We start from the raw sequence: 57,671 nt of genomic DNA, 5'->3' as shown, positions 1-57,671 counted from the left end.
GAAGAAATCGGGATGACCAACGTACGATTTGAGACGATCGAGGAATACAAGGATATCGAAACGCTCAATATGTACCGGGAGTATCTCGACAAAGGCCACGCGTCGGAAGATATTCTGAAGTCGATCTACGCCAAAGGGCGCGATAACGCCCGGACACCGATGCAGTGGAACGGGGAAGAGCAAGCCGGATTCACCACCGGTACGCCGTGGATCGCCGTGAACCCGAACTACAAAGAAATCAACGTGGAGCGGGCGCTGAACGACCCGAACTCCGTCCTGCATTACTACCGGAATTTAATCGAGCTGCGGAAAAAGCACGAGATCATCGTATACGGTGATTATAAGCTGCTGAATGCGGAGGATGAGCAAGTATATGCTTTTGTCCGTACTTTGAATAAGGAACGCCTGCTGGTTATCTTGAACTTTTATGAAAAACCGGCGGAGTTCGCGCTAAGCGAACGTATTGCGCATGAAACCCGGGAAGTGCTGATCAGCAACTACGAGGTGTCCGCCGAAGAGGACTTCCACCAATTGACTCTGCGTCCTTATGAGGCACGGGTTTACAAATTGTTTTAAGCAAAAAGCAGTCTATCCTCACTCTAGGATAGGCTGCTTTTGTTTTTACACATAGGATTAGGATTTAAAAACCTGAATCTGTTCCTTCAAGTCGTTCATCATCACATTGAGGTTCTGCGCCGCGCTCTCGATCCCTTCCATAATTGCCGACTGTTCCGTGGAGGATTGCGCTACCGAGAGGGCGCTCTCCGCCGATTGTTGCGCCACCGTCAGCATTTCGCCCATGGTGGCGGCAATCTCCTCGGTGCCGGCCGAGATTTGCTCGGTCGTCGCCGAAACATCCTGCATTTGCGTGGAGACTTGACGGATCGATTGGCGGATGTGGTCAAACGAGTCCCCGACCTTTTTCATTCGGTCTATTCCGTTATAAATATCGGTGATGTTGTTTCTCATGGATCCCGTTACCTGAGCACTGGAATGTTGGATGAACTGAATCAACTCGACGATATGTGAAATAGACTGGCTGGTCTGCTCCGCCAGCTTCTTAACCTCCCCGGCAACGACCGAGAATCCGCGCCCATGCTCTCCGGCACGCGCGGCTTCAATGGAAGCATTTAAGGATAGGAGCGCGGTTTGATTGGAAATGTCGGAAATGACATCGACAATCTGTTCGATTTCCTTGGAGCGATTGACGAATTGTTCGACATCCGCCGCGGTTTGGTCCGCCGATTGACGAATGATGTTCATCTGCTCAATGGCGGACTGAATTTCGACAAAACCGAATTCGACTTCGCTCGACACCGTTTCGGCTTGCTCCGATATCGTACCGGCCGCCTCGGCAATCTTCTGAACGCCGATAGCCATTTCTTCCGTGGACCGGGCCGACTGCTCCGCACCTTGGACTTGGGACGCGGATCCGTTCGCCATATGTTGAATATCCGTCTGGATATTCATGGCGGCTTGCGCCGACTTGCGGGATGCGGCTGCAAGTTCATCCGAGGAGGTGGCGACCCGGCCGACGGTCTGATGGATTTGCTGCACCATACCGGATAACGAATCGATCATTAAATTGATATTCTCGCTCATCCGGCCGATTTCATCTCGGGATTTAACGGTGACCCGCTCATCCAGATGCCCTTCGGCAACTCTTTTGACGACGTGGGAGGCGGCAAGGAGCGGCTTCACCACCAGCTTGGCCAAAATTACGGATACGATGACCACGAGCGCCATAACGGCAACGACCAGGACAATGGACAGCGTCCGGGCTTGATAAACCTCAGCCATGATCTCGCTCTTCGGAACGGTAATGACCATTTTCCATTGGGTAGTAGGAACGGTTCCAAAGTAAGCGATCATCTCTTTGCCTGAGTCGTCCTTGTAAGTGATTGAACCTTCGTTTTGGCCCAAAATACGCTCGGCGGCCAGCTTTTCTCCGGAGCTTTTGGCGTAATCCTTCATATTCTTGCCGAAGCGTTCCGCATCCGGGTAACTATAGTAGACGCCGGTATCCGAAACGAAATAGCCTAAGCCGGTTTTGCCGAGGTGAATGCTGTTGCTCTGCTCTGTGAGGATGTCGGGCGTGACCGAGAAGGCGACTCCGCCGAGGAACTCGCCGCTTTTATCGTTAATCGGCACAACCACCGGGATGATGTATTTGTTCAACGGTTCGAGATAGGACATCTCGGCAATAGCCGGGGCCTTGGTTTGTTTGGCTCTCACAAAATAATCGCTCTTCGACATGTCCGCCGTCATGTTCTGCATATTCGTGAGTGTACCGCCTTGATCAATCAGGCTATAGCCCTCCGATTGGGTATCGCTTTGTTCCAAAATATTTAATATCGGAAAAATCGTGTCAGCCTGGACATGTTGAAATTGAGAATTTTGTTTGATTAATTCCTCCACGGCCGAAATTTTGGACTGCATCCATTCGTCAATTTTCGAGATGTTGAGCTCCAACGTTTTTTGCGCCATTTTCTCGGCGTTGTCCTTCGTTTCCCGGCCGAAATAGTCGATTAGGAACGTGTTGGCGGCAAGTAGGGGCAGGAGGGAAACCGCGAGAATGATGATTAGCAATTTGGTTTGAAAAGGCATACCTCTCCCCTTAACGGCAAATCGGGCCTGAGCTGGGATTTTGCTTGTGGACATAAACTGACCTCCATGAGTCTTGTGAATTATATAACTAATGGTATCATGAAAAAATAGGGTATATTTGGTACAATCGTGAGAAACTTAAAGGTCCTATTTTCGGCAATTTCCAGCAAATAATGACAAAAGGCATTGAATTTTTCAAAACTTAGTTACTTGTCTAGCGGAGTTGTTAATCATGGTAGGGTGTGATAAAATATAAATACTGTGTTTTATATAGTATGTATTCCCACTTAGGAGGTGGATTTGGATGAATATGTTTTTGGAAGTGCTGCTCGTTATTTTCTCCATCGGTCTGATTGCGGTCGTTCTGCTGCAAAAAGGGAAGAGCGCAGGTCTTTCCGGTGCCATCTCCGGAGGAGCGGAACATCTTTTCGGCAAGACCAAGGCACGCGGCATGGAGCTCGTATTGGAACGGGTAACCGTCGGATTGGCGGTAGGCTTTTTCGTACTATCGATCGTCGTAGCCGTTGTCGCCAATTAATGAATTAAAGATGAGATCAGGGCCTCGTTTCCGTCAGGAAGCGGGGCTTTTTTGTGCGTGGTAAAAGGCGAAGGCTCGGAACGGTCAATGGGGATCATCGGAAAGGCGTCCCTGCCGTGATGTGACGCATGCCTGATGTATCCTGTGAGGATAAAAAAGGCAATTTTGTTAAAATACTTGTTCTTGTTATAACAACTGCATTAATCTAAGGAAGAAGGAAAATACAGGGAATTCATTTAACCTCTCCAAATTCAAACAGATAGCGGGGTTGTTGTGATGAATAAGATTTCGAGAAAAATCTTTATCCTGATTAAGCCATATCTGGGCCTCGAACTGCTCGGTCTGCTGTTGACCGTCCTCTACACGCTGTGTGTTTTTGCCACTCCCCTGGCTTCCCGGTATCTGATCGACGATGTGCTGCCCAACCGCTCCCGGGAAGGACTGCTCGCGGGCATCGGCATATTTGTAGCGGTGATGGCTTGTCAGCCGACATTGGGCTTCGCGAAGGATTACCTGTTTCGAACCATCACCGAGAAAATTACCTATGATTTGCGGACCAAATTGTACGGCAGTGTACTGCGGGCTCCGATGACCTTTTTCGATACGGCGAAAGGTGGGGAAGTGGTCTCCCGTATCGTCAATGATGGCATAGGGGTCAGCAAGTTTATCGGCAGCATTTTCATTTCTTTGATAAAGGATGTATTCATGATTGTTATGATTTTGGCCGGCATGTTTATGATGTCTGCCCGGATCAGCCTGCTGATTCTCGGGGTCTATGCGCTGTTTTTTGCCCTGAAGTTCACTGTCAAGCACAAATTCAGAAAAATCTCCCTGGATATTCAGCAAAATAACGACGCCATGTGTGTGGCCGTATCGCAAACGGTCGCTTCCATTGCCACGATCAAGACGTTTCTCTCCGAAAGTTACTTTCTCTCCCGTTTTGACCTCATCTTAAGCAAAAGTTTGAATGACAACCGGCGTTACGCCCTGTATATCACTCTGGTGAATAACCTGTCTTCTTTGCTGATGGTCGTGTGTCTGTCGATTACGTACGGCTATGGCACCTGGCTGGTCATGAGCACGAACTTGACCCTTGGGGCCGTCATCAGTCTGAGCATCTATATCCAGCAGCTTATCAGCCCCGTTAATGAGCTAATCAACAGCTATATTGAATATCAGCGGATCGTTCCTATCCTCGACCGGATCGCCGAGTATGACGAGCTGCCCGCCGAGGATTGGGGAGATGGACGGCCGGTCGGTCCAATCGCCGATATCCGGTTCAAAGACGTACATTTTGCCTATGGGAACAGCAAGATTTTGAACGGAGTGTGTTTCCATCTGCCCGGTCGGGGCAAGTTTGCCTTTATAGGCCCTTCCGGCGGCGGAAAAAGCACCCTGATCAAGCTTATCCTTGGCCTTTACGCCCCGCAACGCGGGGAGATCATCATTAACTCGCGGGATATCGGACATATCGGCGTAGCCCGGCTAAGAGAGCAAATCGGCTATATATCGCAAGAAATCGATTTATATAACGTGAGTATTCTGGACAATATCCGGTGTGGAGATGCAGATATCGCAGACGAAGCGATAAAGGAGGCATGCCGAAAATTAAAGCTCGATGCGAAAATCGCCTCACTCGATCAGGGCTACCATACGATCATCAATGAGCGCATCAATCTGTCCGGCGGAGAAAGACAACGGGTGGCCATAGCCCGAATTTTGGTCAGAAATCCGTCTCTTTATATTTTTGACGAGCCTACTTCGGCTCTGGATCCGGAGAATGAACGGATCATCACGGAGCTGCTCGATGAGATTGCGGAGGATCGGTTGGTTATCGTAATCGCCCATCGACTGTATACAATTGAGAACGCCGACAGATTATTTTATCTGGAAGACGGGCATCTCACCGAATTCGCCGATTATTGGGAATTCACCCGATATCACACCGCCGCAATCCGTTCAAACGTCCCGACAAACGAGAGAGGAGAAAATGTAATAATATAACTTTATATCAAAAAAATAGTATAAAAGGGTTGAAATAGTAGACTGAGTTTGGTAATATTTGTTTGTGAAAGTTATTTCTTTCACTGGCCAGAAGAGATAGATAACTTTCCATGTCGCTCTGTCGAACAACTTGCTTCAATCGTTCCAAAAATCAAAGGAGGAGAAATGATCATGAAAGAAAACGCGCTGATCAAACCGATTAACGAGGAAATCAACGAGGACAAGAACGAATGGATTTTGTGCGGCTCTGATGATGTCTGTGATGATTGTGTAGGCGTTTGTGATCCGACTTATCATTAATTCAAGCAGATCGTTTCCACTTTTTTTGGCAAAATGAGCAGTTGTTTTTTTGATGGACGGCTTCAATCGGTGATGACAACCCGCCGGTTGAAGCCGGTTCCCATAATACGGGTTAGGGAGGGAAGCCGGACAACGGCAGCCCATATGATAAATACCATGGATTCTGAGGTATGCACTCTGCATAACTACAGCGGGACCAGGTATATTTTTATGCCTGAATTGACGGCTTTGTTCGAACACTCCGACCTGCTGTTTGAGCTGGCCCATCGGCTGGACGGTTCTGACGCCGAGAAGGCGTGCCGTGAACTGGGCGGCCGTTATTCGGAGGAGCTGGTCCGCGGACAGTTGGAGTTGTTGCGGCAGTGGGCGGCGAAAATGGACAGGAAGCGGCGGAAACAAGCGGCACAGTACGGCAAGGTTTCCCCGGAAGCTTGGGCGGGAGGAAAGGTACTGAATTCCCTGTGGATGAACATTTCGCATGATTGCAACCTGCGATGCGTTTACTGCTATGGCAGCGGTGGGGCCTACGGAGGCCGGAGAAAGCTGATGACGGTCGAGTCGGCCAAACGAATTATCGACTACTGGTATGCCCGGGCGGACAAGGATGCGGACGAGTACAGGATCGTCTTTTTCGGCGGGGAGCCCTTGATGAACAAGCGGGTGCTGATGTTCTCCGTCGGTTATATTAACGGCATGCTCGGCGACCGGGCGAATGTCAGCTACGCCATGACCACGAACGGGACGATTCTGGACGATGAGCTACTTCGGCTGTTTGCCGACAATGATTTCCGCATTACGATCAGTCTTGACGGGGACAAGGAGATCCAGGACCGATCGAGGCCGTTTGCGTCCGGCAAAGGCAGCAGCTTCGACAGGATCGGCAAGTCGGTCGAGCGCCTGGGAGGAAGCGGTCTGCCGATTACGGCCCGATTGACCCTGGTTCACGAGCATGTTCCGAAGCTGGCCGAGTCGGTGCACAGTCTGTGGGATTTGGGCATCAGCAATGTCAACTTTGATTTGGTTTCCTCCACCGACGACAGATTCAGGGTTACCGCGGAGGATCTTCAGCTCCTGAAACCGCAATTGGAGCGATTGGCCCGGGAGGTGTACGACAACCTCGTCCACCGGCGGAAACGATACGTCGGCACTTTGACCAAATACGCGAAAGCGATGCATAACCACCAGTATAACAGTTGTGTTTTTTACGCCAAAAACAGCTTGATGGTCGGGCCCGACGGGGAGATTTACAAATGCCACAGGTTGATTGAAGACCCGAAGTTTCACTACGGAAACATCCATACGGATATCGATTGGGGCAGGTACGATAACGACAAACCGGAACCTCCCGCATGCTCTGCGTGCTGGGCACGGCATCTGTGCGTGGGATGCTCGCAAGTGAATTGGGTGTACCGCAACGATTTGAATACTCCCTATGACATTTCCTGCGAGTTTACCCGCATGGTCATCTGGGAGAATTTAAAGCTCTATGCTACTTTGCATGAGAAGGAACCTCAGCTATTTAAGTTGGCGTACCGGATGGGCTAATCGCCGAGAAGGGGGATGGACAGCGTGCTTGAGACGATCCGTGTGAAGGATAAATCGTATCTCTTCTTCCGCCACTCGCTGATGATGTTTGCGTGCGGACCCGAGGTCGAGGATGCCGTGGAACGGCTGAAACGGGGAGCCGCGGAAGAGGACGGCAATGCGGCGCTGCTTCGCGGCTATGCCCAGCGCGATGCCGAAGCCAAGCGGCGGATCGAAGCCGCTCAGGCGGATTACATGGACCGGGATTTGAACATTGCGGGCTGCGATATCAATGTGTTTTACGGCTGCAATCTGAACTGCAAATATTGCTTTGCCGAAGGCGGCAGCCATGGCAAGCGGGGGGCGATGACCCGGGAGCGGGCGAGAGAGGTCGTCGATTATGTGCTGGATCACGCGGGCGACAACGACCAGCTCAAGGTCACGATCATCGGCGGAGAACCGCTGATGAACTTGAAGGTGTTCGAGGAGGTCGCCAGCTACGGAACCCGGGAAGCCGGGAAACGGAACAAGACGATGCGCTTCGCCACAACCACCAACGGCACCTTGCTCACGGAGCGGGCGCTGGAGCTGCTTCATCAATACGATGTGGCTTATATCATCAGTCTGGACAGTCACGACCGGGCCACGAATGACTTCCTGCGAGGGGACAGAAGCGGGGGGAGCGCCTATGACGCGATTATGAAGCGTTGGGATGCGTTGGATGAGCGCGAGATCATTCGCATTAATGTTACCGTAACCCCTTACAATATGAACCTGTCCGAAATCGCCCGGCATCTGTTCGCGCGAGGCGTCAATTACATTCACTTCACCGAGGTCAAAAGCGATCGCAAGGACATGTGCTTCACTCCCGAACAAATCGAGGAGCTGAAACGGGAATACGATCAGCTCGCGGATTTGCTGCTCGATAAGTTGATCTCCGGCGAACGGGTAGGCTGCTATCCGCTGCTGAAGGACTTGAACAAGCTTCATACCCGCAGACCGGTGCTCCAGGTTTGCAGCACGCTCAACCGCAGGGTCGCCTTTTCTCCGGACGGAAAAATTTATCCGTGCGACATGTTGATGTGGGACGACTATTGCCTAGGGGATACCGAGCAGGGGGCCGACCCGGCCAGCATTAACGGTCTGAAGCAAAGGCTGGCGGATGAAGGAGAATGCGACGGTTGCTGGGCCCGGTATTTATGCGGAGGCGAATGTCTGGCGGACAAGCTCTGGGACAACCGGGAGCAGCGCGCTTTGCGATGCGAGCTGAAACGCCATATCTTTTCGCTCAAATTATACATCTATGACGCACTTGTCCACCAGGCGGAAGGTTTTGAGTTCAGCAAATACTGAAGCTTTAAGGAGGAGGATCCCTGTGAGAACGGAACAAGCCGTTGCCGGCCCCGAAGGCCGGGCTGCGACGCTGGCGAGTCCTTTTTTGACTTTCACCGAGAGTGAAGAGTATTTCGTATTTGACGGAAGCAGCGGGGTAATGTCCCGAATCGGCGAGCTGGTTTACGATATTTTGAATCTCTCTCCCATTTACGACATTTACGGGGAAGAGGATCTGGTTAAGCTGAGAGAATTGCTAACCCCCAAATATGCGGAAGCAGAAATCGACGAGGCTGTCGGGGCGATTCAAGATTTTAACCGGCAGGGTTTTTTGGAACATAAACATAAAATCTACGAGCTGTTCGATGAAAAATACGAAAGCGCCCAAAACGGGTATTTCGGCGGTTGTTTATGGCTGAATTTGTCCCATGACTGCAACTTGAGATGTACCTACTGTTTCGGCAACGGCGGCGATTACGGGCACAGCCGCATGCTGATGACCCGGGAAACCGCCAAGGCGTGCATCGATTATTGGTACGCTCATTTGAATAGAGACCAAAAGCTGTTTGATGTCGCTTTTTTCGGTGGGGAACCTTTGATGAATCAGGAGGTTCTTTTTTTCGCAGTCGAATACATCAACCAGTTGATGTCCGGTCATAGCGGCCGGGTGCGGTACAACATTACGACCAACGGAACGATCCTGAATGACAAGCTGCTGCGGTTGTTCAAGGACAACGACTTTCTTGTGAGCATCAGCATCGACGGCATCGAGAAGATACATAACAGGAACCGGCCCTTCGCCAGCGGGCGGGGCAGCTTTGGTCGCATTCTGCAAAATATAGCGGAGCTCAAACGCGAGTTCTCGCCGCTATCCTCGCAGATTACGGTCCGCAAGCGGGACATCCCCTTTTTGACGCCATCGGTGGAGATGCTGTGGGAGGCCGGGGTCAACCGGGTGCATTCCAATTTGGTGTTTCATGAGGACGAAATCTACGAATATGAAGATTTTGCCGAATATGAGCAGCAGATCGGCAGGCTCGCGGCGATGACCTTCGCCAATATTATGGACGACAAGCCTTATACCTATCATGGCTTAGTCAGACTTGCGGGCAGGATTCATAAGAAGAAGTTCTCCGATTCCTGCTTCCTTTGGCAGAACGGGGCCTTTATATTCACGCCGGAAGGGGATGCGTATCGATGTTACAGGTACATCGGCAATCCCGAGTACAAACTGGGAAGCATCCAAGATTCCGGGTTGGCGCTGCTGGATAACCGCTTCAAAAAGGAACGCGTTTCCAAGTGCTCCGCATGCTGGGCCCAGCTTTACTGCGGGGACGGCTGCGCTTACGAGAACGAGATTTACACCGGCGATCCGGAAGTCCCGGCCGAAGCCTGGTGTGCCAAAACGAAAATTATGTTGAAACAGAGTTTGAAGTTCTACGCCCGCATGCAGGTGGAATGTCCCGAAAAAGCCAAGCAATATTTCAATTGGAGCTGATCGCCATGCATGATCCGAAATATTTTCCTTTTACGACGGACGGGCAATATTATCTGTACGATACAGACACGGGGATGGTTTACGGCGCCAACAGACTGGTTCACGACGCCGTGCGGCTGATGAACACGGGCCTGGATGAGGGGGCGACGAGGAGCGTACTCGCTGCGGAAGGGGATGATCTCCGGGAAATCGAAGAATGCCTTGGCGTGCTGTCTCAGCTGTCCGCGACCGGCACCGCGCCGGCAGCGCCGCGAAGCCTTCAGGTGCGGAAGCCCAAGCGCGTGAGCAAGGATGACTGGTTTGCCGGGAAGGCGCTGACGAAACTGTGGCTGTCCCTAACCGAGGGCTGCAATATGCAGTGCGCGTATTGTTTCGGCGGCTACGGGCTGCGGAACAAAGTGATGATGTCGGAGGAGACCGCGAAAGCGTGCATTGACTATTTTTTCAAATACGCGGCACGGCAAGCGGATAAGTATAATGTGAATTTTTTTGGCGGAGAGCCGCTGCTCAACAAGAAGACGTTTCTTTATGCCGTCGACTACATCAACGGGAAGGCCCGGGAGGCGGGGAAGAGCATTCATTACATCATTACCACCAACGGGACCCTTCTGGACGAGGATATTTTGCGGGCGCTGGCAGAAAACCGGATGTACGTCAACATCAGCATCGACGGGGGAGAATATACGCATAACTTGCACCGCAGGTTCGGCAGCGGCGGCGGGACATTCCGGACCATCGCGAAAAATTTGGCGGCCATTCGCGGCCGGGGATATCACAATCTGATCGCCAGAATGACGTTGACGAAACAGGGCGTATACTCCCTGAGGGAGGATGTCGAGTTCCTTTGGCGGATGGGGTTTAATCATGTTTTTGTCGACCCGGTCAAATCCGACTCGCCCGAGCTTGCGCTCGATCCGTCTTCGCTGCGGGAGTTGCGGAGACAGTTCGACGGGTTGCTGGAGCAGATGAAGGAAGAAGAGCGCCAAGGGAACTCGAAAATTATCCGCTCGATTACCGATCTGTACGAGTCGATCGACAACAGGTCGCTGAAAGGTGAATGCACCTATTTCAATGCGTTCTCTCTGCAGTTCACGCCGGAAGGGGAAGTATACAAGTGCAGTTTTACGGAGCGGCAGGCAGAGGAGCGTGCCGGAAACGTAAGGGACGGTATTGATTGGGAAAGGTTCCAGCGGAAATATGCGCCCGAGGAGAAATGCCTTGGCTGCTGGGCCAGACGGTTGTGCGGAGGCGGCTGTTATTTGGACCGGGACGATCCCGTGATGTGCGAGTACGCGAAGTTGATCACGGAATATGGTCTGAAATATTATTCGTTCAAGAAAAAACGCAAGGTTCAGCTTAAGGAGGGGTAACGGATGTCTTATTATATGCTGGCGTTGCTATACACCTACAATTGCTGTGCGTCCTGCGACATATGCACTTATTACTGCGCTCCGAAGCGGGAAGAGAAGATGGAACTGGAGGAGGCGATGCGCTACGTCCGGGAAGGCAAGGAGCTGGGCATGCGAATGCTGGGTGTGGCCGGCGGAGAGCCGCTGCTCTACCTGGACGAAATTCTCGAGCTCTCCAGCTACGCTAATGGCCTGGGCATGAATATCACCTTGACCAGCAATGGCTATTGGGGGAGTTCCTTCGACCGGGCTTATGTCATCTTGGATGCGCTGCGAAACGTCGGGGTCAGACATATCAAGATCAGCTCCGACGAGTTCCACGGCCGGTACATTCCTTACGAGAATATCGCCAATGTGTTGAATGCGGCCAAGGAGCTGCAAGTGAAGATCGTGCTCGGCTGCACCTCGTTGAAGAACAGTTCCCGTCTGAAAGGGCTGCTGGAGCATATTCAGGATGCCGCCACCGGGGTGATCCTGATGGAACAGACCTGCTATCCGATCGGCCGCGCGCGGGAGATGTTCAGGAAAGAGGATTTTATCCGCGAAAACCGGGCCATGACTTCCTGCCGGGACAGCGGCATGCTGATCGTCACTCCGGAGGGGAACGTCTACCCCTGCGGGTCCATGTGTTCGAACGTTCCCGGCCGGCTCACGGGTTCGCTCGCCGAGCAATCCATGGCTTCGCTCATCGAACGGGCGGAACAGGACCGGCATAACCGTTTTATCCGCAAGCACGGCGTCCAGCCCTACTACGATTACATCAAAGAGCATAACATACCGATTCCTCTGGAAGAGAATCTGGTGGATACTTGCCACGCCTGCTACGAACTGTTTCGGGATGAACGCTGGCTGCCCGAGCTGGACAAAGTGGTGGAACGGCTGGAATCGGCCTATGGAGCCGCAAGGGGATGAATATGAATTTTCGGCTGATAGAGCAGACCGGCCTGAACCAGGTCGGCGTTGAAGTGGAGGGGCGAGCATTCCGGCACGAAAGCGGGATGACCCTCCTGCTGTTTCATGACAGCCATAGCACCGAAATCGCCGTAAATATAACGGTGGGGACTCCGGCCATCGATCACAAGGGAGCCTCCCATATCGTCGAGCATTGCATTGCCGCCGAGCCTCCCGAGGGGCTGCGGGGGCTCCGGCGGTATGCCGCCACCTATCAGGATAAAACCAGTTACGAGTTTATTCTGAAGCAGGGGGAGCTCGAGCAAATCCGGCTCGTATTGAAAGGCATCTTCACCCCCGCTTTTAAGGCCGACAAAGCGATCTTTCTACGCGAGGGATGGCGGGCCGAAGAGCATCAAGGACGCCGGTTTGTTCGGGGCGTCGTGCTGAACGAGGTGAGGGACTTGCTATCGTCCCCGATTTATCGGCTGATTCAGCTAGCTCCTTTTACGCTATACCCTAATTCGGTGCATGGTAATATCGCCGGCGGGTTACCCGCGGAAATCGTCAAGGTGACTTATGAAGAAGTGGTCGGGTATCACGAGACGTATTACGTCCCTGAACGGTGCTGCATGTATATCTACGGCAACCTGGATTACGACGGGGTATTGGAAGCGGTAGACCGCTTTTTCACGGAAGGTTTTCGGCACGCCGCCAACGCCTCCGCTGTCTCCGCCGTCTCCAGCGTATCCGACCCGGTCTCTTGCCGGCCGATTCCATATTATGAAGGCCGCTATCCGGCCGTCCACGAATCCGTAAGCGGGCATGATTTTATCGGCGTCAATTACCCGTTGGTCAAGCCCCAAACCCAGGGGGAGTACAATGCTTACTACTGGCTGGAAAGGCGATTGACCGAAGCGGCGACGGACGACTTGGCGGCCGATTGTCCCGGCAAGATATGCAAAGCAGTCTTCAAAAACTCGCTGCTCCGCCCCTATCTTGCGCTCATGTACGGTTTCTGTCCGGGCGAGGCCCGCGAGGAGGCCGTCCGATATTCATCCGCGCTGCTCGATCGCATCGGCCCGGAGGCGGGACGCACGGACATCCCCAATTACATCGCCCGGCTAATCGACCGGGGCAGAGGCCGGGCCGGCTTGCTAAAGCTGGGACATTATCTCATGGAGGCGCATTTCGGCGGGTTGCCCGCCTTCGCTTACATCCGGGAAAGCGCGGAGCGGACGGACCGCCAACGCTGGAGCGCGCTTTTCGAAACGCAGTTTCGCGCTTCCCGCTGTGCGGTCGTCTGCCTTAAACCGGGTCGGGATGCCCATGGCGGCGAAACTGCTGCCACCGAGCCGCCGGCTGCCGCCGCTACGGTTTCGCCGAGCAGTGTTCCCGCCCCCGCGGATGCCGCTCCGCAACCCCTGCGAACCGTCGCTCCCCCGTTTCCTTTGTCCGTCCAATTTCCCTCCTGCCTTTCAAATGAACCCCCTGAGCGTCCGCCGGAATGCGAGCCAATGGTCATAGCCGGAATTGCCGGCTACATGTATACCCAACTGGAAGGAGGACATTATGGTCATCTTTATTTTGAGATCAGCGACTTAAAGGCCGGTCAATGGGCGTGGGCCACTATTTTGGCGCGCTCGATGAACCTGTGGTTATCCGCTCACGGTTTCGGGGAAGAAATCCGGGTAAGCTGCACCACCTGCCAGGACGAGGAACGAGCGAAAGCAAGGTCCTTTCTGCGGGTGAGCCTTTCCGGAGACTCGCTGAGCCGGTTCGACCGGTTGTTGCACGAATGCCGCCGCATGATGGACTCCCCCTCCCTACTGGCGGACGGCCTGCGGCTGGAAAGAGAGCTGAGTATCATGAAAGCCAACCTGGACCTTACCCTGATGACCGATGTCAGAAGTTTAATCCTGCTGCGGGCCTTATCGTACACGTCCGGCTGCAGCCATCAAAAAGACGCGCTAAGGGGCATTGCGTTCTACCGCAGCCTTTCCGCCTTATTGCGGGAGGCCGGCGGACCGTATTTGATCGCCCGGCGTCTCGCCGAAATCGCAGCCGTAGTCTTCACCCGTTCCCGGCTCATTGTCAGCGTGTATACGCGCGATCTACGGAGCGTTTTGCAACCGATCGAGCGGATGGTGCGCTCCCTCGATCCAGGTTGTGCCTGGCCCTCGGGAATGGAGTTTAAGGCGCTGCACGGACGGCGCGAGGGCTTTATTTCCGCCAGTCCCACCCAACAAATGGTGTTGTGCTCGGACCTGACGGGAAGCGGCCTGAAGGCTTCGCCGCGACTAAAAGCTTTATGCGGACTAGTTAATGATCATTACCTTCTTCCTGTATTGCGTCAACGATTGGACGTGTACGCTTGCGAAATGAGCGTCATCGAGAATCACCTGCTCCTCGCCGCCATGAAGGCCCCCCATCTGGAGCCGACCCTGGAGGCGTTTCGCAGTACGGGGAAGTATATACGGACGAACCTAGCGGCAATCAGGAACGCCCTGACGGATTACGCCCGGCTCCATCACGGAAGGACACAGCCTATGCGAAGCACACCTTGGAATGACCTGGAGACCGTAAAACAGTTAACTTCCCCGGGGAACCGGGAGGAGCGATCGTCCGCCTTCGCAGGAAGAGCGGATGACACCGCCGAAGAGGAAGAACTTCTCCGGGTTGCAGATCTGGCGGACAAGGTGGCCGAAGCTGGAAGCTATTGTATAATTGGAAATAGCAAGGAGGTAAAAAATAACAGCCGCTTGTTCTCGTCGATCGACGAGCTGCTGATCCCATAGGGACGGGCAAGGTAGGCATTTTGGTACAAGGGTAGGGTGTCTATGAAAAAAATACTGCTGGTGGAGGACGATCTGAGTCTGATCGAGGGTTTGCGTTATTTTCTGGAGAAGCAAGGGTACGAGGTAACCGTGACTCGCGGGGTGGCCGAAGCGGAAGCGTGTATCGCGGCTGGTTCGTTTGACATGGTGTTACTCGATGTTATGCTGCCGGATGGCAGCGGCTTCGAATTGTGTCGCGAAATTCGGAGAATTTCGGAGGTGCCGGTTATATTTTTGACGGCTTTGGACGAGGAAGCCAATGTCGTGATGGGGCTCGATCTCGGCGGAGACGACTATATGACCAAACCGCTGAAACTGAATGAGCTGATCTCGCGAATGAATGCGGCCTGGCGGCGCTCCGGGCCGGGCTCCGAGCCTCCGTCGGAACAGGAAGCTATCTTGAAAAGCAACGGAATCACGGTCAAGCTGCTGGAGGGGCGCGCGATCAAGGACGGAACCGACCTGGACCTGACGGCGGCTGAGTACCGCCTGCTCTGCCTGTTTATGCGCAACCCGAAGCTCGTGTTGACCAGGGAGCAGATGATGGAGAGGCTGTGGGGCAGCCGCGACAGCTACGTGGACGACAACACCCTGGCAGTTTATATCAGCAGGCTGCGCGAGAAGATCGAGGATGACCCGAAGAATCCGGAATTTTTAACTACGATCAGGGGGATGGGATACCGATGGAATGTCATGAAGTAAAGGAACGGCCATGGACGTACTGAACAACAAAGGCGTCAAGCCGGTGCTGCTGACGTTGGTGCTGGTGTGGGCAGCGGGTTTGCTGGCGGGACAATGGCTGGTTTACGGTCAGTCCACCGGGATTCAGCGGGTATTTACGGAGCGGGACGCCGAACTGGCCGGGCGGATCACGCGGGCTTATCCCGGCTTGACCGGCGCGGAAATCGCATCGCTGTTCACCGCAGCGGCGGGGGCGGAGGATGCCGAGGCCGGGAGGGCGATTCTCGCGGACGCCCGCTACACGGCTGGCACGCCGATGCGGCTGTTTCCGGCCGTCTGGTCATCATACCGCCTTCATGCGCTCGGAGCCGGCCTGACCTGGGCGATTGCCGGCGTGCTCGCCATGCTTGCGGTGCTGCGTTTTCTCCAGCGTTTGTACCGGACGATCGACCGGTATCAGGAAGAAGTGCACCGCATCATGAACGGGGGAAGGTCGACCCGGATCGACGATACCCAGGAGGGGAGCTTGTCCAGGTTGGCCGGGGCGATCAACACGATGATAGCCTCCCTCCAGACCCATCTTTATAAGGAACAGCAGAGCCGCTTGTTCTTGAAAGACACGATGACGCATATTTCCCATCAGCTCAAGACCCCGCTGTCCGCGCTGTTTATGTACAACGAAATCATGCAGGGAGAATTGGTGGACAATCCCACGGTGATCCGGTTTCTCGACAAAAGCGGACAGGAATTGGAGCGGATGCAGCGGTTGATTGCGAATTTGTTGAAAATGGCCCGGCTGGACGCTCGTATTATTGAGCTGCAAATGCGGGCGGTCCGGTTAAACGAGCTGATCTGCAGGGCGGCGGGCAGCCTGGAGACCCGGCTGGAGCGAGAGCGGAAGCGGCTCGATCTTGAAAGTGCCGGACAGGTCACCTATACCTGCGATCCCGAGTGGTTACTGGAGGCCGTCAGCAATCTGTTGACCAATGCGATCGACCATTCCGCCCCGGGCGGCGTAATCACCGCGCGCCTTGCCGAAACGCCGCTGCTGGTGGAGATCGAGGTAGCCGACCGCGGAGAAGGGGTGCATCCTGATGACGCCAATTTTCTGTTCAAGCCGTTTTATCGCAGCCGTTTTTCGCAGGACAAGCAGGGCATCGGCATCGGTCTTAGTCTGGCCAAGACGATCATCGAGATGCACGGCGGATTTATTTCACTGGACAGTAAGCCCGGACAAGGCGCGAAATTTACGATCCATCTCCCGAAGCTTACGAATTTGTAAGCGGAATTTCATCGGCCGGTAAGCTCCCGCGTTTAACATGATGGGGCAGGCGCAAGTTCTTATCTTAACCAATCATAGACCGGGGGATAGCCATGATGGAAATTTTAAAAGCAAACGGGTTAAGTAAAACGTACGGTCAAGGGGAAACCCGTGTCGAAGCGCTCAAAAACGCTTCGTTCTCGATCAACAAGGGGGAGTTTGTATCCATTGTCGGGCCGTCCGGATCGGGAAAGAGCACGCTCCTGAACTTGCTGGGGGCGCTTGATTTCCCCAGCGCGGGGAGCGTGGTTCTGGACGGCAGGGAAGTGTTCCGGATGAAGGAGAAGGAGCTTTCCGTCTTTCGCAGACGCAATATCGGGTTCGTGTTCCAGGCGTTTAACCTCGTACCCGAGTTAAACGTGGAGGAGAACATGACGCTGCCGCTGCTGCTGGACCACAAGAAGCCCGATGCCGATTATTTGACGGAACTTCTCAACCTGCTGGGGCTCGCCGAACGCAGGCATCACTTGCCCAGCCAGCTCTCGGGCGGACAGCAGCAGCGGGTGGCGATCGGCCGGGCTTTGGCGGCGAAGCCGAAGATCATTTTGGCCGACGAACCGACGGGAAATCTCGATACAAGAAACAGCAAGGATGTCATCAAGCTGATGAGGTTGTCGGTGGAGCGGTACAACCAGACGCTGGTGATGATTACGCATAACCCGGGCTTCGCCTCCGTCGCCGACCGGGTGCTGAACGTGGAGGATGGCATCGTGACCGAACTGGGGGGCGATAGCCAATGAAGAGCTATTTGGGGCTGGTGCGAAAGTACTTATCGGCGCACCCGCGAAAAACCCGGCTGACGGTGGCGAGCGTGGCCATCTCGGTCGCGCTGGTGACGGGGATTTTTTCCATGCTCGATGTGGCGCTGAAATTCGAAAAAACCCAGGTGATTCATGACTTCGGCAACTATCATTTGGGGATCGAGGCACCCACGGCTAAGGAGATTGAGGGCGTATCGGCCCGGCTCGACGTGGAGCGAACGGGAAGATGGTTCGGGCTGAAGGAGGGAACGGTGAAAGGGGTGGACAGCGAATTCGGAGCGATTGACGAACAGTTCGCCGAAAATATGAATGTCCGCCTGCTGGAAGGTCGCTTTCCGGTCAAGCCCAATGAGATCATGATCGAACAGTGGGCGTCCGATCCGCTGTTTCTGAATGCTGGGCTGAACGACAAGGTACAGGTGGCCCTGTCCGGCCTGAAGGAAACGGAATTCTTGGTGAGCGGGGTTTATCGTGACCTTAGCAGCCGCAAGGCTTCGGGCTCGCCCGGGGTCCTGTTGTCCGCCGCGGCGGCGGAGACCATCGCTGGCGGAGAGAAGAAAGTGACCCTGCTGGTCGAATTCAAGGATGGGGTCAATGTGAACAACGCCGCCAAAGATATCATACACCGCCTCGGTATTCCCAAGGATCGGGTCGGATTTAACACGCGGCTGCTGGCGGTAACCGGCCAGGGCGGCAGCGATATGGTCATGAGTTTGTACGCCACCGGCGCGGTTTTGTTCTTTATTGTACTGATCGCCGGGGTTGTCATGATCTACAATATCTTCAATATTTCGGTCATGGACCGCGTGCGGCAGTTCGGTCTTCTAAGATGTATCGGGGCGTCGGCGTCCCAGATCCGTAAGCTGGTCCGGCGGGAGGGGCTGAGGATCACGCTGATGGCCATTCCGCTCGGGGTGCTGGCCGGGATGCTCATTACATTTGCGTGTTCGGCGATATTGAAGTTCTATAATGACGAGCTGTTCGCGGACATCCCGCTGTTCAGCGTAAGCGTATTGGGGATCGCCGCCGGGGTGGTCGTCGGTTTCCTGACGGTCTACATCGCTTCCCTGCTGCCGGCCCGAAAGGCATCCCGCATTTCCCCCGTCAACGCCGTGACCGGAAGCGAGGAATTCAAACCGCGCAAACGCCGGAAACGGGGTCTGCTGACACGGATGTTCCGCGCGGAGTTGGCGCTGGGGGTCAATAATGTCATGATGAAGAAAAAGACACTGGTATTAATGGCTTCTTCCATCGCCATCAGCATCGTGTTGTTCCTGGGTTTTCAGGTTTTGGTTGATTTTATGCATACGAGCATAAAGACGACCAAACCTTACACGCCGGATATTTCCCTAACGGCCAAGGAAGGCGTGATCGGCAAAGAGACGTATGACGCTTTGACGGACATGGACGGGATCAAGCATGTCTACGGGCGGATGATGGGGTATGCGGAAGCGGATTTCGATAACCGAAAACCGACGGAGGGCCCCCAGAGATCGTGGCTCATTTCCTACGATCAAACCCAGTTGAGCTGGGCCAGGGACGATCTTGTCGACGGGGTGTTGTCGGAAGCGAAAATGGACGAAGAGAACGGCGTCATTGCAGTGGTATCCATATTCAGCAAAAACCGAAAAACCGAGGCGTTAAATCTCAAGGTTGGAGATGAAGTCAAAATAAACACGCCGCAAGGGGTTCAGTCATTAAAGGTGACGGGCGTGCTGCGGACGGTTCCGTTCAGTTCGTCCGAAACCGTGTCGGCCGCGTTCATAACCACGGAGAAGCAGTTTCCGAAGCTGACCGGACAGTCCGGGTACAGGGCGATCGATGTCCAACTGAACGGGCGGGAGGAGACTCGGACCGTGGATAAGATCAAAAGGCTGGTAACGCCGGATGTGGAGTACCTGGACAGCCGGCAGCGAAACGCCGAGAACGATCAGACATTCATGACGATGGCCGTGTTTATTTACGGATTCGTTGCGGTGATCGGCCTAATCAGCGTGTTGAACATTGTGAATACCATGAATACAAGCGTGGCCCAAAAAATACGTTATTTCGGCGTAATGCGGGCGGTGGGTATGTCCGGCGGGCAATTGAGCCGGATGGTGCTCACGGAGGCGGCCGTCTACTCGCTGTCCGGGACCTTGGCGGGTCTGGTGCTCGGCGTGCTGCTGCAGAGGGCGTTAATTCACGGCGTGTTATCCGATCTTCATTTGATTTGGAGATTCCCTGCAGGGCAAATGTTACTGATCTTCTTCATTATCCTGGGTGTCACGGTGTTGTCGGTGATCGGGCCGTTAAAGCGTATTAAGCAAATGAGCGTTTCCGAAGTGGTAAGTTCATTATAACGAACAGGCTCCCCCGTTATTACAGACGGGCGAGCCTGTTCGTCGTTTGCGGATTCCCGGATAAACGGATGCCGGATGTGAAATTCGTGTATACTAAGGGTATATACGTATATAGGAAGTTCTTGGATTGTACGAATATAAAACATCCGGGCTTAAAGGACAAGCCGGTTTGAGGTGAAATTATTTGAATTTGATTACAGAGGCAGAGCTGCTCGCATTTATGCGGGAGACGGCGTATAAACCGATGACCTATCAGGAGTTGGAGGAGCATTTTCAGATTACGGATGCTTCCGAGTTCAAGGAATTCCTGAAGATGCTGAATCGGCTCGAGCAGGAAGGGCAAATCATCCTGACCCGGACGAACCGCTACGGCGTGCCGGAGCGGATGGATCTGGTCCGGGGACGGCTTCAGGCCCACGCGAAAGGCTTCGCGTTCCTGATCCCCGATGACCGGGAGCATCCCGACGTTTATATTCACGCAAACGATTTGAAGAGCGCGATGAACGGCGATACGGTCCTGGTGCGGATCAGTTCCAAGAGCGCGGGCGGCGGCAAGCTCGAGGGCGAGGTTGTGCGGATCGTAAAACGGGCGATCACCCAGGTGGTCGGGGTGTTCCAGCACAACGAGACCTACGGGTTCGTGATTCCGGACGACAAGCGGATCAACCGGGACATCTTTGTGCCGCAGGAGGCTTTTGGCGGCGCCGTGGACGGGGAGAAGGTCGTCGCCCGGATCGTTAATTATCCGGAAGGCCGCTCCGCCGCGGAGGGTGAAGTCATCGAGATCCTCGGGCATAAGGATGACCCGGGCGTCGATATTTTGTCGATCATCCGCAAGCACCAACTGCCGGAGGCGTTCCCCGACGAAGTTATGACGGAGGCGCAGCAGGCGCCCGACGTGATCGAGGAGGCGGAAATCGCCAAGCAGGGGCGGCGCGATCTTCGCGACAAAATCATCGTGACGATCGACGGCGAAGACGCCAAGGATCTCGATGACGCGGTCAACGTGGAGCGGCTGCCGAACGGGCATATCCGGCTGGGCGTCCATATCGCGGACGTCGGCTACTATGTGCGCGAAGGCTCCAAGCTGGACCAGGAGGCGTACAACCGCGGCTGCAGCGTGTATCTGGTCGACCGGGTCATTCCGATGCTGCCGCACCGGCTGTCGAACGGTATCTGTTCGCTGAATCCGAAGGTGGACCGGTTTACGCTGTCTTGCGAAATGGAATTCAACGACCAGATGAAGGTCGTGAAGCATGATATTTTTACGAGCGTGATTCGCACGACGGAGCGGATGACCTATACCAATGTGCGCAAAATCCTCCAAGAAGAGGATCCCGAAGTAACGGAGCGTTACAGCCATCTGGTTGAGACGTTCCAGCTTATGCGCGAGCTGGCCTTGAAGCTGCGGGCCAACCGGATGCGCCGGGGCGCCGTCGACTTCGACTTTGAAGAGTCGAAGGTCATCGTGGACGAAAACGGCAAGCCGGTCGATATCGTGAAGCGTGAGCGTTCGATCGCGGAGCAGATTATCGAGGAGTTCATGCTGGCGGCGAACGAAACGGTGGCGGAGCATTTTCACTGGTTGAAGGTGCCGTTCATCTACCGGATTCACGAAGATCCCGACCAGGAGAAGCTGATGAACTTTATGGCTTTCGTAGCCAACTTCGGCTATGCCGTCAAGGGCGGAAAAGGCAATAAGGTGCATCCTCGCGCCCTGCAGACGCTGCTGGAGGATATCCACGGCACGAAGGAGCAGACGGTCATCAGCACGATGATGCTTCGTTCCATGAAACAGGCGAAGTACGATGCCGAGAGCACTGGCCACTTCGGCCTGGCGGCGGAGTTCTACACGCATTTCACGTCGCCGATCCGCCGGTACCCGGACCTTGTGATCCACCGGATCATCCGGGAGGTCATCGAACACGGCGGAGCCCTGCCGGAGCAGCGGATGGAGTATCTCGCCAGCCGCATGCAGGAAATCGCGCAGCAATCGTCGGAGCGGGAGCGGGTGGCCGTGGAGGCCGAGCGGGATACGGAACAGCTCAAAAAAGCGGAGTTCATGCTGGATAAGGTCGGGGAAGAATTCCCCGGTATTATCAGCAGCGTAACGAGCTTCGGGATGTTCATCGAGCTGGAGAACACGGTTGAGGGACTCATCCGTCTCAGCACGATGACGGATGATTATTACCACTTCCATGAGCAGCATATGGCCTTGATCGGCGAGCGGACGTCGCGGATCTTCCGGATCGGCGACGAGGTGAAAATCCGCGTAGCCCGCGTCAATATGGACGACCACACGATCGACTTCGAGTTGGTCGACATGAAGCCGCGCCGCCGGGAAGGCGGAAACGGCGGCGCCGGGTTTGAGGGCGCGGCCGGGCGCGGCGGCAAGCGGGGCAAGGGCAAGGGCGGCGGCGGTGCCGGTGCCGGCAAGCCCGGGAAAGGCGCCGCGATGGTGGCGGCGCCTGGAGGCGGCGGCAAACGCGGCAAGCGCGCCGCCCGCGGCGGAAGCGACACGGCCGAGGGCGGCGGGGCCGCTCCGGCCGTGAGCTTCGGGTTTGGCTCCGGCAAGGGCGGCTACGCCGCCGGGCCGGCCTCGCTGAGCCGCGACTCCGGAGGCTATCGCTCCTCAGGAGAAGGCAGCGGCTCAGGATCGGGCTCGCGGCGCAAAAAGACGTCCGCGAGCGGCATCTTCATCGGCGCGGGCGGCGCTGGCGCCGACGAGGGCGGAGCGTCCCCGCGCAAGAAGCGGGGCGGCAAAGGAAAGAGCAAGGGCAGCGGTAACGGAACCGCGGCATTCGTCCGCAAGAAGAAAAAGTAAGGCAAACACGGGCCGGGGACTCCGTCATCATTGCGGAGCCTCCGGCCTTTGATGTATCACAGGTTTTTATCCCTCCCCGTATCTTCAGATTTTCTTTAGATCTATCCCCGTAAAATCCTTAGATTTTTTCGTTACTATTTTTTCAACCAGAAACAAAACGAAGAGAAAACAGGATCAGGTATAATGGGGTGTAGTCGTTGTATACACCTGTCGTAAAAAGGATACGCTTTAACTGAACCGCGGCGGGATCCAAAGGAGGTACCGTATCATGAACACCGTACTTGTCGTAGACGACGATTCAGAGATTCGGGATGTCATCCACGTATATTTGCGAAATGAAGGATACCATGTCATAGAGGCTGCGGATGGCCTGAAAGCGCTGGATGTCATTAAAAAAACGCCCGTTCATCTGGTCATCCTCGACGTCATGATGCCGCGAATGGATGGGATTAAGGCGTGCATTCAAATTAGGGAAATCTCGAACACTCCCATTATCATGCTATCGGCCAAGGAAGAGGATATGGACAAAATTACAGGTCTTATGACCGGAGCGGACGATTACATGATAAAACCCTTTAACCCGTTGGAATTGATCGCTCGAGTAAAAGCGCAATTTCGGCGGCAGTCCTTAATGGGAAAAGAAGAATTCAATTCTCTTATCATTATCAAAGATTTGATCATTGATAAGGCCAAGCATTCCGTTACTTTAAAAGGAAACCACATATCACTGACCCCGTTGGAGTTCTCCATTCTGGAGTTGCTGGCAAGCCACCCCGGCCAGGTATTTAGCTCCGAAAAGATTTACGAAAGCGTGTGGAGAGAGCCGTATGGATATTCGGACAATACAGTAATGGTTCACATTCGTAATTTGCGGGAGAAAATAGAAGAATCTCCAAGGGACCCGAATTACATCAAAACAGTCTGGGGAGTGGGCTATAAAATTGACTGAGCGGCCTTTAAAACAAAGAAGAAAAAAGAGCATCCGGTTACATATCTTATCCCACTTCGTGTTAAGTTTCCTGATTGCGATTTTGACCACATCCACAGTATCCAGGGTTTTCTTCATGCTCGATCGTGAAAAATATTATACATGCCCTATCTTATGACTCCGCTGTTTATCGCCATCTTTATTTTATCTTTCTATAATATTGACCCGGCGAATGGTCAAAGATTTGGTTACTTTAGAGCGGGGTCACGGGCATTTTCCCATGACTTGCGTACGCCGCTTACAAGTATTATCGGCTATATAGAGCTCTTAAGAACCAACTCGTTCCGAAATGAAGAGGAATATACGCGGTTTGTTCAAAACACTTATAACAAGGCGGTTCATCTAAAAAAATGCTCGATGATCTGTTTGAATATACCCGGCTTACTTCGGTCGAAACCTGGTTGGATCTGAAGAAGATCGATATATCCCAGCTTCTCGATCAATTGCTTTTTGAGTTTGAACCGATCGCTCAAGAAAGCAGCATCCATATTATCGAGTTGCATGGCGGAACCTTAACCCTCCATCATACAAACAACCTATTTAAATTTACACTTACTTTGCCGCTCGAAGGAGCCCTGGCATCGGCCAACCCGGTCTGGGACCCGTGATATTATGCAAGTTTCCGCTTGTGATATATATCTGTTTGTCCACATTTGGATGGACACTTTCTCGATTTGTCCTCGAGGGAGAGACCGTGATGGACTGTTCGTACTAGAAGAAGATGGCTAACCGCATCTTACAAAAAAACATGGGTGCTCGCTTTTCGAGAGTGATCACCCATGTTTTTTATTTGGGGCTTTAGCCAGTTGAGCTCGCGAGGCGTGCGAAAGAAAAAACACCTGCTATGCGGGTGGTGTAGTGATGCTTATAGCAAAAACCACCTGGTCGTTATAATACGAGTGTTCAAGCTACGATGTATACCGAAAGGAAAAGGTGGCTTAATGGCTAATGGAAGTGATATGTCACATACAAAGAGGCGCCTAGTGTGCTTGCTTCCAAGCTTCCAGCTCCAAAAAGATGCAAATCTGCAGGTATTTAAGCCGATCCCCGAGGGGAAAACGAAAAAAGATGCAAATCTGCAGGAATTTGGAAATTTTGAGTCCAAACAGGAAAAAAGCATGCAGATATGCAGGAATTCTATGTTACCAAGGTTGTCTGACAGGGCACTAGTGATAATCGCCCCCCCTTCAGGGGGAGGCAAAAGCGGCAACGGCATAGTAGCTTGAACGTAGTGAAAGCTAGCGCCTTTAGACGCGAGCCGGTAATAATGGCTTATAGTCTTAGAGCAAACCACCCGTTCTCACGGGTAGTTTTGATTTTAACCTATGCTTAGGCTCCCTGCGGAGAGGACTCGCCGATGGCAACCGCCGGGGCGGGACTTTCGGTTTCCAATTGGGCCAGGCGCTTCAGGAGTTTTTTGAGCATGACGGAGGCCTTGACCTGCAGGGGGAGGCTGTCGGCGACATGGATGTCATAGGCTCCGCTGGCGATGGCCTGCTTAAGTTCAGCTACGCTGCCGCACGGATGGTTTAGTTCGTTGAACACGCTGCCGTACTGCAGGCACTGGTGGGTGTCGCTGCCCGCGGTCACCGGCTTGCCGAGTGCGGCCGCAAAACGCTCGACCCGCTCGCGGTTGGCCTCGCTGCCGTATTCGTACATGTCCTTGGCGTTCAGGTCGAAGGCGTCAAGGCGCCGGAGTTCGGCGGGATCCAAGTGATGAAGCGGCGTGGATGCGCGGAACGGATGCGCCCCGATTTTGAGCAGCGGATAGGCCTCGGCTAAGGTCAGAAGGTCGGCAAAAGGGATGAAGCGGCCTTTTTCCGTGTAGGTCTCGAGGTGTCGCCGGGCTTCCAAAATATGCTCTTTACGCCCGATCAGCAGGATGTGGCCGGTCTCGCGGATATCCACTTCCATTCCGGGGAAGATTTTCAGGGAGCCGGCTTCATAATACTCCCCGTTGTAAGGGTACATCCGATCCAGATTTTCGTAGACCTCGAAAAAACGGCGTGTGTTGAAATGTTCGGTCAAGGCTACGGCGTCCAGCCCGTTCGCTACCGCTTCGCGGATCATTTCTTCGTAATAGGCGGTTGAGAAATCGCTCGCCTTGGACAGTTTGGCGTGAGTATGCAGGTCGATTCGCATGAATTAACACTCCTTAGGTGAGGTTGATTAGTTTTTTTGTCTCTGCTGCTTTCGGGGTCCGATTTGCTCGGGTTGCCTTTTGGAACAAGTATTCTTTAGGGCGATTTTTTCCCTGATAGGGGTCTTGCGGGCACTGGCGTTACACTAAATCTGATATGGTGTGCTGCCTTATTCGCAATCTTTTTTAACGGCAGCTATAATAGCGGCGTTTTGGATTGCTATTTCGTCCAGATTCGCTTTTTGGGGAAAAATAGCGGCTAAAAAGGGACCTATTTCCCTAGTGCGAGCTCAAAAATCCGGTTTTTCCCAACTTTCTCTAATATAAGGCACTGGCGTTGCATTAAATTGACATGGTGTTGCCGACCCCGCGATCTCACTTGCCGCCCGTTATAATAGCGGCGTTTTGGGCTGCTATTTCGCCCAAATTCGCTTTTTCGTGGAAAATAGCGGCTAAAAAGGGCCTTATTTCTCTGGTGCGAGCCCAAAAATCGGTTTTCGGCCCACTTTTCCCTAAAATAAGGCCCCAAATGACCGCTATTTCTCATCGAAGAGCCAAATTCGACAAAATAGCGCCGCAAATGGCCCTTATTTACTCGCCCGGCTTCAAAGAGAGGCGGTTATGAGCCGCTATTTTGTTTTCAAAGTCCTGGATGGCCAGGATAACGGTCTTTTCGGCCGTTATTGGGCAGGTCAGGCCGAGAGCCGGACCTGGTACGGGCCAAGGGTCTGAGATAGGGACTGGGACACGGGCCTGGCCAGGGACACGGCCAAGGGTCCGGGTTAGCCCCCTCTGGCCTACCCGAACCAGAACAGCACCGTCACGTACGCGGCCGAGCCGGACAGGAACAGCACGTCCCGGGTTTGGAAACGGAGGTGCGAGAGCTTCAGTTTTTTGGCGGCCGGGTTTTTGAGGCCGTAGGAGAAGCCGCGCGTCTCCAGGGCTTCCACGGTGGTGCGGGACCGCTTGGCGGTGGCCAGCATCAGCGGGAAGAAGGCGTAGACCAGCAGCTTCAAATAGTAGGCACCCTTGCGCCAGTACAGCAGCCCCGGGTGTTCGGGGGCTTTGCCGCGCAGCCGGTAGGACAGCAGCACGTTGCGGAACTCCTCGAACAGCACGGGCAGAATCCGGTAGCCATAGGACAGGCTGAACGAAAAGGCGGCGGGGACGCCGAGCGCGAGCAGGCCGTCGCTGATTTTTTCCGGGTCCATGCCGGAGAAGACGGTGATGCTGGCCAGGGACACGACCGACAACTTGAGCGTCAGCTTCAGCAGCGGCAGGGCGGAGGAGATATCTCCGCCAAAAAACAGCGAGATCACAAACAGCCAGCCCACCTGCCCGATCAGGCCGAGGCAGAGGACGAAGATGATGAACGGCGTGACGCGCGACAGGATCGTCGTGACGACCATAAACAGGCACATGCCGGCCAGGACGAGCAGACTGTTGACGAACCAAGGTACGATGGCGAAAAAAAGGTACCAGATCAGCAGTCCCCGCGGATCGAGCCGGGACAGGGAGGCATGGCCGCTGCCGTACGCCGTGTTCATCAGTTCGAGCTGGATCCGGTCCAGCGACAGCTTGTTAAACCAGTTGCGGACGAGCTCCATGGGAAGGGGCCTCCTTTTCTGCGAGTATGCGGTGCAAGCGGTCCGCCAGCTCTTGCGGTGCGGCGCACGGCGGCCGAAGCCCGAGCCCGGCCGAGAGCTCCATGCTCTGCGTCGGGGCCAGGCCGGCGCGGCGGATCAGCTCGGGGTCGGCGAACACCTCGGCCGCTGTCCCGTCGGCCGCCACGCGTCCCTCGTGCAGGACGATGACGCGCGTGGCCCAACCGGCGACGAGCTGCATGTCATGCGTGGCGATGAGGACGGTGCGCACATGCCGCTCCAGCTCCCGCAGCGTGCCGAGCAGCTCCTCGCGGGTGGCCAGGTCGAGGTTGGCCGTCGGCTCGTCGAGCAGCATCACCGCGGGGCGGACGGCCGCGCCGATCGCGAGCGAGACGCGGCGCTGCTGCCCGCCGCTGAGCAGGCGGGCGTCGCGGTCCTGCAGCTCTTCCAGGCGGAAGCTGCGGAGCATGGTTTCCACGGTGGCCCCGGCGTCGGGGTAACCGCGTTTTTTGAGGCAGTACGCGACTTCTTTGCGTACGCTGTCTTCAATAAACATGTCTTCGGGATTCTGAAAGACGAAGGCGACATGTTTGGACAGTTCCTCGACGGACGTGCTGCGCGTGTCGAGGCCAAGGACATCGACGGAGCCGCCGGACGGCCTGGCGATCCCCGCGATTAGGCGCAGCAGGGAGGATTTGCCGGCGCCGTTGTTGCCGACCAGCGCGACGCGTTCGCCCTCGGCGATGTCCAGGGTCAGGCCGCGAAGAACGGTGTGCTCCGCTTTGCGGAGCGTCCGGTAGTTGAGCGCGGCCTGGCTCAGGCGGATCACCGCCGCGGGCGGGCGCTGGTCCGGTTTGGGCTCGGCGGGCCCGCCGACGGGATTGCGGGCCGTGGGGGCCGCGCTGATCGCGTCGCGTACGACGGTGGCATCGATCGCATCGATCGCATCAGCCGCATCGGCCGCATCGATGGTGCCGATAGCCCCGAATGTGCCTGCTTCTGTCGACCCGATATCCCGGGTATCCCCGGTTGCGCGGCTCCTATCGTCCGCTTCGCCTATCGGCCCCTCCAGCAGGCCGCCGAAATGGCGCAGCGCCTCTCCGGTGGTCACCGGGTAGAGGGGCTGCGCGGCCGTGCCCCGCAGCGCCGCCAACCGGGCCGCGGCCTGGGTCGCCTCAGGCGGCTGGATGCCGAGGCGCGCCAGATCGTCGAGGCGGTTGAGCGCCTCGGCGACCGGCAGCTTCCACAGCACGCGGCCCTGCTCCATCAGGCAGACGTCCCGGCAGTAATCGGCGATAAACTCCGTATGATGCTCGATGACGATGACCGTCTTGCCGTGGATGCGGTTAAGCCGCCGCAGCACTTCATAGACCTGGCGCGCATGCCGGGGATCGAGCTGGGACACCGGCTCGTCGACGACGAGGATGTCCGGCTCGAGCGCCAGGGCGCCGGCCAGGGCGAGGAGATGTTTCTGCCCGCCGCTGAGCTCCCAGATGAAGCGGGAGGCCAGCGGGGCGAGGCCGCACAGATCCAGCGCGCGGAGGGCCCGCTCCCGGTAATCCGGGAGCCCGTAATTCAGCGGCGCGAAGCAGGCCTCGTCCAGCACGGTGGGCCGGACGAGCTGGTTCTCGAAGTCCTGGTAGACATAGCCGACTTTGCGGGAGAGCTCGGCGACGCTTTGGCCTTGGGACGGGACGCCGCCCAACTTCACTTCCCCCTCGAAATCTCCCGAGTAATAATGCGGGATCAGCCCGTTAAACAGCTTGCACAGCGTCGATTTGCCGCAGCCGTTGCCGCCGATGATGGCGGTGAAGCTGCCGGGGGCGACGCTCAAGTTCGCTCCGTTCAGCACCGGCTGCTCGGAGCCGGGATAGGTAAACGACACGCCGATGATTTCAATGGCCGGGGATTCGGTTTTTTCGGGCATGGCGCTTGCCGGAAGAGACCGATGTTCATTAGGCATGAGGCACGCCTCCGGTGTCGCCGGCTTGGGCGGCGGCGCGGGCTTTTTTGGCGCGCATCGCCAGGAGTACGATGATCGCAACGACGGCCGCCGCGCCGATGCTCAGCCAGATCGCGCCGTCGCCCAGCTGTTCGGCGAAGCCGCTGTCCCACTCCCCGAAATTCCAGTCCGTTTCGGACAAGGATTCGGCGCCGAAGGCGACCAAAGCAAGCAGGGTGCCCGTCAGGACCAGCTTGGGTGACACGACACCGGCTGCTTCGTATCGGGTGCTTTTTTCGCGGGGCTTGATGCCGAGCAGGGGTTCTATTTTTCCATAGAGTCGGGGTACCAGATACAGCGTCGGAAGCAGGGCGAACAAAATCCCGGAAAACAGGACGTCATTCAGAAAACTTACGCCTTCCACGAGCACGACGCTCTCGGCCAGGCCGGGCACGGCTTCGAATTCTTCCACGCCGATCCAGACTTTGCCGATGTCGACCAGGCTGCTGCACAGCTGATGGATGATGACGCCCGTCATGGCGGCGATCCCGACCTGGGTGCGGTTTTGCGGATTGCGGACGATGCGGCCCGCGACGTACATGGCGAACGAGAAGGTGAGGAATTTCTCCAACTCGCCGAGGCCGCCGAACTGCCCGAGCATCAGCTCGCCGAAAATGACTTCGCCCAGCGCCGCGCCGACGGCCGCATAGAAAGGATGGAACAGCATGCACAGCGTCAACGGGATAAAAGCAAAGTATTCGACGGACAGCTCGATCGGACCCAGTTGCAGGGAAGGGATCAGCTCGGTGAACATGTTGGACAGGCCGTACAGGGACATGGACAGCACGAAGATCATCATTTTTTGCGATGAGGTCAGGGTGTAGAGCGACTTGCGGCTCATGGGGGTAACGCCTCCTTGGACTTGAATTTGTTCTTAAGTGTAGAGGAGGAGTATTAAAAGAATAGCGGCATTGTGTCAACGAGGTGTAATAATTTTTACATAGTGAAAACAGTGAAAAAAAACTTACATAACAAAGCTCTGCTAAGCTGGGGAAAGAACATGGAAAAAGAACGCGGAGAGGAATGAATCGTCATGAACCGAATCGCCATGGATTTGAATCGGAATCCCGGATTTCCCGATAAAAAGAAGTTTTCGCCCGGGCAGTTGAAAATCGCCGATTTCATCGAGCGCAACCCGGAAGAGGTGCTGTTTATGACGGAGCAGGAGATCGCCGACAGGCTGGGGACCAGCATTGCCACGGTTTCGCGGTTTTGGCGGGCGGCGGGCTACGAGAACGGCAAGGCGTTCAAGCTGAAGCTGCGCTCCGCTTTCGATACGACGCCGGCGCTGAAGTTGGAGACGACGATCTCGAAGCTCGACCCTTCCAGTCTGCCGTTAAAAATGCTGGAGCAGGCCACGATGCACTTGCGCGAAACGGCGGAAAAAACGGAGCCGGAAGAGCTTCAGCGCGCCGCCTCCTTAATGGCCGGGGCCCGGCGGATTTACGTCTATGCTCCCGGTCCTGCGGTGGCATTGGGCGAGCTCTTGTCCTACCGGCTGTCGCGTTTCGGCATGTCGGTGCGGATGATGGCGGCCAGCGGGCATGAGGTCCTGGAATCGCTCGCGCATGTGCAGCGGGACGATGTGGTGGTGCTGTTTCATTTTACGAGGTTGCTGCCCGAAACCGAGGTGATCCTGGACTGCGTGAAGCGGACCAACTGCTCCGCGGTCATGATTACGGACCGGGAGGAGTTTCGATACGGCGTGCCGGTGGAGGCGGCTTTTTACGTCAGCCGGGGGGAGATGGGAGAGTTCCACTCTATGGTAACCCCGCTGCTGCTGGTGGAGGAGATGATCCTGAGCATCGGCCTGCTGAACCGGGACAAGGTATTGTCCAAGTTGGAAGTTTTGGGCGAGCTGCGCAAGCGTTACGCCGATAAATTGCCGCGCGGGAAGGCTTGAGCCAGGTGTGCCGCGATCGGGTTGTCGGTTGGAGATTTCGGGAAGGGGCCCGGGTCTTGTGCCTGGTGTGAGCCGTCCGAATTATATTCTTTATTATGACCGAAGAAGCTTAGAAAGATGAATATCGTGCTGTACAAACCGGTGTTATAGGTGAGCTTCGCTTTTAGTCGGCAAGTCGGATCGGCCTGATGGTGTTCGCTTTGGCCGTCGCTCGGTTCCGAAAGCGGGATTTGCCCTTGTAAATCAAGGGCATTCCTTGATTTTAAGCGGCGGAGTTGCTACAATTAAAGTCTGGCACGATGATGCGATATCGTGAAAGGTTAATTATCGTTGAGGGATGATGAGGAGGATGAACCATGGCGAAGAAAAATGACGGCAAGGTGCTGGCCCAGAACAAAAAAGCTTCCCATGACTATTTCATCGAGGATACGTACGAAGCGGGCATGGTGCTGACCGGGACCGAGATCAAGTCGATCCGGAACGCCCGAGTGAACATCGGCGACGCGTTCGCGACGATCCGAAACGGCGAAATTCACATCCACAACATGCACATCAGCCCGTTTGAGCAAGGGAACCGACACAACCCGACCGATCCGACCCGGACGCGCAAGCTGTTGATGCACAAAGCGCAGATCAACAAGCTGCTGGGCTTGTCCAAGCAGGAAGGGTACTCGATCGTGCCGCTGAAGATCTACATCAAGAACGGCTACGCCAAGCTGCTCCTCGGCCTCGGTAAAGGGAAGAAGCAGTACGACAAGCGCGACGCCGCCGCCAAACGCGATGCCCAGCGCGACATTCAGCGCGTGCTGCGGGAGAAGCAGAAGGTGGCGCGGTAAGAGCAAGGCCGAAAGTGAGTGCGGGAGTATCGTCAGCGGAGTGTACTTTTGCCAGACATACCAGCAACTTATGAAGCAGAGTATTGCAGAGTATGATATACTAATTGATGTAAACAGCGTATTGCTGTTTATATAATAAGTAAGGAAATACCGTCATTAAATGATGACGGAAGCAAGGTTTGGTTTTATGTTTTATTGCTCCTTTGCTTGAAGCTGACCGATTGAACCGGGACGGCGGACCGCAGGACTTTTTATTGCGGGGGCGTTTTTGGATTCGACGGGGGTAGATCGAGCATGGGTAGCGGGTAGTGGGGACGCGTCCGCTTTATCAACGCTAAAGCCAATTAAACGGCAAACAAAACAACAACTTAGCTTTCGCAGCTTAATAACCTGCGTGCTAGCTCTATCTCTGCATCGCCCATGTGCCGGGAATAGGGCCCAACTTTAGTGGGATACGCTGTCTAGTCTCCGCCTGCGGCTAGCTGAAGAAGACAATCAGGCTGACCCGAAGGGAATCCGGTGACGGGGAGTCTCTAGGGTGACATCAAAACTGTCACTACACCCGTAGAAGCCTATGTGGCGTTGCCTTCGGACAGGGGTTCGACTCCCCTCGCCTCCATATGTAGCACGCAAAAAGCGACCGATTAAGGTCGCTTTTTTGTGTTTCAAGTGTAAATAATACTACTATTTTTTCAATCCACAGATATTTATCTGACATAATAAGAATAACAGAATAACAAAAAACTTCAATAGTAGTATTATTTATATTTACACTTTACTTTCGATGAAGTAAGATAAAGTAATAAAATTCCAATTAAAAGGGAGAGTGAGTGCATGGCCTCGAATTATTTCGAAAGTGAATTTGATTGGTTTTTACCGACTCCGCCTAAAAAAATTCTCTCAATTACTATACCGGATGAAAAGAATTTTAACTTAAACGCAAAATTATGCGAGAGTATTCCCAAGTTCATCAAGATAGGAGTAAACTCAGACGGGACCATGCTTGGTTTACTAGAGGATATAAAGGGGTTCGGTGTCCCCAAAAATGGGAGAATTAAAGCTGAGAGCTTAATTGAAAGAATTACAGAACGAGGCATCCGTCTACCCGCAAGGTACTTAGTCGAGAATATGGATGGTATTTGGATAGCTAAGTTAGTACCGCCGACCCCTATTCCAGCCATCCCCAAGAAAACACCAAAAAAGCCAAGACTTAACGGGCTTAAAGCAATGCTTCCAAAGAAGGAATTGATGCGATGAGGAGTATTACTGAAGAGGATGTTGTTAAATCTTATTTGCCTGATGTGATACAAATGTGCAAAAACTCCTATAAAGGAATGGAGATGGAGGACTGTTTGATGGAAGGCAAAATCGCACTTTTAGACGCAATCCGAACTTATAAAACTCAGTATGGGTGCTTTAAAGATTACATGTTTCAGCGGTTTAGTGTTATCATGAAGCAAAAAAACAAGGAGGCTTGGGCTGTAAAGAAACTAGAGTCGCTTTTCTCGTTGGACGCTGGGCAAGTAGACGATAATACTACATTTGTACTATCACGATATGTAGGAACTCCTCCGCTAGACGACACAATTATTGATGTCAAACAATTTATAGAAGGCTTATCTTCAATTGAGAAATGTACTCTTATCCATTTAATAGAGGGATACAATATTTCAAAATTGTCGAATTTACTTCAGCTCCCTATACATGAGATTCAATTCGTAATAGAGGCTCTTCAAAATAAGGCAGCAGCTTATTTTTCCGTATCGATTTCTTGATGTGAACGGGGATCTTGCAGATGAGGTGGAACGAGGACGTTGAAATATCTTAGTCAGTATGCTGAGGCCTGACGGTTGCATTTTGTTTCATGGATATTATACATACTAGGCTATATAGAACGGATTTAAGATTAAAACCTAATTAATAGGCGATCCATAGTTTCCATCGGATGCTTTATTGGTTCGCTTTATAAACTGGCTGATATGAAGCTTAATCTTATAGAACTTCTCAAAAAAACGTTATTGACCACCCCTGACTTCGGCCTGTTCTTCTTCACGATGATGCACCTGTCCGGTTTCATAATTGATCGCACCGAACAGCTTCGCCCCTTCGTGCTTCCCATATGTGGACTTTGCTTGCCTCGCGGAAAACAGTTATATTGCAGTGCTTGATAGGAACGAATCATCGATTCGTCTTCAAACAGCAGATGATCGATTTCTTCAGCTTCCACCTGTTTTTTAATGCTGGGCAAAGGTGTGCTTGCGGAAAAACGCCTGGGCCTCCTCATCGGCGTTGGCCAGCGTATAGGTTGCTTTGGTGAAGCTGAAGTTCATGCGTCTGAGCATGGCGCTGATTCCGCGCACACTCATCGTGACCCCAAACTCTCGCTTGATCCATTCTGCGATGAGTGGCAGGATCCAGGTGTAGCGAGCTTCAAGCCCTACATCGGCTGGCTGGTTCTGCTCCAGCATAGCGGCTAATTGGATGCGTTGCTCTTCCGTGAGCTTAGGTGGTTGTCCAGAGGAGTGGCCCATTTCCAGTCCGGAAAGACCCTGGGTTTGATAACATTGCAAATAGTTACTGATGGTTTGACGAATGCGACCGAGTAAATTACCGATCTCTAAAGGTATGTCCATCTAATCGCTGTCGTACGGCCAGGTACCTTTCGTAAAGCCGTTTATCTGATGTTTCTTTCATGGCTAAGTTCAAGCGCTCGATTTCTTCGTTTTTCATTTTTATCGCCACCTTGGGTTGATCTTACTGTTAATTACCCGATTTGGTGGTTGAAGTATAGAAGTTCTTTTTTTAATTGCGTTCTATGTTTATAGAAAGAGTCAAAGTATTTTCCAAAGGTATTTGAATAGGAGGAGAAGAATACGCTAAAATCAACTGGATTACTAAATAAGATAAAAGGGTATATGAGTATCCTAAAGTACTATATTGAACTCAGTAATGACGTTGGGGAATTTGATATTAATAAGAGAAGTGAAGATTTTTTTAATGGTTTGTTAAATCTGATGTTTAATTTAAATTTGATAAACATGAATAAACTTCGAATGAATTTTCCTGCTATTGATCTCGGTGATAAAGAGAATCGTGTTTGTTATCAAGTAACTGCTGAATCTACTTCTAGCAAAATAAAAGAAACTTTAGATCAATTCAGAAATTTGAAATTGTACGAAGAATTTGATGTAATAAACATCTTGATAATCGGAAACAAAATCAAAACAAGAAGGAAACGATTTGAATATCCTGAATTTCAATTTATCACCACTGACAATTTGCTAGATCTTAATGATTTATTCAAGGAAATTGCCAAAAAGACTACTTCGGAACTAGGGATGATACTCCATTTCTTTGAGTCTGAACTCGACAGTAATGTAATCAGATTAATTAAATCGGTTGAAGAAGATAAAAGCCTCTATATAGATGAAACAATATTAAGAGATAAACACGTATGCTACTTTGCGTATGGGTTAGGACGGGTTAGAATTGATGCTTACATACCAGTTAATTTTGAACAAAAGCTTTCGTGTCTCATCCTTTTTCAACAGCAGGGTCTGTCGGATTGCATGATTACTCTTGATGAAGACTCAATAAGGGATTTATTGTTTTATGGTGATAATGATTTTAAAGAAATTGAGAAACGGAATTTCATCTGGTATATAGATGGAGACAAAATAGGGATCAAACTTCCGAATAATAGATTTGTAACAGATTTTGAAACAGTAAAACAATTGTGCGATATTATTACTAAATTTCATAAAAACTATTTAATAATACGTAAAGAAATACTTAGTGTAGTAGGAGCTATCGATTTTTCAGAGATACAACCGGGGGAATTCCAAATACTACGGGTACCTAAATATATTTGGGAAGAAATGGTGGATTTTGCACAAAAACATGACCACTATTGGGGTGAAACTAAGTGGGATATATTCCACCCCCTTAATCTTTATAAAAAAGACCGAATAATTATATACAAGAATCACTTAAGTAGAATAGAAGCAGATATATTAGCAGAGTTACATGTAAAAGATTTAAGTTCTAAATATGTTGATATAATTTGGAAATCGGGATTTACACCGTCACAAAGCAAAATGGAGGGATTCGATAATCTGATTAAATGGAGGGTTGATTATACCCATCATTGGATTGTTGAAGAATTCATTCCCTACTTATTTTATTTAGATTATTTGCGGAATAGGGGGTTACTGGAAACGCTATTTAGAAAAAAGAAAATCTATGAGAAATTTAAGCATGACTTTAGCTCTCAAGACTATGGTGTCGAGTCACTAAAGTTGTATTAAAGGCTCTCAAATCTCCGCCTGCGGCTAGCTGAAGAAGACAATCAGGCTGACCCGAAGAGAATCCGGTGACGGGGAGTCTCTAGGGTGATATACAGATAAGAATAACCTTTATTCTTAGGATAAATTTCAAGGGATGAAAAAACAGTGGTCTTCGATCATCGAAGCCACCTCTTGAAACTGAAAACGATGATTGACCATTAAAGCCGCCGCTTTCTCGAAGATCGTAGGATAAGCTTCATCGCCAAGTACAGAAGTTTGAGGTCGATGGACTGCTGATTCAAGCAATCCCGGTTCTTTAACTCCTAATAGTTCACCTGGACTGTAACGTTGTATCATTGCAACATTAATGGCTATGACTTCTTGAACAGATAAAAATCGAGTTGAAGTCATCTATCTTTGAGACCTTTCAGTGTTTGATCATATGCCTCAATAACATCTGACAAAGTACTCATGAAGTCTGGACTAACTCCTTCTGGTAATGAAACTTTTGTTGATTTCTTAATAATAATTTCTCCGGATTCCGGGTTAACATCTATGTTGACGATATCGCCTTGATCCAGTCCAATTTGCTTCAAAGCGTCCGTCATGGTTATGCCTAAGCTGTTTCCGAATTTGGTCACTTTTCGTTCCATTTCAAACATCCTATTCATAGAAATTCCCTCCTTATCATCATATTCAATCGTTATAACAATTATACAGTTATAAAGGTTAGACTCAACCTATCTCCTTCGTTTCATGGGTTTTAGGTATAAAAAAACAGGCACAACCGGTTGGGCATGCCTGCTTATTAAGAGGTTATATTTTTGAGTACCTTAATACGATATCAGCAGCTTGAAGCGAGACATTTACATCAGGGCTATTGAGTGCTTCCTCCAGCACTTGAATTGCCTTCTCGGTTAAATGCCCAATGTTTATATTAGGCTGGAGTTCAATCCCAATTAAATCTGCATCCCCTATAATCTCAGCAATCAAAGGGAGATGCTTCGTGAGCTCGGCCGTTGCTCCTGGGAAGCGTAGCGATTTAAGCAATGCTTCTGGCAATTCATTTCGTATAACAGGTTGCTTGTCGAAGAACCATCTCACTTCACGCTGATGTGGGAATCCATTACCCTCTTGATCCACGTCTAGATGCTGTTCATAGATGTAGTCACTGATAATTTCAGCGAAATAGACATCTCTACCATTTTCATCGGGAACAACAACTAGGTCACCAGGTTTCATGAATCGCACTAACCTCTCGACATTACCTATACCTGATTCCCAGTTTTGATTATTAGGTGCGTTTCTAAGTCGTTCTCGAAGTTCATCATTAGAGAGATTCTCCAATGAACAATTTACAGGATAACCAACTGCTACTCGGTTGTTGTCCAAGAAATATTGCATTTGGTTAGTACCGTGCGGTATTGGGCGAAGTAACCATACTCGTGTCATAGAGAGAACACCTTCCTAATGTGTTTTAGATGTGTATAGTTCTGATTCACATTTAAAATATAGCACGCTATCCAATAATTTGTCAAACGTGATCATTATGAATGCAGACGTGAATCACATTGACGCCTTGTTGGCTAGCTTATTTTGAGGTACTTGTAAGTGTAATCTTAACCTTAGGATTAGAACAGAAGTAGAATTGGGGGGCGAACGAGGTACAAAAATCAGGCAGTGAGTAACTTCATACTCACTGCCTGATTCTTTTTATGACCATTGACGACGGTTTGGCCGCCGAGGATGGTTGTACCAGGCCAGGCCTGTGGTCTTAATCTTCGATTGCCTGATAAACCATGGTCCAGAAGTCGTGGATAAGATGCGCCGGGTCCGGGGTGGACATCCCCATCTGCGTGAGCAGGATGCCGGTGAGCTGTTTGTCCGGGTCGGCGTACGCCGTGGTGCCGCTTCCGCCGTCCCAGCCGAACTGACCGATTGAAGCATAGTCGCCGCGGTAGGTGCGTACGGCCATCCCGAAGCCCCAGCCGCCGTGCTGCCCTTGGCCATACGATAAATGGACGTTATTTTTGGCCAAGTCGTCTCGGAAGGCTTGTTGTTCGGGCGTGAGGCGGTTTGTGGTCATCAACTGGACGGCGGGCCGGGACAGGATTCGTTTGGTCCCGTGCATCCCTTGGTTCAGCAGCATTTGTAAAAACGCGTGATAGTCGTCGACGGTCGAGAGCAGCCCGCCGCCCCCCGCTTCGAACGCGGGAGGCTTGCTGTAGCGTCCCCCTGCGGCTTCATCCCAGACGATGAACTCTCCGGTCTGCGGATCGAGCATGTAGGCAGGGGGCAGCCGGTCAATTTTGCCTTCGGGTACGTAGAAGCCGGTATCTTTCATCCCGAGCGGGTCAAGGATACGTTCGCGCAGGAACGTCCCGAAAGTCTGACCCGTGACACGGGCAACAAGCACGCCAAGCACTTCGTTGCTGAGGTGATACTGCCATCGCTCTCCGGGCTGGTAGCTCAGCGGGAGGGTACCCAGACGCCGCATCCACTCATCCGGCTCGGGCAACTCCTGCCCTGGCGTGTCATTTAATCCATTCTCGAAGACCGCGTTTAGGATCGGGGAGCCCATCAACGTCAAATCTATGCCGAGCCCGAAGGTAGAGGTCAGCAGGTCCCGCACGGTGATGGGCCGCCGGGCCGGTACGGTTTCGTCCAGCGGGCCGTCGGGTCGTTTCAACACCCGGCGGTCGGCGAGTTCAGGCAGCCATTTGTCTACGGGGTCATCCAGATGCAGCTTGCATTCGTCGAGCAGGATCATCACCGCCGCAGCCCCGACCATCTTCGAAGTGGACGCCATCCGGAAGATCGTGTCCCGGCGCATCGGCGCGCCGCTATCAGGGCGCATCGTACCGATTGCCTCGACGTGCGTCTCGCCGTTCCGGCTGATGAGGGCGACGAGCCCTGGAATTCTCCCTGAATCGACATGCCTTGTCAGCACGTCGCGCATTTTCCGCAGCCCTGTTTTGGAGAAGCCACCTTTGTTCGGTTTCATTGCATTCTCATTCATTTGATTTCCCTCACTTTACTTTTTCTCAATATAATTACGTTTTCTAACAAACGGCTAGAGACTGGATTCTTCATTCATACCAACCGATGGTATGTATAAGTTTAAAAATATACTGCCTTTCGGCAGTTTTTTAGTTATCATGATTGACTTCTCTAGCTGACAAACGAAACAGTTCCTCGTAGCGTTGAAGCATTTCATCATCAAACAGGTCAAGCCCCAGGCCTTTCAAGATTTCGTCGAAAAATTTTACCTTGCGCAGCATCATTTCGGGCGAAGCTTGGATAACCGCCGGGTTGAGCCACAGGTTGGTGAGAATCAACAACACTTCGCTAAGCTCCCTAGGATAGTCGGTTTGGATCGAGCCGTCCCGCATCCCTTGTTCGATGATGGGCTGGATATAGACGGGTATGGCTTTTTCGATCAAGTGCTCGATCTGGGCCGCCAGCAGCTTCGGATTTCGCAAAAGGTTCGGTGCCGCCGACGCCATTTCGTTCTGGGCGGGATTGCTGAGTGAGACGCGGGAAATTTTACGGAGCTTCTCCAGGCCATTTAACTCCTTGTCGTCCCGGACGCTGGACAGCATCCCGTCAACGCCTTTGAACAAATGGTCGATGACGGCCTGCATGATCTCTTCCTTCGATTTGAAGTGATGATAAATAGCCCCTTTGGTCAGCCCGCCCAATCCGTTGATGATATCCTGAATGGAGGTCTGCTCGTAACCTTTCTGGATGAACAGATTAAGAGCCACGGTTAGGATTTGGTTGGTTGTTTCTTCCGGATATTTATTTCTGGCCATTTGCTCTTTCCTTTCATACATACGGTTGGTATGTATTGAATATAGCCGATCCCCTCGTTGATGTCAATCTCCAAAATCCACAACCGAGACCGGTTGTGGATTTGGATTTTTTCGAAGCAGTTACCTCAAATCAAACCCTTTACTTCTTACGTATTCCGTATAACCACCCAACGGCAGATCTTTATCCAGCATGGCGACGAACTTGCCGGACCAGCTAGCCTTTTGCTTGTTGTTCGTACGCGCGGCGTAGTATTGCTCTATTTCCCGGTCATAGCTGTCGATTTTTGCTTTAAGCTCGGGGTCGGGATCATACCGGTTTTCAAAAAACACCGCTGACCGCGGCAACCGCGGTTTCTGCTCGGGGAACTCGTCGGGAACGCCTACTGCAAGGCCGACCAAAGGAATGACGAAATCCGGCAGGCCCAGCCATTCGTCCAGCTCAGGTAGTGCCTCGTTGATTCCGCCGATCATCACGGCTCCGAGTCCCATCGATTCGGCCGCGACATTGGCATTTTGCAGGGCAAGCGCGGCACCCAGCACCGCGGTTTGATAAAAATAGGAGAAGCTCAGGCTTTGGCCCATCTTCTCCTGATGGCTTGGCCCGGCGGCCAACTTGATCCGATGAAGGTCGGCGCAAAATATAAAAAAGTAGCCGGACTCTGCAATCGGCGGATTTTTTGAATGTACCGCGATCTTCTTCCGCAGTTCCCGATCGGTAACGCCGATGATCGAGAACGGCTGCATATGCGCCGAAGATGGAGCCATCTGCGCGGCATCGACAATGGCTTCAATTTGTTCGCCGGTCAACGGAGTATTTTTAAACTTGCGGATGGAGCGATGCTGGCGGATGACTTGTATGACTTCATTCATTTTGGTTTCCTCCAAATGGATGGTTTTTAAAAGTTGTATGAATACCGCATTTAAATGGTTTCCATGGAAACCATAGTAGCAGGAAGAAGAATCGTTGTCAAATGGTTTCCGAGGAAACCATGGTATAATAAAAAGAAAAAAGGTAGGCTTGCCCTATGCCTCATATGAATGATGATTTGCTTCAACTCAAAAATCGCATTGAAAAGTCATTGTACCGGATTCTCATCAGCGAAAACGACGAGAACCAGGATCGGCTATGGCTCATGGAGCACATCTCCGACGACCGGCTAAAAGGGCTGTTGCCCCACCTATCCATCTCAGGTCTGCATGTTTTGGACGTTATCGATACGCATGAACGCATTAAAGGCGTCGATATCGCCCGCGAGATGGGGATAACGAAAGGCGCCGTCTCCAAAATTACCCGCAAATTACTGGATCAGGGTCTGATCCGGAAAACCCAGCTGCCGGATAACCTGAAGGAAATTTACTTTTCGGTGACTCCGCTTGGCGCCGAGTTGGCCGAACTGCATCGGTTATTTCACCAACAGCAGGATCAGAAAGCGATGGAATTATTGACAAGTTACGACGCAATGTCGTTGGAAACCGTAGCGGTCTTTTTGGAGAAGCTGGCTAATCTGCGTCAGAATCGGAAGCCCTAGGCCGGCACGAATGCGAAAGGCGACCTTTAATGGTCGCTTTTTTTGCGTAGCTTCAATAGGGATCGGTTGCATTTTCTCATTCGATATGCTAAACTAACTACCGATCGTTAGTTATGCGATGGAGGGATTGCATGACGGCAAAAAAAATTATGGAAACAGCACTGCACCATTTTGCACAAAACGGCTATGAAGGTGCCTCGCTTCGCGATATTTCGGCCGCAGTGGGGATTAAAAAACCATCCATCTATAACCACTTCAAGGGCAAGGACGAATTGTTCATGGCCGTTTACCAGGATGTGGCCGCGAAGGAACTTAGCTTTGCTGAAGCGTATCTGACACCCGATAGTAAATCGACTTTTAAAACTCAACTCTACCATTTTTTAATTCAGTATATGGAGCGTTACGAGAGTGAAGAGGAGACAAAATTCTTCTTGAGAATGTCTTTTTTCCCTCCAACCCATCTGAGAATGGAATCCATGAAGTTGAGCATGGGGTATATCGATAAAATGACCGACTTAGCCAAAATTCTCTTCACATCGGCTGCAAATCGCGGATCCATCCGCTTAAACGTGTCGATTGAACAGGCTACCGGCGCGTACATGGCGATTCTGGACAGTGTATTTGTTGAAATGCTTTACGGTGATAAGGAGCGCGCAAGGAAAAGGCTTGAAGCATCATGGCATGTCTTTTGGCAGGGAATTAGATCGGGAGATTGAAACAAAACGTATTGTCTTTGTACCCAATAGAATAGGTTAGGTTTTCTAGGGTTCCGCAGCTATTCTGGTCTGGTCCGAGAGAAAACCCACAGCATGCGCTGTGACACGGAGGGATAAAAGCCTGGGAGATCACTGTTGAACAAACAGTAATTTCCTCGGGCTTTTTTTGTGTATTGTCCAATTTAGCAAGGGCACCATAAAATAACTTTTTTTCAACAAGGAGTGTGAAAGGCATGAATAAAACCTGGTTGTCTGTCATTATTGCCGCATTATTTGAGGTGGGATGGGTCATTGGACTGAAACACGCCAGTGGAGTGTTAGAGTGGGCGGCTACCGTGGCGGCTATCATCATAAGTTTTACATTAATGATCAGGGCTTCCCGCTTCCTTCCTGTGGGGACCGTTTACGCGGTCTTCGTTGGGTTGGGGACCGCCGGCACCGTCCTGGCGGACATTATTCTCTTTGGGTCCTCTGTTCAACCCGTAAAACTAATCCTGGTCGGCGTTCTCTTGTTAGGTGTAATTGGTCTCAAAATGCTGAGTAAGAAACAAGAAGGGGAGGCGAGTCATTCATGAGCTGGGTGTATCTTATCATGGCGGGAATTTTTGAAATGACCGGGGTTCTTATGATGAATAAATTAAATAAAGATCGCAATGCGGTCTCGTTTCTGTTACTGGTTGCGGGATTTGGCTTGAGCTTTTTGTTTCTGTCATTGGCCATGCAGACCCTGCCGATGGGAACGGCTTATGCGGTATGGACCGGAATAGGCGCCTCCGGAGGAGCCGTCCTCGGGATGATCTTTTACGGGGAACCCAGAAACTTCTTAAGAATTTTATTTATAGCTATGGTTCTCGGTTCCGCCGTAGGGCTAAAGTTAGTTAGCTGAACTAGGTTCTACAAAAAATGAGGGTGAGTGTGCGTAAAAACATAATTATATTTGCGTACTTAAGCCTTTTGCAGCAGTTTCACAGCCATGTTCCATGAAACTGGCTTAATAGGCGGTCGGCTAAATCTCCCGGAAGGGAGGTGATGCCTGTGGAGATTAAAGACGCTTTGACGATCATGATCAGTTTTAGTGGGCTCATTATTGCATTACTAACGCTCGTTGTGGCCATCGTCGTAGCGATTAATCAGAACACAAAGAAATAGACCGCCCCCCTGCAAAGGATGCGGTCTATTTCGATCGTAACACCTTAGCACAGCCGACCGCTCTTTAAAGCGGTAAGTGTACATGGAGCCGTGTATCCAGCACGGCTCTTAATTATTTTTATCATAGCATACCTGAAACTATACCTCAATGCAGTTATTCGTCCGTTTCCTAGTCTAAGGTCTAGGTTGAGACACCCCCTAAGACGGTTATGTCACGCAAATAAGGCGGATATAATGAACTTATATTTCTGAGCGTGATATATAAGGCTAAAAGGAGTGTTTGAATTTGAAGGCAGTGGAAAAGACGGACATAGCGCGGGCAGGCAAGGTGAAATGGGTGCTTTTTAATCCCAAAACCTATGCGACGATTCTCTATTTATTGCTATCGCTCCCGTTAGGGGTGATTTATTTTACCATAATGGTAACTGGACTCGCACTATCCATCGCTTTAATTCCCCTATTTATCGGAATACCGCTGTTTTTTGGGGTAGCCAAGCTGTTGAATGGGATTGTGAATTTTGAGCAAAGCATGATTAGACAAATTTTAGGCTTACCTGCTCCTTCCGTTTCGTATGCCTCCAATCCGCCGTCTGAGCCCGGGAAGAACTGGTTTATGCGCATGGTGAGAGGTTTTGACGGGGGGCTCTTCATTCGGAATCTGCTGCTCGTATTACTAAGATTCGTAACAGGTATTGTATTCTTTGTTATTATGGTAACGGCGATTTCACTGGGACTAGGGTTTATCGCACTCCCCGCCGTGCATATCATTTTAATGAATGAAATGAAGCTGGATATTTTAGAAAATAGCTTGTTCAGTTATTTCCATATTGATTGGACGTATAATCAGCAATATTTGCTTTACGTAGGCGTGGGTCTTGTCCTTTTCTGGGTCGCCCTGCGCATTGTGAACGGGCTGATGCAAATTCAGCGCAGAATCATGTATGTGGATGAGCCTTACCAGCGGCCGTCCGCACCCATGGAAGCTCAAATGCAGGAGCCTGTTCAGCCGCCATATTTTGAGTACACAGAGGATCTGTCCCCTCAAGGGTTGATGCAGCCGGCGCATAGAGAGCTTTAAGATAGCCGGGCCGTGGTTCGCGTCCATAGGTAAGACCAGTGAGCATGCTCTTAAAGGGCATACTCACTTTTTTTGTGCCGATTTCGGAGCTTGCTTCCCTGAGGCGGACCCGCCGATATGAACCGCAAGCATAATCGATACGTTTCCCCATTGGTTACGTCGAAGTAACTTTGTTACGAGATAGTGCCTACTTACGTAATCGCACCGATGCCCTTACAATGAGTTTGTGTTTTATGAAACCAAATTCGAAGGACGAAGGAGAGACTCGATTTATGGAACTTCAACTGGCACTGGATCTTGTGGATATAGCGGGAGCAAAGGATATCATAAATGAAGTAGCGGATTATATAGACATCGTGGAAATTGGAACCCCCGTGGTCATTAATGAAGGCTTGAGAGCCGTCAAGGAAGTGAAGCAGGCGTTCCCTTCCCTTCGGGTGTTAGCGGATTTAAAAATCATGGATGCGGGTGGCTACGAAGTCATGAAAGCCTCTGAAGCTGGAGCCGATATCATTACGGTATTAGGGGTTTCGGATGATTCCACGATTCGCGGGGCTGTAAAAGAAGCCAAGAAACAGAACACAAAAGTCATGGTCGATATGATTAACGTTAAAAACATAGAAGAGCGTGCTAAGGAGATTGACCAAATGGACGTTGATTATATCTGCGTACATTCCGGTTATGACCATCAGGCCGCGGGGATAAGCTCATTTGAGGATCTGCTTAAAATCAAGCGGGTAGTCTCCCACGCCAAGACGGCCATCGCAGGCGGCATTAAGCTCGCCACCTTGCCTCAGGTTATTGACGCCGGTCCTGATCTGGTCATTGTCGGGGGAGGCATCACCTCCGCGCAGGATAACAAGCGGGCTGTTGCGGCAGAAATGAAGCAGCTTGTCAGCCAAGCGTAGGGCAAAATGAGTACGATCGTATATGCCTCGAGTATTATAGAGGAGCTTCGGCGGGCCGTTGATAAAATCTCAGTAAATGAGGCCGAACATCTCGTTAATTTGATTTTAAAGGCCGAAAAGGTGTTTGTGGCGGGGGCGGGCCGGTCGGGCTTGATGGGACGTGCGTTCGCCATGCGCCTCATGCATCTCGGTATTCAAGCCTATGTGGTCGGCGAAACCGTGACACCGGGCATTGGCCCTGGAGATTTATTGATTATCGGGTCGGGGTCGGGTGAGACACAGAGCCTCATAGGGATGGCAAACAAAGCCAAACATATCGGAGCGACGGTAGCCCTGGTTACGGTTCATCCGAATTCCACACTTGGACGTTTGTCTGTTACTGTGCAGTTGCCCGGTTCGGCAAAAGATTCCGAGGATAGAGAGTCTACCGCCTCCATTCAACCGATGGCTTCTCTGTTTGAACAAATGTTAATTATTTTATTGGATGCTGTTGTTCTTCAGCTGATGGATCAGATGGGAAAAAACGCGGGTCAAATGTTCGGTAGACACGCCAATTTGGAATAGCCCGTCACAGCGCCGGACAAGATAAAAAGAGCGGATAAATACGGGTTCCGTTTGGAGCTGTCCAGAAGGGCTGATTGACAGACCTTTTGGACAGTTTTATATTTTTAAGAACAAGAATGGAGGTGATGGGGGTGGCGACGGAAATTAAAGATCGTATCAACCTGTCGGAAATTAACTGCGAGAAAGAACTTACCCTTGCCGTGATCGGCGGCAAATGGAAGCTGATTATTTTATGGCACTTAGGACATGAAGGAACGAAACGCTTCGGTGAGTTGAACAAGCTAATTCCCCATATCACTAAAAAAATGCTGACCAACCAATTGCGGGAGTTAGAAGACGACCAGCTCATATCAAGGAAAGTATACTCGGAGGTCCCGCCAAGAGTAGAATACTCGCTTACGGAATACGGGATTTCCTTAATGCCTGTCTTGCAAATGATGTACGAATGGGGAAAGAACTACGGAGAGAGCGTGGTATGGAAAAAGCAATATCCAAAGTAAAAGTTGCAAATCAATTCCAGCTGTGCTATATTTATTTTATTAGAATTTCGACCTGGATCACATATTGTAGAGGGTTATGATTTTGATGTGTAACCTTGTACAATATGTGATTTTTTTTTGAAATTTGAAGGATCATGTAAAAATAAAAATATGGAGGTAATTCACCATGGAAAAAGGAACAGTAAAGTGGTTTAATGCAGACAAAGGTTTTGGTTTTATCGAGGTTGAAGGCGGGGACGACGTGTTTGTACACTTCAGCGCCATTACAGGCGACGGTTTCAAATCGCTGGACGAAGGTCAACGTGTTGAGTTTAATGTAGTACAAGGCAATCGAGGCCCACAGGCCGAGAATGTTGTTAAACTGTAAAGCTGCCTGTTAGAAAGTCCCAAACATCGTGTTGGGGCTTTTTTTTCGCTCATGATTCCAGAAGAGAAAGAGGGATGCTGCTTGTACTATTCACGGAAAAGACCGTTGATGGATCTTCCAGAAGAAATGACAGCGATATGGTCATGCACAAATGTAAAGTGCAATGGATGGATGAGGGATAACTTTGTTTTTTTAATTCAACCGATATGCGGCCAATGCAATTCCTTGATGGAAAAGAGTGAGAAAATGCTGCCTATTCTAGCTAATACAAGTCCTAATCAGACGAAGAATTGAATAGATTGAGGAAATCAGAGCTTTTCCGACTCATCGGAAAAGCTCTTTTGCATCTAAACGCTAAAATTGCGGGGCATGCCGTACTGTTAGCCGCTGTATCATCGCTATTCCACACTTTTTAACGATTCCATCATATGGATGCGTGATACTTTTCTCCGAAGCAGCAGGTTGGCGAGAAGGGTGAGCACGAAGGCGACCATTACGGCTGTCAGCATCGCGACCGGATGGAGTTGGTCGGGGATTTGCTGATGAGTGCTCGACAAGGCCTTGACAACAATGGTATACATATAGCCGCCGATCGGCAACGCTACAATGGCCGCAAAGGTGGTGAGCAGGATGTTCTCCAAAAAGATAAGTCGGTTTATTTTACGTTGGGGATAACCTAGTACCTTAAGCGTGGCCAGTTCACGGTTTCTTTCATAAATATTTATGGAAGAAATCGTGTAGATGGCACCAAAAGAGAGAACGGCGGCACAAATGATGAACATGATAAAGATAAAACTGTTTTGCTTCATAATATATTGAGCCGATTTTTTTAGATCATTCTTATCCGCGATGGTATCCACCTGTTGCTCTTGTTCAAAGAAGTTACGTACGCTGAGAAGATCTGTCGCATTATTGGCCTCCACTAAAAGCGAGGTCGGACGGAAGTCGATGCCAAGGCTCTTTAAATAAGTCGGTGTAACGTAGAACGACGGATACGAATATTGGTTGGAAATGTGCAAAACCTTCATGTCCACTGTTTTGTCAGCCAGCTCCGGTGCTGTGAACTTCATCCGGATGACATCCCCTTCGGCAATTCGGTAGTGTTCCGCATAGGATTTAGGTACCACCACGCCATGGTCTTCCAAAGCGATGGGGGTGTCATTTTCGTCGAAGAAACGAATAAGCCGGTTTTCTTTTTCCGTAACGACTAACGTGGCATTTTCGCGGTCATCGCCTTTGATGAATTCCACGGGAAAGGTGGATAAATCGTAACTGTTCTTTATGCCGGCAGGCAGCCATGATGGATCCGGAGCAGCCCCCCTCGTATAATCCACTCTTAAATCGTAGGTATTTACTTCTTCAACCTGGGCAGCTACTTTTTGCAGGGCCGTTTGAGTGCCGAAAGCGGTAATCAATAAAACGGTGCTCGCCACAACCCCGACTGAGCTTGCCAACGCTTTAGGTTTATTTAGAAATATATTTCTGAAAATGAGTTTATAGCTGTAAGAAATACGGTTCCACAATCCTGGAATTCTCTCGATGAGCAGCGGTTTTGTCATCTTCTTAGGCGGTTTGGGGCGCATTAACTGTGATGCCCGTTCATGGAGTATGACCCTGCCGCTCAAGTAACAGGACAGGATTCCGAAAGCACTGGAGAAGAGGATGGGGGGAATCACGGAGAACCAGGATAAGGTGAAAGTAATGCCGGGCAGCGAATAGGCCCTTGCATTCGACGCCGCTATTAAGGGAATAAACACTACGGAGGCCAGGACAACGCCGAGAAGGGAGCCCAAGATCCCCGCCAGCACCGGATACTCCATGTAATGCAGCAGAATATTTCTGTTTTTTACACCCAACGCCTTCATAATCCCTACTTGAGTTCGTTGTGAATCTATAATCCGCGACATGGTAAGGAATAGGATCATCGCTTCAATGATAAAGAAGACCAACGGGATGACCTTGCTCATCATTTTATTATTGTGAATCGTTTGTTGTAGTTGAGTATAGCTGAACGTCCGCTCTTTGCTAATTTGGTTTAAGTAGGGGAGGCCTTTGGACTTCTCCTCAATGGATTGGCCTAATTGGCCGAGATTGTAGCCTTCCTGAGCATCAATCAAAAGCTCGTTATAGTAAAATCCGTCTGCGATAACAGGTATGGCCTTTTCGGCTATGTAAGCTACGCCGTAGTTTTTATGGTCCTGAGTACTGTTTTTTTTGGCATATTCCACGTTCTCGCCCAAGCCGCTGACGGTAAACGTCCATTTTTTTTCACCGGTACTTACGTGGATGGGATCACCGACTTGAAGCTGATGTTCTTTGGCATAATGGGAATCAATCAAGATTTCATTTGCTCCGGATGGGAACTTGCCCTCTATCATCGTGGGGGTATTTATTTCAGGATTTGGAGGGATGGTGTGGATTCTTAAGGAGGCTTGGCTATCTTTAAAATCTTGCGTGGCATCCAGGGTGTAACGTCCTTCTATTTTGTTTATACCTTTGAGTTCGCTTAAGCCGTCCACGTCCTGATCGGAAATTTGGCTGTAGTAGACATTCAAGTCGCTTAGGTTATGTTCTTGAAAATAAACCTTCGTATAGGCGCCAAGATGCTCGCTTAGGGTCGTCAACCCCGCATAGAAAAAGGCACCCACCGCGATAATTAAAACAAAGGCGATAAATTGCCCCGTAGATTGCTTAATATCCCGTAATGATTTTATCAACAACCTCATGATTACCACTCAATCCCTTCGACACTCTGTTTTTCGTGATTCAAAGTGATGCTTTCGATTCTCCCGCTTTTCACTTTAATAATTTTGTCCGCCATGGGCGCAATCGCGGAATTATGGGTGACCAAGACGACGCACTTCTTTGTCTCCTGGTTTAAGTCTTGAAGCAGCTTTAGGACAGACTTGCCCGTGACATAATCCAAAGCGCCGGTGGGTTCATCGCAGAGTAGAAGTAAGGGGTTTTTGGCAACCGCCCTCGCTATGGCCACTCTTTGTTGTTCTCCGCCGGAGAGCTGGGAAGGGAAGTTTTTGATGCGGTCCTGTAAGCCGACTTGATCTAAAATATCTTTTGGATCGAGGGGGTTCTTGCACACTTCCGTAGCGAACTCCACGTTTTCCAGGGCATTTAAATTCGGAATGAGGTTGTAGAATTGAAAGACATAACCGATTTTCTCCGCTCGATAGGCGGTTAATTTCTTTTCGCTGAATCCCGTGATTTCTTGATCGCCTACAAACACTTGACCTGAGCTGGCGGTATCCATCCCGCCAAGGATGTTTAATATTGTACTTTTTCCGGCGCCGCTGGCCCCCAAAACAACGACAAACTCGCCCTCCGAGATGGAGAAATCAACACCGGCAAGGGCCTGGATGTTCACTTCTCCGATTTGGTATTCCTTCGTGACGTTTTTGAATTCGATGAGTTTACGCACTTCTTACATCTCCTCCTAGGGTGGGTTGATTTTTCTTGATTGTAGGCGATTCCACGCGGGGAAGAAACGGACTTGGGACAGTTTTACGGCTGGGCTTAGGTCGGGGATGAGGCTGGTCCGAAGAATGAGGGAATGTAGGATGATACAGCCGGTTCATAGGGTGCTTTAAGTGTGAAAGCCCGCTCATTGAGCGGGCTTTCGGCTTTATTCAGAAGAATATGAGTTCGGGTTGAGGTATCCTTCGCCGATTAGGTTAAAGCTTCGAATGGCCCCCTCTTCATTAAGATTAAACGACAACATGCACAACAACTTATCCTGGCGGGAATGGAAGCGCAACATCGCGAAATGCCGGGTGTGGTACAACAAAAGGGGAACAACACACTATATCAAGGGGTGGAGAATATGGGAAAACTGTTCAGCAAGGCAGCGATCGTCACCGGCGGCAGCCGCGGCATCGGCCGGGCGATCGCGCTGCGGCTTGGACGAGAAGGAGGCGCGGTCGCCGTGCATTATTCGGCCAGTCGAGACGCAGCGGAGGAAGTTGTAGGAGAGATCCAGCGCAGCGGGGGTAGCGCTTTTGCCGTTGGCGCCGATCTTAGCACGCTGGAGGGAATACGGGCGCTTTTTGACGGTGTGGAACAAGAACTCCACACACGGTTCGGCTCGACAGGAATCGATATTCTGGTCAACAATGCGGGGATCGGTCTGACTACAACCCTCGAGGATACGAAAGAGGAAGACTTTGATTACCTGATGTCGCTGAATGTAAAGGCGCCGTTTTTCATGATCCAGCAGGCGCTGCCCCATCTCCGAAAGGATGGACGTATCATTCAGATTTCGTCGGCCGTTACCCGCATGTCTCTGCCGGCCATACCGGCGTACAGCATGTCGAAGGCAGCCGTCAACGGACTGACGCTTTCGCTGGCCAATCAACTCGGTCCGCGTGGAATTACGATCAATGCCATTGCGCCGGGGTTCGTAGCGACCGACATGAACGCGGGCATGCTGCAGGATCCCGAAAGCCGGCAGTTCGGCGCCAATTTCTCGATTTTCGGAAGGTGGGGAGAACCGGGGGATATTGCGGATATCGCGGCATTTCTCGCATCGCCGGAGGGCGGTTGGATTACGGGTCAGGTCATCGACGCCAGCGGCGGTTCGCATTTATAGAAAACTAAAGCAATCATTTGGTGGGGAACAGATGGAACAGGACGAGGCTGCCGTGAACTTGACGGCGGCCTCTTTAACGTGAATTTGGAGGATGATCATCGACTAATGTCCCGGTAGACAACTTGATGATTAACATAGAATTTCATTAAAGAAACCCACATCCCGCTTTCATTGGACAGCGCATCTATTTACGCTAAGGAAGGGGAGAGCGTTGGGTCGCTATTTTCTTCTCTAAAAACATGTAAATGACACAATGCTCCTTAAATCGACCCCAGTATACACCCACATTCGACCGGTCCATCTAAAACCGGAAACGGATGTACGCCCTACAAAGGTTGGGAAGAACCAGAATGCGTTCCCATTCCTCAGCCACACATAGGTGTTGCGGAATAGACAACCGGCAATGGCACCGGGGTCGACGGCGAACGTTGAAGCAGCGGGTTGTTGTGGGGTGAATTGTGGAGGGGGAGAGGATGGTGGCTGCTGTGTTCCTTGTGGTCCTTGAGGCGGCATAAATGACATAAGATTTCACTCCTTATTAGAGGATTAGGCTTAATCAGGCCTATAATAGTGAAATGGCGAGTAAGTTGAACAGCACTAGGGGTAAAACGTAATCACTTTGGAAACCGGGAACAAAGCCTCGATTAGTCGAATGACTTGGTAACCTTAAGTATAAAATTCCCCTTTCGCAGTGGATAAGTAATCCTTCAAAAACATCTCCATCCACGGTCTCCACTCGAACAGGCTTATTAACATGTTTTTTACTGATGGTTGCTATATGATCCTGGATGGATTTTAGGTTCTGCCTAGTAGTCGGATCCATCCGATACAGTGTTTGTTCTTGCTGTCCCTGCTGTTGCAAGCTCATCGTCGTGACCTCCAATTTAGATTCATTCATTTTCTCCATCCTATGCAGGGGCCTATAGGTCAGTGACTATGCGTGAAAAAAGCCGCCTTGAAGGTGGCTCGCCATTGAATAGATCGGGGTATAGAACGGGTGGTATTGAGGGATTCCCCCTCTAACGCTGCACGTTCTTTGCGCTGTATAATTTTGTCGATGCAGTCCTTTTCTATGTGAATTGGATAGCGAATTAAAGTGTCAAAGTTATATTGACTTTATAGAAGTAAGTGGATACGATGATCTGGTTGTAAGTGTGCTGTAACCCCAGAGTCGGCGAATCCCGTCCGGCGATTTATCGGAGGAGAGAGGATCAGAGTAGTGATGAAAAAGAAAGTTGCGGATATCGCATTGATCATTGTTGGGGCCTTTTTATTTGCGCTGGCCGTCAATCTGTTTGTCATTCCGAATGAGTTTGGCGAGGGGGGCGTTACAGGGGTCACCATTATTCTGTACTATTTGTTTCAGTGGTCGCCCTCGTTAGTTAATATAGTGATTAATGGCTTGCTGTTGATTGTCGGCTACAGATTTCTGGATCGGCAGACGACGGTGTATACAGTGATTGCGGTTGCTTTTAACTCGCTGTTTCTACACTTCACGGAAAACTGGAGGATCGATTCGCACGAGCCGGTCATTAATGCGATCTTTGCCGGTGTGCTGGTGGGGATCGGAATCGGCCTGATCGTACGGGTCGGGGGAACGACGGCGGGAACCGTGATTCTGGCCCGGATCGCCAATAAATATCTCGACTGGAATATCAGCTATGCGTTGTTGTTTTTTGATCTGATCGTGGCTTTTTCCTCCTACTTTATTATTGGTGCGGAAAAACTGATGCTGACGATCGTCATTTTATATGTGGGTACGAAAGTGATGGACTTCATCATTGAGGGGCTGAATCCCAAAAAGGCCGTTACTATCATTTCGGAGAAACAAAACGACATCGCCGAGATGGTCATTACCCAAATGGACCGTGGAGTTACAGTTCTGTCCGGCCATGGATACTATACGAAAAATCCGAAGGAAGTTCTGTACATCGTCATCAGCAAGCAAGAAGTGTCCACGCTTAAAAAGATTGTCAGATCCATCGACAAAGCCGCGTTTCTCACCATCCACGATGTGCGGGATGTGTTTGGAGAAGGGTTCCTGGATATTTCGAAGTAGGAGCATGTTTATTAAATATGGGGTCGAGGACGTTGAGCCGGCAAAAGAGTAAGGTGGGATAAATCGCCAATGGGCGATTCCGGCCAATTCTCAAGTGATCATGCAGGCGTTAAGGCTTTCTAAAAAAGGGGATTTATATTATTTTGGGAATAGGGTGAAATCTAGACCTTCTTAAATATAGGTGTCGACCTTAAAGGAGAACGCACAAATGGGTGCGATATGAAGCGAACATGATTTTCCTGGGGGATTCGCACCAAGGGAATTACTTTATTTTACATAAAAGTTAGTTGATTTTATGTGAAAGAGAAGAAGATCTGCTGATTGGAAAGCCTGTTTTTACAGTATTTTCATTTTGTGGCTTATTCTATGTTAAAAATCGGAGTCGCACCCTATGCGGGTGCGTGGATTGAAATCTCATCGTCGTCATCGTCATCTGGAATCATTGCCCCAGTCGCACCCTTTGCGGGTGCGTGGATTGAAATGATTAATCTCATGAGGGCCAACCCGGAACATATGGTCGCACCCTTTGCGGGTGCGTGGATTGAAATAATAACCCCGTCGCCCTTTGGCGTTATATAGTCAGTCGCACCCTTTGCGGGTGCGTGGATTGAAATAAAGCCCGCGGGCTGCTCGCCTATATGCTCTCCAAGCGTCGCACCCTTTGCGGGTGCGTGGATTGAAATTCTCCGCCGACGGCGTAAGAATAAGGAGGTTTAGTCGCACCTTATGCGGGTGCGTGGATTGAAATAAAGATCAAATTGATTCGTTTGTTAAGAACCAAATGTCGCACCCTATGCGGGGCGTGGATTGAAATCCACTCAATTGAACTGGAGGGAAACGTCATTGATCGTCGCACCCTATGCGGGTGCGTGGATTGAAATATGTATGCTTTGGCATCTGTCGCCCCTTCAACAAAATCGCACCCCTACTCGGGTGCGACTGAAATGTACAATAACAGCATGAGACTGTCCACATAGGGGCAGAACATGGCCTCCTGATCCGCATGGCGCGGAAAGGAGGCCATTTATTTTTCCGTGCTTGGAATGAAGCTATCTGCCCGGTAACCCTTTCATCTGCAAACGGGTTCAGGCGAAGAAGGAGCAGCATTCTCCGGCCGGGGTTTGGTCTTAATGGTGGAATCCGCTGCTCCATCAGACAACCTTGTTTTACATAGAATTCCTGCACAATTGTATTTTTTCTGTTGGATCAAAATTTCCGGACTAACACCCTGCTGCTTTCGGCGGAGCCCGCCCCCTTTGATAACCGGGCGGGTGGATAAGAGCCATTTGCGCCGCTATTTTGTCGAATTCGCCCTTTCGGTGTGAAATAGGGGTCCTTTAAGGCCTTATTTTTGGAAAAAGCGGGCCGAAACCCAATTTTGGGACCTACATCAGAACAATAAGGCCCTTTTTGACCGCTATTTTTCCCGCGAAAGCGAATCTGACCGAAATAACAGCCCAAAACGCCGCTATTATAACGGGCGGCGGCAAGAGAGATTGTAGGTAGGCAGCACGATGTCAGGTTTAATGCAACGTCGGTGCTTTTTGGGCCGCTATGATTCTCGTGGGGCCGAATCGGGTCGAGATAGCGGACCAAAAGGCCGCTAATGCAGTGTGCGGCCAGGGAAGCTTTCTCCTACTGCATTGGTTGATGATGTATTAGTCAACTGGGTATTATTTACTACCAACCATACACAACCCTTCATTTCCAATTAATGCTTCCGATATATATATAAGACATAGGACACAGGAATTAGGAACTATGTCTTATATAGATGGGAGGTATTGCGAAAGCATGGGTGAACACGCAACAAAAAGAGGATCCCGACGCTGGAGGAGGGCAGGCCTGCTTTGGGCTGCGATTTGCCTCGCGGGAAGCTTCGGCGGGTCTGCCGCGGCCCCGGCTAAAGCTGCGGGAGAAGGTACGGTCCCGGCGGGTGCAATGAGCCAGTCGGACTCCAGCGTGTCCGGGGGAACCGTCGTCTGGCTGAATACGGCGGCGGATGGAGAGCGGCAGATTTACGCCCGCGACCAAACGACCGGTGAGATCAAGGCGCTCACCACCCGGAATACGGCGAAGGATGTTCCTTATATCAATGGGACAACGGTCGTTTGGGCGGATAAAGGGGAACAAGACCCGTCGTCCGCCAACTGGGATATTTACAGCTACGACCTAACCACGGGGGTCGAACGGAAGCTGAACAACAAGGCCGGGGAATATGCCCATCCTTCCGTAAGCGGGAATGGCGTCGTCTGGGCGGATAACCAGAAATACGGCCGGATGATTTACCATGATACCGCCACCGGGGCTGAAGTCTTGCTCGGCGAAGGGCGCTATCCGGTGCTGACCCAAGGACGGGTCGTGTATCAAAATGCCCGTGACGGCGGACTCAGCATGATTGAGTTGAGCAGCGGCGTGAAACGTCCCCTGGTCAGTCTGGGAGGAGGGCATTACGTCGATTGGTTTGTCACGAACGGCGAGTACGTGCTTTTTAAACAAAAGAACGGCCAGCTCGAAAGCAAGTATGGGATGGTTTCCCTTCAGAACCGGCTGTCCGATCCGCAGGATTTGACAGAGATGAGCGCCAAAGCCGAAGAATATGCCTTTATGTCGATGGGAGACACGCAGGCGGTCTTCATGATGAACGAAGGCGGGCAGGCGGTGTTGAAAGGGGTAGACCTGGCATCGGCCAAAGTATACTCGCTGGGTGAAGCCGGATCCGGCAAAAAATACATAGGTTTTAGCGGCGACCGCCTTTTCTACACGGGGACGGATGGTTCGCTGGGTTCACTGGATTTAAGCAAAAATAGCACCGGACCGGTGACGGGCGGGGGATCTTCGTCGTCTTCAGGTTCAACCGGATCCCACTCAGGTGCGCAGAACGACGGAAATAAGGCCGCACTAGCTTCGGCCAAATTTGTCGTGGGCGCCGAAGGTGGAACGCTCAGCCTCACGGATGGCCGGGTCAAGCTGGAGGTTGCCTCGGGGACTTTTGCCAAGGAGACGGAAGTGACGGTATCCGAGGTGGACAAAGCGGGCTATCCGTTGAAAGACGAGAAAGGACGCACGCTGGAAGCGGCCGGAGCGGTATGGAACATTCAGGCCGTCGCCGAATTCGGCAAAAAAGCGCAGCTTGCCCTCGCGTACGACGATAAGGCTTATTGGACGGACCATCGCGAGAAGCTGGGCATTTACCGGTACGATAATTCGCTCGGGTATTGGACTTATGTTGGCGGAAACACCGGCGAACACAATGGACGTTACGTCCGTACCCCGATCGGTTCGTCCGGCACGTATGCCGTTCTTCTGCGGAAGGTGAGCTTCAACGATGTGAATGCCGGCCATTGGGCCGTGAAGGAAGTGGAAGTGCTGGCCGCCCGCGGCATCGTGGACGGTACGGGAACGGGTACTTATGCGCCGAAAGATATTTTGACCCGCGCCCAGTTCAGCAAAATGCTGGCCGGCGCGCTTGGCATCCCGCCGATCACCCCGGCGCAGCCGACTTTCCGGGACGTCGCTTCCGGCAAATGGAGCTACGGCTGGGTGGAAGCCGCCGCCGCCGCAGGCATAGTGGAAGGCGATCAAGGGCTATTCCGGCCGGAAGACGCGCTCAGCCGGGAACAAATGATGGCGATGCTGGTCCGTGCCGCCAAAGACCGCCTTGGCGAAAGCGAGGCTAAAGGCCAAGGACTGGACCGCTTTAAGGATCATGAGAGCATCAGCGCATGGGCCTTGCCGCTCGTGGAGCAGGCGGTATC

51 protein-coding genes, 1 other RNA gene, 1 pseudogene, 1 CRISPR repeat array and 1 riboswitch (2 of these 55 running past the window's edge) are annotated in these 57,671 nt (G+C 51.6%); of the genes and pseudogenes, 38 read left to right on the top strand and 15 right to left on the bottom strand.

Annotated elements, in window-relative coordinates; translation table 11 throughout:
• Positions 1-576 carry the final stretch of a glycoside hydrolase family 13 protein gene (locus LBW89_RS04560; RefSeq protein ID WP_148454745.1) on the top strand. Its footprint begins 1,089 nt before the window's first position, so 576 of the gene's 1,665 nt are visible here — the last part of the coding sequence; the start codon falls outside the window, past its left edge; the stop codon is at positions 574-576.
• A gap of 57 nt (positions 577-633) precedes the next feature.
• On the opposite strand, the gene LBW89_RS04555 is transcribed toward LBW89_RS04560, so the two are convergent.
• Complete coding sequence (locus LBW89_RS04555) at positions 634-2,661, bottom strand: methyl-accepting chemotaxis protein (RefSeq protein WP_148454747.1); 2,028 nt, start codon at positions 2,659-2,661, stop codon at positions 634-636.
• A gap of 250 nt (positions 2,662-2,911) precedes the next feature.
• Here LBW89_RS04555 and secG point away from each other — a divergent pair, with 250 nt between their 5' ends.
• From secG to LBW89_RS04475, 17 genes are all read left to right on the top strand, one after another.
• The gene (secG, locus tag LBW89_RS04550; protein ID WP_148454749.1) at positions 2,912-3,145 is read left to right on the top strand and encodes a preprotein translocase subunit SecG; all 234 of its coding nucleotides are present in this window, start codon (positions 2,912-2,914) and stop codon (positions 3,143-3,145) included.
• Between the two features lie 276 nt (positions 3,146-3,421).
• A complete protein-coding gene (locus LBW89_RS04545; RefSeq protein ID WP_225038631.1) occupies positions 3,422-5,149 on the top strand; it encodes an ABC transporter ATP-binding protein in 1,728 nt (575 codons plus the stop codon).
• A 171-nt stretch (positions 5,150-5,320) separates the two neighbouring features.
• A complete protein-coding gene (locus LBW89_RS27440; protein WP_263639022.1) occupies positions 5,321-5,449 on the top strand; it encodes a hypothetical protein in 129 nt (42 codons plus the stop codon).
• Between the two features lie 210 nt (positions 5,450-5,659).
• Positions 5,660-6,994 (top strand): radical SAM/SPASM domain-containing protein, encoded by a 1,335-nt coding sequence (locus LBW89_RS04540; protein WP_170287123.1) that lies wholly within the window; start codon positions 5,660-5,662, stop codon positions 6,992-6,994.
• A 24-nt stretch (positions 6,995-7,018) separates the two neighbouring features.
• Positions 7,019-8,326: a radical SAM/SPASM domain-containing protein gene (locus LBW89_RS04535; RefSeq protein WP_225038630.1), complete on the top strand. Its 1,308-nt coding sequence runs from the start codon at positions 7,019-7,021 to the stop codon at positions 8,324-8,326.
• Between the two features lie 22 nt (positions 8,327-8,348).
• Complete coding sequence (locus LBW89_RS04530) at positions 8,349-9,803, top strand: radical SAM/SPASM domain-containing protein (RefSeq protein ID WP_225038629.1); 1,455 nt, start codon at positions 8,349-8,351, stop codon at positions 9,801-9,803.
• Positions 9,804-9,808: 5 nt separating this feature from the next.
• On the top strand, positions 9,809-11,173 hold the full coding sequence (locus LBW89_RS04525) for a radical SAM/SPASM domain-containing protein (RefSeq protein WP_225038628.1): 1,365 nt from the start codon (positions 9,809-9,811) through the stop codon (positions 11,171-11,173).
• A 3-nt stretch (positions 11,174-11,176) separates the two neighbouring features.
• On the top strand, positions 11,177-12,124 hold the full coding sequence (locus LBW89_RS04520; protein WP_148454761.1) for a radical SAM protein: 948 nt from the start codon (positions 11,177-11,179) through the stop codon (positions 12,122-12,124).
• Entirely contained in the window at positions 12,121-14,901 is a 2,781-nt protein-coding gene (locus tag LBW89_RS04515; RefSeq protein ID WP_148454763.1) for an insulinase family protein, read from the top strand. Before LBW89_RS04520 ends, LBW89_RS04515 begins: the two co-directional genes overlap by 4 nt.
• A gap of 42 nt (positions 14,902-14,943) precedes the next feature.
• Positions 14,944-15,642: a response regulator transcription factor gene (locus LBW89_RS04510; protein ID WP_148454765.1), complete on the top strand. Its 699-nt coding sequence runs from the start codon at positions 14,944-14,946 to the stop codon at positions 15,640-15,642.
• A gap of 10 nt (positions 15,643-15,652) precedes the next feature.
• Positions 15,653-16,903 carry a sensor histidine kinase gene (locus tag LBW89_RS04505; RefSeq protein WP_225038627.1) on the top strand — a complete coding sequence of 417 codons (1,251 nt, stop codon included), beginning with the start codon at positions 15,653-15,655 and terminating at the stop codon, positions 16,901-16,903.
• Between the two features lie 95 nt (positions 16,904-16,998).
• Positions 16,999-17,682, top strand: a complete 684-nt coding sequence (locus LBW89_RS04500) for an ABC transporter ATP-binding protein (RefSeq protein WP_148455853.1) — start codon at positions 16,999-17,001, stop codon at positions 17,680-17,682.
• The gene (locus tag LBW89_RS04495) at positions 17,679-20,045 is read left to right on the top strand and encodes an ABC transporter permease (RefSeq protein WP_148454769.1); all 2,367 of its coding nucleotides are present in this window, start codon (positions 17,679-17,681) and stop codon (positions 20,043-20,045) included. The genes LBW89_RS04500 and LBW89_RS04495 overlap by 4 nt, the downstream gene beginning before the upstream one ends.
• Before the next feature lie 190 nt (positions 20,046-20,235).
• On the top strand, positions 20,236-22,869 hold the full coding sequence (rnr, locus tag LBW89_RS04490) for a ribonuclease R (RefSeq protein ID WP_225038680.1): 2,634 nt from the start codon (positions 20,236-20,238) through the stop codon (positions 22,867-22,869).
• Positions 22,870-23,137: 268 nt separating this feature from the next.
• Positions 23,138-23,818 carry a response regulator transcription factor gene (locus tag LBW89_RS04485; protein ID WP_225038626.1) on the top strand — a complete coding sequence of 227 codons (681 nt, stop codon included), beginning with the start codon at positions 23,138-23,140 and terminating at the stop codon, positions 23,816-23,818.
• Between the two features lie 141 nt (positions 23,819-23,959).
• Entirely contained in the window at positions 23,960-24,268 is a 309-nt protein-coding gene (locus tag LBW89_RS04480) for a histidine kinase dimerization/phospho-acceptor domain-containing protein (RefSeq protein ID WP_318249339.1), read from the top strand.
• Positions 24,208-24,465 carry a hypothetical protein gene (locus LBW89_RS04475; protein WP_225038683.1) on the top strand — a complete coding sequence of 86 codons (258 nt, stop codon included), beginning with the start codon at positions 24,208-24,210 and terminating at the stop codon, positions 24,463-24,465. Before LBW89_RS04480 ends, LBW89_RS04475 begins: the two co-directional genes overlap by 61 nt.
• 721 nt (positions 24,466-25,186) lie before the next feature.
• On the opposite strand, the gene LBW89_RS04470 is transcribed toward LBW89_RS04475, so the two are convergent.
• The 4 genes from LBW89_RS04470 to LBW89_RS04455 form a co-directional block, all read right to left on the bottom strand.
• Entirely contained in the window at positions 25,187-25,999 is an 813-nt protein-coding gene (locus tag LBW89_RS04470; protein ID WP_225038625.1) for a PHP domain-containing protein, read from the bottom strand.
• A gap of 795 nt (positions 26,000-26,794) precedes the next feature.
• Positions 26,795-27,604, bottom strand: coding sequence for an energy-coupling factor transporter transmembrane component T family protein (locus LBW89_RS04465; RefSeq protein ID WP_225038624.1), 810 nt, complete (start codon positions 27,602-27,604; stop codon positions 26,795-26,797).
• Entirely contained in the window at positions 27,579-29,564 is a 1,986-nt protein-coding gene (locus LBW89_RS04460; RefSeq protein ID WP_412066989.1) for an ABC transporter ATP-binding protein, read from the bottom strand. The genes LBW89_RS04465 and LBW89_RS04460 overlap by 26 nt, the downstream gene beginning before the upstream one ends.
• Positions 29,557-30,444, bottom strand: coding sequence for a cell division protein FtsQ (locus LBW89_RS04455; protein WP_225038623.1), 888 nt, complete (start codon positions 30,442-30,444; stop codon positions 29,557-29,559). Before LBW89_RS04455 ends, LBW89_RS04460 begins: the two co-directional genes overlap by 8 nt.
• Positions 30,445-30,636: 192 nt before the next feature.
• On the opposite strand from LBW89_RS04455, the gene LBW89_RS04450 reads away from it, so the two are divergent.
• The 5 genes from LBW89_RS04450 to LBW89_RS04430 all read left to right on the top strand — a co-directional run bounded on the left by LBW89_RS04450 (position 30,637) and on the right by LBW89_RS04430 (position 34,117).
• On the top strand, positions 30,637-31,506 hold the full coding sequence (locus tag LBW89_RS04450; RefSeq protein WP_225038622.1) for a MurR/RpiR family transcriptional regulator: 870 nt from the start codon (positions 30,637-30,639) through the stop codon (positions 31,504-31,506).
• 356 nt (positions 31,507-31,862) lie between these two features.
• Positions 31,863-32,342: an SsrA-binding protein SmpB gene (smpB, locus tag LBW89_RS04445; RefSeq protein WP_148454783.1), complete on the top strand. Its 480-nt coding sequence runs from the start codon at positions 31,863-31,865 to the stop codon at positions 32,340-32,342.
• 258 nt (positions 32,343-32,600) lie between these two features.
• Positions 32,601-32,964: a transfer-messenger RNA gene (ssrA, locus tag LBW89_RS04440) on the top strand.
• Positions 32,965-33,176: 212 nt separating this feature from the next.
• A complete protein-coding gene (locus LBW89_RS04435; protein ID WP_225038621.1) occupies positions 33,177-33,599 on the top strand; it encodes a hypothetical protein in 423 nt (140 codons plus the stop codon).
• Positions 33,596-34,117 carry an RNA polymerase subunit sigma-70 gene (locus LBW89_RS04430; RefSeq protein WP_225038620.1) on the top strand — a complete coding sequence of 174 codons (522 nt, stop codon included), beginning with the start codon at positions 33,596-33,598 and terminating at the stop codon, positions 34,115-34,117. Before LBW89_RS04435 ends, LBW89_RS04430 begins: the two co-directional genes overlap by 4 nt.
• Positions 34,118-34,576: 459 nt before the next feature.
• Here the strand turns inward: LBW89_RS04430 and LBW89_RS04425 are convergent, their stop codons facing one another.
• A complete protein-coding gene (locus LBW89_RS04425) occupies positions 34,577-34,975 on the bottom strand; it encodes a winged helix-turn-helix domain-containing protein (protein ID WP_225038619.1) in 399 nt (132 codons plus the stop codon).
• A gap of 270 nt (positions 34,976-35,245) precedes the next feature.
• Between LBW89_RS04425 and LBW89_RS04420 the strand changes: the two genes are divergently transcribed.
• Positions 35,246-36,649, top strand: a complete 1,404-nt coding sequence (locus LBW89_RS04420) for an SMEK domain-containing protein (RefSeq protein WP_225038677.1) — start codon at positions 35,246-35,248, stop codon at positions 36,647-36,649.
• A gap of 180 nt (positions 36,650-36,829) precedes the next feature.
• Here LBW89_RS04420 and LBW89_RS04415 read toward each other — a convergent pair.
• From LBW89_RS04415 to LBW89_RS04390, 6 genes and pseudogenes are all read right to left on the bottom strand, one after another.
• Positions 36,830-37,039, bottom strand: a pseudogene (locus LBW89_RS04415) (type II toxin-antitoxin system death-on-curing family toxin); the annotation flags it as partial.
• Positions 37,036-37,299, bottom strand: coding sequence for an AbrB family transcriptional regulator (locus tag LBW89_RS04410; RefSeq protein ID WP_148454787.1), 264 nt, complete (start codon positions 37,297-37,299; stop codon positions 37,036-37,038). The gene LBW89_RS04410 and the pseudogene LBW89_RS04415, both read right to left, overlap by 4 nt.
• Positions 37,300-37,444: 145 nt before the next feature.
• Positions 37,445-38,080 carry a hypothetical protein gene (locus LBW89_RS04405; protein WP_225038617.1) on the bottom strand — a complete coding sequence of 212 codons (636 nt, stop codon included), beginning with the start codon at positions 38,078-38,080 and terminating at the stop codon, positions 37,445-37,447.
• Positions 38,081-38,402: 322 nt separating this feature from the next.
• Positions 38,403-39,632: a serine hydrolase domain-containing protein gene (locus LBW89_RS04400; protein WP_225038676.1), complete on the bottom strand. Its 1,230-nt coding sequence runs from the start codon at positions 39,630-39,632 to the stop codon at positions 38,403-38,405.
• A 145-nt stretch (positions 39,633-39,777) separates the two neighbouring features.
• A complete protein-coding gene (locus LBW89_RS04395) occupies positions 39,778-40,443 on the bottom strand; it encodes a TetR/AcrR family transcriptional regulator (RefSeq protein ID WP_225038616.1) in 666 nt (221 codons plus the stop codon).
• A 120-nt stretch (positions 40,444-40,563) separates the two neighbouring features.
• A complete protein-coding gene (locus LBW89_RS04390) occupies positions 40,564-41,313 on the bottom strand; it encodes an NADPH-dependent oxidoreductase (protein ID WP_225038615.1) in 750 nt (249 codons plus the stop codon).
• 155 nt (positions 41,314-41,468) lie between these two features.
• Here LBW89_RS04390 and LBW89_RS04385 point away from each other — a divergent pair, with 155 nt between their 5' ends.
• The 11 genes from LBW89_RS04385 to LBW89_RS04335 all read left to right on the top strand — a co-directional run bounded on the left by LBW89_RS04385 (position 41,469) and on the right by LBW89_RS04335 (position 47,548).
• Entirely contained in the window at positions 41,469-41,972 is a 504-nt protein-coding gene (locus LBW89_RS04385) for a MarR family transcriptional regulator (protein ID WP_213507174.1), read from the top strand.
• A 131-nt stretch (positions 41,973-42,103) separates the two neighbouring features.
• On the top strand, positions 42,104-42,688 hold the full coding sequence (locus tag LBW89_RS04380) for a TetR/AcrR family transcriptional regulator (protein ID WP_225038614.1): 585 nt from the start codon (positions 42,104-42,106) through the stop codon (positions 42,686-42,688).
• A gap of 34 nt (positions 42,689-42,722) precedes the next feature.
• Positions 42,723-42,818, top strand: a riboswitch (guanidine-I (ykkC/yxkD leader).
• A 103-nt stretch (positions 42,819-42,921) separates the two neighbouring features.
• On the top strand, positions 42,922-43,263 hold the full coding sequence (locus LBW89_RS04375) for a DMT family transporter (protein ID WP_148454799.1): 342 nt from the start codon (positions 42,922-42,924) through the stop codon (positions 43,261-43,263).
• Positions 43,260-43,574, top strand: coding sequence for a DMT family transporter (locus tag LBW89_RS04370; RefSeq protein ID WP_225038613.1), 315 nt, complete (start codon positions 43,260-43,262; stop codon positions 43,572-43,574). Before LBW89_RS04375 ends, LBW89_RS04370 begins: the two co-directional genes overlap by 4 nt.
• A gap of 143 nt (positions 43,575-43,717) precedes the next feature.
• Positions 43,718-43,837 carry a putative holin-like toxin gene (locus LBW89_RS04365; RefSeq protein ID WP_263639021.1) on the top strand — a complete coding sequence of 40 codons (120 nt, stop codon included), beginning with the start codon at positions 43,718-43,720 and terminating at the stop codon, positions 43,835-43,837.
• 286 nt (positions 43,838-44,123) lie between these two features.
• Positions 44,124-44,915: a sensor domain-containing protein gene (locus LBW89_RS04360; protein ID WP_225038611.1), complete on the top strand. Its 792-nt coding sequence runs from the start codon at positions 44,124-44,126 to the stop codon at positions 44,913-44,915.
• A gap of 272 nt (positions 44,916-45,187) precedes the next feature.
• A complete protein-coding gene (gene hxlA / locus LBW89_RS04355; protein WP_148454805.1) occupies positions 45,188-45,823 on the top strand; it encodes a 3-hexulose-6-phosphate synthase in 636 nt (211 codons plus the stop codon).
• Between the two features lie 6 nt (positions 45,824-45,829).
• On the top strand, positions 45,830-46,387 hold the full coding sequence (gene hxlB / locus LBW89_RS04350) for a 6-phospho-3-hexuloisomerase (RefSeq protein ID WP_225038610.1): 558 nt from the start codon (positions 45,830-45,832) through the stop codon (positions 46,385-46,387).
• Positions 46,388-46,518: 131 nt separating this feature from the next.
• Positions 46,519-46,887: a winged helix-turn-helix transcriptional regulator gene (locus LBW89_RS04345; RefSeq protein ID WP_148454809.1), complete on the top strand. Its 369-nt coding sequence runs from the start codon at positions 46,519-46,521 to the stop codon at positions 46,885-46,887.
• Between the two features lie 166 nt (positions 46,888-47,053).
• Complete coding sequence (locus tag LBW89_RS04340) at positions 47,054-47,254, top strand: cold-shock protein (protein ID WP_148454811.1); 201 nt, start codon at positions 47,054-47,056, stop codon at positions 47,252-47,254.
• A gap of 51 nt (positions 47,255-47,305) precedes the next feature.
• Positions 47,306-47,548, top strand: coding sequence for a cold-shock protein (locus tag LBW89_RS04335; protein ID WP_412066988.1), 243 nt, complete (start codon positions 47,306-47,308; stop codon positions 47,546-47,548).
• 104 nt (positions 47,549-47,652) lie between these two features.
• Here the strand turns inward: LBW89_RS04335 and LBW89_RS04330 are convergent, their stop codons facing one another.
• Positions 47,653-49,980, bottom strand: coding sequence for an ABC transporter permease (locus LBW89_RS04330; protein WP_225038609.1), 2,328 nt, complete (start codon positions 49,978-49,980; stop codon positions 47,653-47,655).
• A 2-nt stretch (positions 49,981-49,982) separates the two neighbouring features.
• The gene (locus LBW89_RS04325; protein WP_225038608.1) at positions 49,983-50,687 is read right to left on the bottom strand and encodes an ABC transporter ATP-binding protein; all 705 of its coding nucleotides are present in this window, start codon (positions 50,685-50,687) and stop codon (positions 49,983-49,985) included.
• A gap of 402 nt (positions 50,688-51,089) precedes the next feature.
• Between LBW89_RS04325 and LBW89_RS04320 the strand changes: the two genes are divergently transcribed.
• Entirely contained in the window at positions 51,090-51,854 is a 765-nt protein-coding gene (locus LBW89_RS04320; protein ID WP_225038607.1) for an SDR family oxidoreductase, read from the top strand.
• 562 nt (positions 51,855-52,416) lie between these two features.
• Here the strand turns inward: LBW89_RS04320 and LBW89_RS04315 are convergent.
• Positions 52,417-52,722, bottom strand: coding sequence for a hypothetical protein (locus LBW89_RS04315; protein ID WP_225038606.1), 306 nt, complete (start codon positions 52,720-52,722; stop codon positions 52,417-52,419).
• A 354-nt stretch (positions 52,723-53,076) separates the two neighbouring features.
• Here LBW89_RS04315 and LBW89_RS04310 point away from each other — a divergent pair, with 354 nt between their 5' ends.
• Together LBW89_RS04310 and LBW89_RS04305 are read left to right on the top strand one after the other, a co-directional pair.
• Positions 53,077-53,913, top strand: coding sequence for a YitT family protein (locus LBW89_RS04310; protein WP_148454824.1), 837 nt, complete (start codon positions 53,077-53,079; stop codon positions 53,911-53,913).
• A gap of 381 nt (positions 53,914-54,294) precedes the next feature.
• Positions 54,295-54,661: direct repeats of the CRISPR family, unit length 32 nt; unit sequence GTCGCACCCTTTGCGGGTGCGTGGATTGAAAT.
• Positions 54,662-55,707: 1,046 nt separating this feature from the next.
• Positions 55,708-57,671, top strand: the 5' portion of a protein-coding gene (locus LBW89_RS04305) for an S-layer homology domain-containing protein (protein ID WP_225038605.1). Its footprint extends 112 nt past the window's final position; only the first 1,964 of its 2,076 coding nucleotides appear in the window; the start codon lies at positions 55,708-55,710; its stop codon lies off the right edge, out of view.

This window comes from Paenibacillus sp. alder61 (genome assembly GCF_020179875.1).
In the GTDB taxonomy this organism is placed as follows: Bacteria; Bacillota; Bacilli; order Paenibacillales; family Paenibacillaceae; genus Fontibacillus; species Fontibacillus faecis.
This window is presented reverse-complemented; position numbering and strand designations above follow the sequence as displayed.

What these genes read in the sequence shown, in the direction of transcription:
- LBW89_RS04370 (WP_225038613.1), top strand. Translation starts at nt 43,260, where the DNA reads ATGAGCTGGGTGTATCTTATCATGGCGGGAATTTTTGAAATGACCGGG.
- LBW89_RS04455 (WP_225038623.1), bottom strand. Translation starts at nt 30,444, where the DNA reads ATGAGCCGCAAGTCGCTCTACACCCTGACCTCATCGCAAAAAATGATG.
- LBW89_RS04405 (WP_225038617.1), bottom strand. Translation starts at nt 38,080, where the DNA reads ATGACACGAGTATGGTTACTTCGCCCAATACCGCACGGTACTAACCAA.
- LBW89_RS04510 (WP_148454765.1), top strand. Translation starts at nt 14,944, where the DNA reads ATGAAAAAAATACTGCTGGTGGAGGACGATCTGAGTCTGATCGAGGGT.
- LBW89_RS04520 (WP_148454761.1), top strand. Translation starts at nt 11,177, where the DNA reads ATGTCTTATTATATGCTGGCGTTGCTATACACCTACAATTGCTGTGCG.
- hxlA (WP_148454805.1), top strand. Translation starts at nt 45,188, where the DNA reads ATGGAACTTCAACTGGCACTGGATCTTGTGGATATAGCGGGAGCAAAG.
- LBW89_RS04410 (WP_148454787.1), bottom strand. Translation starts at nt 37,299, where the DNA reads ATGAATAGGATGTTTGAAATGGAACGAAAAGTGACCAAATTCGGAAAC.
- LBW89_RS04515 (WP_148454763.1), top strand. Translation starts at nt 12,121, where the DNA reads ATGAATATGAATTTTCGGCTGATAGAGCAGACCGGCCTGAACCAGGTC.
- LBW89_RS04365 (WP_263639021.1), top strand. Translation starts at nt 43,718, where the DNA reads ATGCCTGTGGAGATTAAAGACGCTTTGACGATCATGATCAGTTTTAGT.
- LBW89_RS04475 (WP_225038683.1), top strand. Translation starts at nt 24,208, where the DNA reads ATGCTCGATGATCTGTTTGAATATACCCGGCTTACTTCGGTCGAAACC.
- LBW89_RS04315 (WP_225038606.1), bottom strand. Translation starts at nt 52,722, where the DNA reads ATGAGCTTGCAACAGCAGGGACAGCAAGAACAAACACTGTATCGGATG.
- LBW89_RS04320 (WP_225038607.1), top strand. Translation starts at nt 51,090, where the DNA reads ATGGGAAAACTGTTCAGCAAGGCAGCGATCGTCACCGGCGGCAGCCGC.
- LBW89_RS04460 (WP_412066989.1), bottom strand. Translation starts at nt 29,564, where the DNA reads ATGCCTAATGAACATCGGTCTCTTCCGGCAAGCGCCATGCCCGAAAAA.
- LBW89_RS04500 (WP_148455853.1), top strand. Translation starts at nt 16,999, where the DNA reads ATGGAAATTTTAAAAGCAAACGGGTTAAGTAAAACGTACGGTCAAGGG.
- LBW89_RS04310 (WP_148454824.1), top strand. Translation starts at nt 53,077, where the DNA reads ATGAAAAAGAAAGTTGCGGATATCGCATTGATCATTGTTGGGGCCTTT.
- secG (WP_148454749.1), top strand. Translation starts at nt 2,912, where the DNA reads ATGAATATGTTTTTGGAAGTGCTGCTCGTTATTTTCTCCATCGGTCTG.
- LBW89_RS04340 (WP_148454811.1), top strand. Translation starts at nt 47,054, where the DNA reads ATGGAAAAAGGAACAGTAAAGTGGTTTAATGCAGACAAAGGTTTTGGT.
- LBW89_RS04555 (WP_148454747.1), bottom strand. Translation starts at nt 2,661, where the DNA reads ATGTCCACAAGCAAAATCCCAGCTCAGGCCCGATTTGCCGTTAAGGGG.
- LBW89_RS04480 (WP_318249339.1), top strand. Translation starts at nt 23,960, where the DNA reads ATGCCCTATCTTATGACTCCGCTGTTTATCGCCATCTTTATTTTATCT.
- smpB (WP_148454783.1), top strand. Translation starts at nt 31,863, where the DNA reads ATGGCGAAGAAAAATGACGGCAAGGTGCTGGCCCAGAACAAAAAAGCT.
- LBW89_RS04540 (WP_170287123.1), top strand. Translation starts at nt 5,660, where the DNA reads ATGCCTGAATTGACGGCTTTGTTCGAACACTCCGACCTGCTGTTTGAG.
- hxlB (WP_225038610.1), top strand. Translation starts at nt 45,830, where the DNA reads ATGAGTACGATCGTATATGCCTCGAGTATTATAGAGGAGCTTCGGCGG.
- LBW89_RS04435 (WP_225038621.1), top strand. Translation starts at nt 33,177, where the DNA reads ATGGCCTCGAATTATTTCGAAAGTGAATTTGATTGGTTTTTACCGACT.
- LBW89_RS04545 (WP_225038631.1), top strand. Translation starts at nt 3,422, where the DNA reads ATGAATAAGATTTCGAGAAAAATCTTTATCCTGATTAAGCCATATCTG.
- LBW89_RS04380 (WP_225038614.1), top strand. Translation starts at nt 42,104, where the DNA reads ATGACGGCAAAAAAAATTATGGAAACAGCACTGCACCATTTTGCACAA.
- LBW89_RS04400 (WP_225038676.1), bottom strand. Translation starts at nt 39,632, where the DNA reads ATGAAACCGAACAAAGGTGGCTTCTCCAAAACAGGGCTGCGGAAAATG.
- LBW89_RS04450 (WP_225038622.1), top strand. Translation starts at nt 30,637, where the DNA reads ATGAACCGAATCGCCATGGATTTGAATCGGAATCCCGGATTTCCCGAT.
- LBW89_RS27440 (WP_263639022.1), top strand. Translation starts at nt 5,321, where the DNA reads ATGAAAGAAAACGCGCTGATCAAACCGATTAACGAGGAAATCAACGAG.
- LBW89_RS04525 (WP_225038628.1), top strand. Translation starts at nt 9,809, where the DNA reads ATGCATGATCCGAAATATTTTCCTTTTACGACGGACGGGCAATATTAT.
- LBW89_RS04395 (WP_225038616.1), bottom strand. Translation starts at nt 40,443, where the DNA reads ATGGCCAGAAATAAATATCCGGAAGAAACAACCAACCAAATCCTAACC.
- LBW89_RS04485 (WP_225038626.1), top strand. Translation starts at nt 23,138, where the DNA reads ATGAACACCGTACTTGTCGTAGACGACGATTCAGAGATTCGGGATGTC.
- LBW89_RS04385 (WP_213507174.1), top strand. Translation starts at nt 41,469, where the DNA reads ATGCCTCATATGAATGATGATTTGCTTCAACTCAAAAATCGCATTGAA.
- LBW89_RS04375 (WP_148454799.1), top strand. Translation starts at nt 42,922, where the DNA reads ATGAATAAAACCTGGTTGTCTGTCATTATTGCCGCATTATTTGAGGTG.
- LBW89_RS04505 (WP_225038627.1), top strand. Translation starts at nt 15,653, where the DNA reads ATGGACGTACTGAACAACAAAGGCGTCAAGCCGGTGCTGCTGACGTTG.
- LBW89_RS04335 (WP_412066988.1), top strand. Translation starts at nt 47,306, where the DNA reads ATGATTCCAGAAGAGAAAGAGGGATGCTGCTTGTACTATTCACGGAAA.
- LBW89_RS04430 (WP_225038620.1), top strand. Translation starts at nt 33,596, where the DNA reads ATGAGGAGTATTACTGAAGAGGATGTTGTTAAATCTTATTTGCCTGAT.
- LBW89_RS04495 (WP_148454769.1), top strand. Translation starts at nt 17,679, where the DNA reads ATGAAGAGCTATTTGGGGCTGGTGCGAAAGTACTTATCGGCGCACCCG.
- LBW89_RS04390 (WP_225038615.1), bottom strand. Translation starts at nt 41,313, where the DNA reads ATGAATGAAGTCATACAAGTCATCCGCCAGCATCGCTCCATCCGCAAG.
- LBW89_RS04465 (WP_225038624.1), bottom strand. Translation starts at nt 27,604, where the DNA reads ATGGAGCTCGTCCGCAACTGGTTTAACAAGCTGTCGCTGGACCGGATC.
- LBW89_RS04330 (WP_225038609.1), bottom strand. Translation starts at nt 49,980, where the DNA reads ATGAGGTTGTTGATAAAATCATTACGGGATATTAAGCAATCTACGGGG.
- LBW89_RS04425 (WP_225038619.1), bottom strand. Translation starts at nt 34,975, where the DNA reads ATGGACATACCTTTAGAGATCGGTAATTTACTCGGTCGCATTCGTCAA.
- LBW89_RS04470 (WP_225038625.1), bottom strand. Translation starts at nt 25,999, where the DNA reads ATGCGAATCGACCTGCATACTCACGCCAAACTGTCCAAGGCGAGCGAT.